This is a genomic window from Streptomyces similanensis, from assembly GCF_039543625.1.
GTDB classification, from domain to species: domain Bacteria; phylum Actinomycetota; class Actinomycetes; order Streptomycetales; family Streptomycetaceae; genus Streptomyces; species Streptomyces similanensis.
In genome coordinates this window covers 1-57,094 of record NZ_BAABKC010000007.1, presented here as the reverse complement: position 1 = coordinate 57,094, position 57,094 = coordinate 1, and the positions used below count along the sequence as shown (strand labels likewise).

Annotated in this window: 50 protein-coding genes, 4 pseudogenes and 3 riboswitches (1 of these 57 cut by a window edge); of the genes and pseudogenes, 29 read left to right on the top strand and 25 right to left on the bottom strand. The window is 69.8% G+C overall.

The genetic code is table 11. The features are described 5' to 3' along the window. A protein-coding gene (locus ABEB07_RS02610) for an aldo/keto reductase (RefSeq protein ID WP_345666846.1) crosses the window boundary here: on the top strand, window positions 1-343 show its 3' portion. The gene continues 566 nt to the left of window position 1, outside the view; the window shows 343 of its 909 coding nt (coding positions 567-909); its start codon lies beyond the left edge, outside the window; the stop codon is at window positions 341-343. A gap of 141 nt (window positions 344-484) precedes the next feature. On the opposite strand, the gene ABEB07_RS02605 is transcribed toward ABEB07_RS02610, so the two are convergent. The 5 genes from ABEB07_RS02605 to ABEB07_RS02585 form a co-directional block, all read right to left on the bottom strand. Then, window positions 485-1,033 carry a putative immunity protein gene (locus ABEB07_RS02605; protein WP_345666845.1) on the bottom strand — a complete coding sequence of 183 codons (549 nt, stop codon included), beginning with the start codon at window positions 1,031-1,033 and terminating at the stop codon, window positions 485-487. Between the two features lie 267 nt (window positions 1,034-1,300). Further along, window positions 1,301-2,485 (bottom strand): SPFH domain-containing protein, encoded by a 1,185-nt coding sequence (locus ABEB07_RS02600; protein WP_176146611.1) that lies wholly within the window; start codon window positions 2,483-2,485, stop codon window positions 1,301-1,303. An 11-nt stretch (window positions 2,486-2,496) separates the two neighbouring features. Next, window positions 2,497-2,748: a hypothetical protein gene (locus ABEB07_RS02595; RefSeq protein ID WP_176146610.1), complete on the bottom strand. Its 252-nt coding sequence runs from the start codon at window positions 2,746-2,748 to the stop codon at window positions 2,497-2,499. A gap of 155 nt (window positions 2,749-2,903) precedes the next feature. Further along, window positions 2,904-3,599 (bottom strand): hypothetical protein, encoded by a 696-nt coding sequence (locus ABEB07_RS02590; RefSeq protein ID WP_345666814.1) that lies wholly within the window; start codon window positions 3,597-3,599, stop codon window positions 2,904-2,906. After that, window positions 3,599-4,336, bottom strand: coding sequence for a hypothetical protein (locus ABEB07_RS02585; protein WP_345666813.1), 738 nt, complete (start codon window positions 4,334-4,336; stop codon window positions 3,599-3,601). Before ABEB07_RS02585 ends, ABEB07_RS02590 begins: the two co-directional genes overlap by 1 nt. Before the next feature lie 620 nt (window positions 4,337-4,956). Here ABEB07_RS02585 and ABEB07_RS02580 point away from each other — a divergent pair. Together ABEB07_RS02580 and ABEB07_RS02575 are read left to right on the top strand one after the other, a co-directional pair. After that, on the top strand, window positions 4,957-5,418 hold the full coding sequence (locus ABEB07_RS02580) for an SRPBCC family protein (protein ID WP_345666812.1): 462 nt from the start codon (window positions 4,957-4,959) through the stop codon (window positions 5,416-5,418). Window positions 5,419-5,661: 243 nt separating this feature from the next. Further along, window positions 5,662-5,991, top strand: coding sequence for a chaplin (locus ABEB07_RS02575; protein ID WP_176146606.1), 330 nt, complete (start codon window positions 5,662-5,664; stop codon window positions 5,989-5,991). Window positions 5,992-6,256: 265 nt separating this feature from the next. Here ABEB07_RS02575 and ABEB07_RS02570 read toward each other — a convergent pair whose 3' ends face one another. Next, window positions 6,257-7,261 (bottom strand): ArsR/SmtB family transcription factor, encoded by a 1,005-nt coding sequence (locus ABEB07_RS02570; protein WP_345666811.1) that lies wholly within the window; start codon window positions 7,259-7,261, stop codon window positions 6,257-6,259. A 152-nt stretch (window positions 7,262-7,413) separates the two neighbouring features. Here ABEB07_RS02570 and ABEB07_RS02565 point away from each other — a divergent pair, with 152 nt between their 5' ends. Further along, window positions 7,414-7,776, top strand: coding sequence for a peptidase inhibitor family I36 protein (locus ABEB07_RS02565; protein WP_164587450.1), 363 nt, complete (start codon window positions 7,414-7,416; stop codon window positions 7,774-7,776). A 406-nt stretch (window positions 7,777-8,182) separates the two neighbouring features. On the opposite strand, the gene ABEB07_RS02560 is transcribed toward ABEB07_RS02565, so the two are convergent. Continuing rightward, a complete protein-coding gene (locus ABEB07_RS02560) occupies window positions 8,183-8,767 on the bottom strand; it encodes a TetR/AcrR family transcriptional regulator (RefSeq protein ID WP_345666809.1) in 585 nt (194 codons plus the stop codon). Between the two features lie 217 nt (window positions 8,768-8,984). Between ABEB07_RS02560 and ABEB07_RS02555 the strand changes: the two genes are divergently transcribed. The 3 genes from ABEB07_RS02555 to ABEB07_RS02545 all read left to right on the top strand — a co-directional run bounded on the left by ABEB07_RS02555 (window position 8,985) and on the right by ABEB07_RS02545 (window position 12,278). Continuing rightward, the gene (locus ABEB07_RS02555; protein WP_345666807.1) at window positions 8,985-9,923 is read left to right on the top strand and encodes an alpha/beta fold hydrolase; all 939 of its coding nucleotides are present in this window, start codon (window positions 8,985-8,987) and stop codon (window positions 9,921-9,923) included. A gap of 342 nt (window positions 9,924-10,265) precedes the next feature. Beyond that, entirely contained in the window at window positions 10,266-10,967 is a 702-nt protein-coding gene (locus ABEB07_RS02550) for a carbon-nitrogen hydrolase family protein (RefSeq protein WP_345666806.1), read from the top strand. A 141-nt stretch (window positions 10,968-11,108) separates the two neighbouring features. Then, on the top strand, window positions 11,109-12,278 hold the full coding sequence (locus ABEB07_RS02545; protein WP_345666805.1) for a hypothetical protein: 1,170 nt from the start codon (window positions 11,109-11,111) through the stop codon (window positions 12,276-12,278). Window positions 12,279-12,707: 429 nt separating this feature from the next. Here ABEB07_RS02545 and ABEB07_RS02540 read toward each other — a convergent pair whose 3' ends face one another. The 5 genes from ABEB07_RS02540 to ABEB07_RS02520 all read right to left on the bottom strand — a co-directional run bounded on the left by ABEB07_RS02540 (window position 12,708) and on the right by ABEB07_RS02520 (window position 17,294). Continuing rightward, window positions 12,708-12,983: a hypothetical protein gene (locus ABEB07_RS02540; protein ID WP_176146599.1), complete on the bottom strand. Its 276-nt coding sequence runs from the start codon at window positions 12,981-12,983 to the stop codon at window positions 12,708-12,710. A 563-nt stretch (window positions 12,984-13,546) separates the two neighbouring features. Next, entirely contained in the window at window positions 13,547-14,320 is a 774-nt protein-coding gene (locus tag ABEB07_RS02535) for a glycosyltransferase family 2 protein (RefSeq protein ID WP_345666804.1), read from the bottom strand. 146 nt (window positions 14,321-14,466) lie between these two features. Further along, complete coding sequence (locus ABEB07_RS02530; protein WP_345666803.1) at window positions 14,467-15,090, bottom strand: hypothetical protein; 624 nt, start codon at window positions 15,088-15,090, stop codon at window positions 14,467-14,469. A gap of 87 nt (window positions 15,091-15,177) precedes the next feature. After that, the gene (locus tag ABEB07_RS02525; protein ID WP_345666802.1) at window positions 15,178-15,732 is read right to left on the bottom strand and encodes an isochorismatase family protein; all 555 of its coding nucleotides are present in this window, start codon (window positions 15,730-15,732) and stop codon (window positions 15,178-15,180) included. Window positions 15,733-15,815: 83 nt separating this feature from the next. Beyond that, window positions 15,816-17,294 (bottom strand): MFS transporter, encoded by a 1,479-nt coding sequence (locus ABEB07_RS02520; RefSeq protein WP_425588937.1) that lies wholly within the window; start codon window positions 17,292-17,294, stop codon window positions 15,816-15,818. A 300-nt stretch (window positions 17,295-17,594) separates the two neighbouring features. On the opposite strand from ABEB07_RS02520, the pseudogene ABEB07_RS02515 reads away from it, so the two are divergent. Next, window positions 17,595-17,804, top strand: a pseudogene (locus ABEB07_RS02515) (DUF6207 family protein); the annotation flags it as partial. 67 nt (window positions 17,805-17,871) lie between these two features. On the opposite strand, the gene ABEB07_RS02510 reads toward ABEB07_RS02515, so the two are convergent. Continuing rightward, window positions 17,872-18,804 carry an NmrA/HSCARG family protein gene (locus tag ABEB07_RS02510; protein ID WP_345666800.1) on the bottom strand — a complete coding sequence of 311 codons (933 nt, stop codon included), beginning with the start codon at window positions 18,802-18,804 and terminating at the stop codon, window positions 17,872-17,874. Window positions 18,805-18,904: 100 nt separating this feature from the next. Between ABEB07_RS02510 and ABEB07_RS02505 the strand changes: the two genes are divergently transcribed. The 5 genes from ABEB07_RS02505 (at window position 18,905) to ABEB07_RS02485 (ending at window position 23,240) form a co-directional block, all read left to right on the top strand. Continuing rightward, window positions 18,905-19,537, top strand: a complete 633-nt coding sequence (locus tag ABEB07_RS02505) for a TetR/AcrR family transcriptional regulator (RefSeq protein ID WP_345666799.1) — start codon at window positions 18,905-18,907, stop codon at window positions 19,535-19,537. A 718-nt stretch (window positions 19,538-20,255) separates the two neighbouring features. Further along, the gene (locus tag ABEB07_RS02500; protein WP_164587439.1) at window positions 20,256-20,522 is read left to right on the top strand and encodes a GlsB/YeaQ/YmgE family stress response membrane protein; all 267 of its coding nucleotides are present in this window, start codon (window positions 20,256-20,258) and stop codon (window positions 20,520-20,522) included. A gap of 596 nt (window positions 20,523-21,118) precedes the next feature. Continuing rightward, a complete protein-coding gene (locus ABEB07_RS02495) occupies window positions 21,119-21,571 on the top strand; it encodes a DUF5707 domain-containing protein (protein WP_176146593.1) in 453 nt (150 codons plus the stop codon). Between the two features lie 19 nt (window positions 21,572-21,590). Continuing rightward, a complete protein-coding gene (locus ABEB07_RS02490) occupies window positions 21,591-21,953 on the top strand; it encodes an alpha/beta fold hydrolase (protein WP_425588936.1) in 363 nt (120 codons plus the stop codon). A 264-nt stretch (window positions 21,954-22,217) separates the two neighbouring features. After that, window positions 22,218-23,240 (top strand): hypothetical protein, encoded by a 1,023-nt coding sequence (locus tag ABEB07_RS02485; protein ID WP_345666798.1) that lies wholly within the window; start codon window positions 22,218-22,220, stop codon window positions 23,238-23,240. Between the two features lie 106 nt (window positions 23,241-23,346). Here the strand turns inward: ABEB07_RS02485 and ABEB07_RS02480 are convergent, their stop codons facing one another. Both ABEB07_RS02480 and ABEB07_RS02475 read right to left on the bottom strand, forming a co-directional pair. Further along, window positions 23,347-26,721, bottom strand: a complete 3,375-nt coding sequence (locus ABEB07_RS02480) for a trypsin-like serine protease (RefSeq protein ID WP_345666843.1) — start codon at window positions 26,719-26,721, stop codon at window positions 23,347-23,349. A gap of 250 nt (window positions 26,722-26,971) precedes the next feature. After that, a complete protein-coding gene (locus ABEB07_RS02475) occupies window positions 26,972-27,364 on the bottom strand; it encodes an NAD-dependent epimerase/dehydratase family protein (protein WP_345666797.1) in 393 nt (130 codons plus the stop codon). A 120-nt stretch (window positions 27,365-27,484) separates the two neighbouring features. Here ABEB07_RS02475 and ABEB07_RS02470 point away from each other — a divergent pair, with 120 nt between their 5' ends. Both ABEB07_RS02470 and ABEB07_RS02465 read left to right on the top strand, forming a co-directional pair. Further along, window positions 27,485-28,132 carry a hypothetical protein gene (locus ABEB07_RS02470; protein WP_345666796.1) on the top strand — a complete coding sequence of 216 codons (648 nt, stop codon included), beginning with the start codon at window positions 27,485-27,487 and terminating at the stop codon, window positions 28,130-28,132. Next, a pseudogene (locus ABEB07_RS02465) lies at window positions 28,129-28,319 on the top strand (ATP phosphoribosyltransferase); the annotation flags it as partial. The gene ABEB07_RS02470 and the pseudogene ABEB07_RS02465, both read left to right, overlap by 4 nt. Before the next feature lie 41 nt (window positions 28,320-28,360). On the opposite strand, the gene ABEB07_RS02460 reads toward ABEB07_RS02465, so the two are convergent. Continuing rightward, entirely contained in the window at window positions 28,361-29,293 is a 933-nt protein-coding gene (locus ABEB07_RS02460; RefSeq protein WP_345666795.1) for a LysR family transcriptional regulator, read from the bottom strand. A 118-nt stretch (window positions 29,294-29,411) separates the two neighbouring features. Between ABEB07_RS02460 and ABEB07_RS02455 the strand changes: the two genes are divergently transcribed. The 3 genes and pseudogenes from ABEB07_RS02455 (at window position 29,412) to ABEB07_RS02440 (ending at window position 31,921) form a co-directional block, all read left to right on the top strand. After that, window positions 29,412-30,257, top strand: a complete 846-nt coding sequence (locus tag ABEB07_RS02455; RefSeq protein ID WP_345666794.1) for an alpha/beta hydrolase — start codon at window positions 29,412-29,414, stop codon at window positions 30,255-30,257. A gap of 67 nt (window positions 30,258-30,324) precedes the next feature. Beyond that, window positions 30,325-30,468, top strand: a pseudogene (locus ABEB07_RS02450) (IS5 family transposase); the annotation flags it as partial. 914 nt (window positions 30,469-31,382) lie between these two features. Next, window positions 31,383-31,457, bottom strand: a riboswitch (Fluoride riboswitch). A 95-nt stretch (window positions 31,458-31,552) separates the two neighbouring features. Further along, a complete protein-coding gene (locus tag ABEB07_RS02440; protein ID WP_176146587.1) occupies window positions 31,553-31,921 on the top strand; it encodes a hypothetical protein in 369 nt (122 codons plus the stop codon). 56 nt (window positions 31,922-31,977) lie between these two features. On the opposite strand, the gene ABEB07_RS02435 is transcribed toward ABEB07_RS02440, so the two are convergent. From ABEB07_RS02435 to ABEB07_RS02425, 3 genes are all read right to left on the bottom strand, one after another. Beyond that, a complete protein-coding gene (locus ABEB07_RS02435; protein ID WP_345666793.1) occupies window positions 31,978-32,391 on the bottom strand; it encodes a hypothetical protein in 414 nt (137 codons plus the stop codon). A 29-nt stretch (window positions 32,392-32,420) separates the two neighbouring features. After that, entirely contained in the window at window positions 32,421-34,088 is a 1,668-nt protein-coding gene (gene ettA / locus ABEB07_RS02430; RefSeq protein WP_345666842.1) for an energy-dependent translational throttle protein EttA, read from the bottom strand. A 41-nt stretch (window positions 34,089-34,129) separates the two neighbouring features. After that, window positions 34,130-34,192: riboswitch (Fluoride riboswitch) on the bottom strand. 207 nt (window positions 34,193-34,399) lie between these two features. Beyond that, window positions 34,400-34,879, bottom strand: a complete 480-nt coding sequence (locus ABEB07_RS02425; RefSeq protein ID WP_217711098.1) for a TetR/AcrR family transcriptional regulator — start codon at window positions 34,877-34,879, stop codon at window positions 34,400-34,402. Window positions 34,880-35,089: 210 nt separating this feature from the next. On the opposite strand from ABEB07_RS02425, the gene ABEB07_RS02420 reads away from it, so the two are divergent. Continuing rightward, on the top strand, window positions 35,090-37,273 hold the full coding sequence (locus ABEB07_RS02420; protein ID WP_345666792.1) for an alpha/beta fold hydrolase: 2,184 nt from the start codon (window positions 35,090-35,092) through the stop codon (window positions 37,271-37,273). A 134-nt stretch (window positions 37,274-37,407) separates the two neighbouring features. Here the strand turns inward: ABEB07_RS02420 and ABEB07_RS02415 are convergent, their stop codons facing one another. Then, entirely contained in the window at window positions 37,408-38,058 is a 651-nt protein-coding gene (locus tag ABEB07_RS02415; RefSeq protein ID WP_345666791.1) for a maleylpyruvate isomerase N-terminal domain-containing protein, read from the bottom strand. A gap of 208 nt (window positions 38,059-38,266) precedes the next feature. Then, on the bottom strand, window positions 38,267-39,130 hold the full coding sequence (locus tag ABEB07_RS02410) for a LysR family transcriptional regulator (RefSeq protein ID WP_345666790.1): 864 nt from the start codon (window positions 39,128-39,130) through the stop codon (window positions 38,267-38,269). 268 nt (window positions 39,131-39,398) lie between these two features. Here ABEB07_RS02410 and ABEB07_RS02405 point away from each other — a divergent pair, with 268 nt between their 5' ends. The 3 genes and pseudogenes from ABEB07_RS02405 to ABEB07_RS02395 all read left to right on the top strand — a co-directional run bounded on the left by ABEB07_RS02405 (window position 39,399) and on the right by ABEB07_RS02395 (window position 43,930). Next, window positions 39,399-40,271, top strand: coding sequence for an aldo/keto reductase family oxidoreductase (locus ABEB07_RS02405; RefSeq protein ID WP_345666788.1), 873 nt, complete (start codon window positions 39,399-39,401; stop codon window positions 40,269-40,271). A gap of 393 nt (window positions 40,272-40,664) precedes the next feature. Then, the gene (locus tag ABEB07_RS02400) at window positions 40,665-41,546 is read left to right on the top strand and encodes an alpha/beta fold hydrolase (protein ID WP_345666786.1); all 882 of its coding nucleotides are present in this window, start codon (window positions 40,665-40,667) and stop codon (window positions 41,544-41,546) included. 1,246 nt (window positions 41,547-42,792) lie between these two features. Then, window positions 42,793-43,930: pseudogene (locus ABEB07_RS02395) on the top strand (IS630 family transposase). On the opposite strand, the gene ABEB07_RS02390 reads toward ABEB07_RS02395, so the two are convergent. From ABEB07_RS02390 to ABEB07_RS02380, 3 genes are all read right to left on the bottom strand, one after another. Next, the gene (locus tag ABEB07_RS02390; protein WP_345666785.1) at window positions 43,895-44,680 is read right to left on the bottom strand and encodes a class I SAM-dependent methyltransferase; all 786 of its coding nucleotides are present in this window, start codon (window positions 44,678-44,680) and stop codon (window positions 43,895-43,897) included. The pseudogene ABEB07_RS02395 and the gene ABEB07_RS02390 overlap by 36 nt on opposite strands. 256 nt (window positions 44,681-44,936) lie before the next feature. Further along, on the bottom strand, window positions 44,937-46,136 hold the full coding sequence (locus ABEB07_RS02385; protein ID WP_345666783.1) for a hypothetical protein: 1,200 nt from the start codon (window positions 46,134-46,136) through the stop codon (window positions 44,937-44,939). Between the two features lie 341 nt (window positions 46,137-46,477). Then, window positions 46,478-46,999, bottom strand: coding sequence for a DinB family protein (locus tag ABEB07_RS02380; protein WP_345666841.1), 522 nt, complete (start codon window positions 46,997-46,999; stop codon window positions 46,478-46,480). Window positions 47,000-47,503: 504 nt separating this feature from the next. Here ABEB07_RS02380 and ABEB07_RS02375 point away from each other — a divergent pair. The 7 genes from ABEB07_RS02375 (at window position 47,504) to ABEB07_RS02345 (ending at window position 55,238) form a co-directional block, all read left to right on the top strand. Continuing rightward, on the top strand, window positions 47,504-48,439 hold the full coding sequence (locus tag ABEB07_RS02375) for an alpha/beta fold hydrolase (protein WP_345666781.1): 936 nt from the start codon (window positions 47,504-47,506) through the stop codon (window positions 48,437-48,439). 260 nt (window positions 48,440-48,699) lie between these two features. After that, entirely contained in the window at window positions 48,700-49,707 is a 1,008-nt protein-coding gene (locus tag ABEB07_RS02370) for a cytochrome P450 family protein (protein WP_345666780.1), read from the top strand. Between the two features lie 152 nt (window positions 49,708-49,859). Continuing rightward, window positions 49,860-51,068, top strand: a complete 1,209-nt coding sequence (locus ABEB07_RS02365; RefSeq protein WP_345666779.1) for a ferritin-like domain-containing protein — start codon at window positions 49,860-49,862, stop codon at window positions 51,066-51,068. 72 nt (window positions 51,069-51,140) lie between these two features. Then, on the top strand, window positions 51,141-51,416 hold the full coding sequence (locus ABEB07_RS02360; RefSeq protein WP_345666778.1) for an acyl carrier protein: 276 nt from the start codon (window positions 51,141-51,143) through the stop codon (window positions 51,414-51,416). Next, window positions 51,413-53,065, top strand: coding sequence for an AMP-binding protein (locus ABEB07_RS02355; protein ID WP_345666777.1), 1,653 nt, complete (start codon window positions 51,413-51,415; stop codon window positions 53,063-53,065). Before ABEB07_RS02360 ends, ABEB07_RS02355 begins: the two co-directional genes overlap by 4 nt. 122 nt (window positions 53,066-53,187) lie before the next feature. Next, a complete protein-coding gene (locus ABEB07_RS02350; protein WP_176146576.1) occupies window positions 53,188-54,042 on the top strand; it encodes a class I SAM-dependent methyltransferase in 855 nt (284 codons plus the stop codon). Window positions 54,043-54,089: 47 nt separating this feature from the next. Then, on the top strand, window positions 54,090-55,238 hold the full coding sequence (locus tag ABEB07_RS02345) for a cytochrome P450 (protein WP_345666774.1): 1,149 nt from the start codon (window positions 54,090-54,092) through the stop codon (window positions 55,236-55,238). Between the two features lie 32 nt (window positions 55,239-55,270). On the opposite strand, the gene ABEB07_RS02340 is transcribed toward ABEB07_RS02345, so the two are convergent. Then, entirely contained in the window at window positions 55,271-56,221 is a 951-nt protein-coding gene (locus ABEB07_RS02340) for a ferritin-like domain-containing protein (protein WP_345666772.1), read from the bottom strand. 482 nt (window positions 56,222-56,703) lie between these two features. Beyond that, window positions 56,704-56,913, top strand: a riboswitch (cobalamin riboswitch). Window positions 56,914-57,094: the final 181 nt, after the last annotated feature.

Genomic DNA, 57,094 nt, shown 5'->3' with positions numbered 1-57,094 from the left:
GAACATGTACGGCATCGGCGCACCGTCCGAGCAGAGGGAGTTCGTGCGCGTCTGCGGTGAACAACGCATTGCGTTCGTGCCGTTCTACTCGATCGCCGGCAGTGGACGTACCGCCGGCGCGATCGCCGACCACAGCCCCGAGGTGCGCGCCGTCGCCCGCGCCCGCGGTGTGAGCGCCGCCCAGATCCGGCTGGCGTGGACACTCCACCAGGGCCCTCACGTTCTGGCGATTCCCGGCACCGGTGACCTCGGCCACCTCGTCCAGAACGTGGCCGTCGGCTCCCTGCGCCTGTCCGAGGACGAACTCGCCGTCCTGGACTCCTTCCGCCACGCAACGGGATGAGCGAGCCTCCGGTGTGGTGATCCACTCGTACTGGTCGGCCTGTCCGCCCTGGCCGCTTCCCGGCAACCGGCCCCATATCCCTGGCAACCGCCGAGCGCCTGGCAATACCAGTCCTGGATTCTCATCCGTGACCCGGTGAAGTCACTCGGTGAGAGTGCGTGAACGTAGGTCGGCGTCCAGCATGCGTATCAACTCCCCGACCCGTCCGCCGCCACCCGGCGCCGCCGGGAAGCGTTTGAGCACGTCGATGACGACCGCTGTTGCACGCTGTACTGTCCGCTCAAGGTGTTCCACACCAACACCGCGATCGTCACCGGCGAGCAACTCGGCCGCTCTGGCCGCGTAAGCGGCGGCTCCGAGAATGTGCTTGACCTGGGTGGCCTTGGCCAGCGGATGCAGGTAGGCGGCCCCTGCCGCAGACATCGCCGCCCACGCTGCCTCGCGCGCGGCCGCGGTGTCCGCGCTCCTGGCGGCCTTGAGGGCCGCCGAGGCTGTGTCCCGCAGCGACTTCCCGCGTTCACCACCCCGGGCGAACCCCCACGCGGCACCGACAGCGTCCCGAGGCCGCGAGTCGTCCGGCTGATCGGCCTCGAATATCTCCAGCACCACTTCCGCGCATGCCGCGGCGAACGCGGTGACCTCACGAAGGTCCCGCTTGCTCAGAACGACCTCGCTCGCTTCCTCCGTCATGAAGCCATCTTCGATGATCGCGCCGGAGAGCAAGACGCCAGGGCGGCTCCGGACCGCCCATGCCGGCTGCCGAGGGATCAACTCGACTCCTCAGCTCCCTGAGATGTCTTGCCACGGTCCGTTGCGGCGGGTGATCGGACCGCGGACAACGGGGCGTGCGGCAGGGGTACCCACCCGGCAGCGGTGTGCGTCCTCAGTGGATCGCTCACGCCGGGGCCTCTCCAGCCGGCGATGCGTCGTTGCGCGTGAGCGCGTCCGCTGCCGTCCTCAGTCGATGTCCTCGCGTCCGTCCGTCGACGGCTGCTCCTTGCCGGCGGCCAGTCGGGGCAGGACATCGTCCTCGCCCTCCTCGGGGCGACGGCCGTCGGCGTTCTGGTTGCTCAGGTCCTGTCGGACCGAGTCGAGGATCGTCAGGCCCTGGGACACGAGGCCGGCGGCGATCTCGCCGAGGCCGTCCGCGCCGTTGAGGACGTTGACGTTGGCGCCCGCGAGGCCGCCGGCGGCCTCCTTGACGATCTGAGGCAGCTGGTCGATCAGCATCCGGTCGAGCGCGACCCGGTCGTAGGAGGCCGCCGCCTCGGCCTGGATCTTCATCCGCTGCGCCTCGGCGGCGGCGAGGATCCTGACCCGCTCGGCGTCGGCCTCGGCGGGCTTCACGATCTCGGCCACCAACTGCTGCTGACGCAGCAGGGCCTGCCGCTGGGCCAGCTCGGTCTGGGCGGCGAGCACCTCCTGCTGGGCGTCTGCCTGCGCCAGCGGTCCGGCCTGTGCGGCCCTCGCCTGGGCGCGGTCCACCTCGGCCGAGTACTCGGCCTTGACGACGGCGGTCTGCCTGGCGTACTCGGCCTGTGCGCGGGCCGCGGCCTGCTCCGCCTGGGTCGCGGCCTGAGTGGCCTGCGCCTGGGCGATCTGGGCCTGCCGCTGGATGGCCGCCTTGTGCGGTGCGGACATCGCGTCGATGTAGCCGGTGTCGCCGTCATCGATCGATTGGATCTGGAGGGAGTCGACGGTCAGGCCGATCTTCGCCATCTCGGTCTTGGAGGTGTCCAGGACCTCGGCGGCGAGTTTCTGCCGCTCGGTGACGATCTCCTCGACCGTCATCGAGCCGATGATGGCCCGCAGGTGGCCGGCGAAGATCCGGCCGGTGAGTACCGACATCTGCTCCTGGTCGGAGAGGAAGCGCTGACCTGCGTTGATGATGCTTTCGTGATCGTTGCCGACCTTGAAGGCGATGACCGCGCGGACGTGCAACGCGATGCCCTGTCTGGTCACACAGGTCTCGGTGACCTCGGACTCACACATCGACAGGGTGAGGAACCGGACCTTCCGGAAGACCGGGAGGACGAACTTGCCGTGCCCCGTCACCACCCGAAACGGCGCCCCGCCCAGGCCCCGCCTGCCTCCCGAGATCAACATCGCCTCGTCGGGGGCGGGGACGCGGTATCCGAACATGCCTGTACTCCTCAGCCGGCGCCGGCGATGCCCTCACCGAGCGCGTCCAAAGGATCCACCCACTCGACGACACCGACCTCACGGCATCCACGCGACTCGATCACGAGCACCGTCACACCCGCGGACAAGGGATTCTCCGACCAGGCGAGAAAGGTCTCCGAGCCGCCTCTGACCCGGACCAGGATCTCGCCGGGCCCCGCGGATCCGCGCGTCCCGATGAGCACCGTCCCCGTACAGCCGACCACGGCCTCGTCCTGTGGCATCACCGGCCGTCCTCCTCGTCCTGACCCCCTCATTCCGACGATAGACCCAGTCCGGCCGGTACTCATGGGCAAGGAACAGGACTGTGCGGTCGGCGCCGGGGTGAGGCGGGTCCCTCGGGGCGACTGGGCCGCGAGGGGCGGGCACAGCTGCGGATTCAGCGGCGTCGCCGGTCCACCGGGGCCCAGTGGTCGGAGACGTCGTGGGCGGGGCTGAAGCGCCCCTCGGAGCCGCCCGGGGTGAACACCCGCATAGTGGTCTCGGCGGTGGTCTTCAGAGTCCAAGCGGGCTCGGCGCGGTTGCCGGCGTAGGTCACCTCGGCCGTGAGACGCCAGGTGAGCAGGCGCCGGTCCTCGGTGTGCGGGGCGACGACCACCCGCCGGGTCTCGCCCACGGGCACGGTCAGCGGCAGCGCGGAGCTCGGATGGAGCGGGTGTCCCGTGTCGCCGACCGCGGTCCGGACGACGGGCGGTGTCTCGTCCAGGAGGATCTCGTGGTCCGGCACGAGCATCGGCTGGTAGTTCTCCAGGCCGCGGCGCCGGGCGTCGGCCAGGTCCTCGGCGAAGGACACAGAGGGGCCGGGCAGGGGAGCGATCACCACTCCGTCGGGCTGGAACTCCTCGCGGGAGACGACCTCGGCGCGCAGCGCACGCAGGATCACGGGAACCGTGCCGTCGGCCATCAGATCGACATACACGTTGTGTCCGGAGCAGGGGATGTCCAGTGGCTCGGGGCCGACCTCGGAGCTGGGCAGCAGACGCACACTGATGTGTGTCAGACCGAGCACGCGGGTGGCGAACTGGACGCCGTCGTCGGGTGCGGTGGCACCGGACGGACCGCGGGTGGGTGGCATCAGCTCACGCTCCATTCCGTGCCGCGGGGCGGCCTGGCCATCGTGCGGAACGGATGTCCCGCAAGGTCGATCCGCGTCGTCCCCTGTCGGTCCTCACAGATCCAGTCGAGCTCCAACGTCCAGACCACGTAGGAGCGTTCGGCGACGACGAGCAGCTCGAAGACCTCGGGATCGTCCGGGCCCACCTTGTACGAGAAGGGGCGCCGGTCGTCGCCTCGGGGCTTGAGGAGGGGAGGGTCGGGGTCGAGGAGGACGGTGTAGCGGCGGGGCGAGACGACTCCGGCGTGCGGCGTGAGGTACCCGCGCGGACGGTGCCGTTCGAGCACCACCGGGCGCAGGGCGCTCAGTACGACCGTCCTGCCCGCTAGCGCGGTGACGGTGAGCCGCAGGATGAAACCGCTGGCGGGCACGGTACGGACGGGCTCGTCGCCGAGCGCGGGCACGTGGAAGAAACTGGTCTCGGTCAGCTTGACATGACAGGCGAGCGGTTCGGCCGGTCCGGCGGGCAACGGGGCACCGGCACCGGACCCCGTACCCGTGCCGGAACCGTCGGCGGCCGGTGTGCGGCGACGGCCGAGAACCTCGGCCAGCTTCTCCACCGCCACGCCCGTGATCACGGCGGTCAGCGTGGGGGTCAGCCAGCCCGGTGTCTTGTCCGAAGCCCACAACAGCACCACGCCGAGCCCGGCGGCGGCTGTGGTGCCGACGGCGGTGCGCAGAGTATCGCGAGCTCTCATCGCACCCCCGTCGGTCCCAACGCGCTCGTGCCTCCAAGTCTCCCCCTCCGTCCAGGCGTTGAGCAACCGTGCCGCACAGGAACAGACAGGCGGTCCGTATCCTCAACTCGGCGTCGGCCGGCTCCACCTCGCCGCGCGGAACGGCGGGCCACGCTCCGGCTCGCCGCCCTCGGCGTCGACGTGACCGCCCTGGTTCTGTCGGTCTCCTCCGCCCCGCCGACCAACGACGACCACGACCAGGTCCGGCTCCTGATCGGGAGGCGTGTGAAGCCACGGTGGCCGTGAGGGCTTGCCCGCTGCTTCCTGAGCGAATGAGTCGTCGCACGGGTTCGTGCCGATGGCGCACCGGGCGGTGTCCGGGACGACGATCGGCCCCACCGTCACGATGACGGCCACCGCTTCCGCCCGGAACCGCCCGGATCCCGCTGCCCGGCGGCGTCCTCGCCGCGTTCCTCACCCGCGCCCGCTGACCTGTCTCAACGAAGTTCCACCGTCGCAGCGGAGTGTGACCGACGCTGGAGCCGCTGAAGGGGATGAGCGCGGGACCGGCCCTGGTGGCCATGGTGCGTACCGGATTCCCCCACCGCGGGTCGGCCGGAGCGAGCATGTAACGATGAGGCATGACGACGGATCGTTTTGAAGTCACGCGACGGATTGCCGCATCCCCATCCGCGATCTTCGATGTGCTGCGATCCCCAAAGGGCCACGTGGCCATCGACAGCTCGGGGATGCTGCAGTCCGCAGAGGGCGATCCCGTGAGTGCGGTGGGGGACCAGTTCCTCGTCCACATGGACCGGGAGGCTCTCGGAGACCTCCCCATGGGCCGCTACGACGTAACCGTGATCATCACGCGTTATGAACACGACGCGCTCCTGGAATGGACGATCTCCGGCACCATCCAGCCGCCCATCCGCCACCTGTACGGGTACCGCCTCGAACCCGGCGAGACGGGCACGCTCGTCACTTCGTACTACGACTGGAGCCAGATCGACGACAAGTACCGTGAGGCAGGCGTCTTTCCGGTGATTCCGAAGGCCGGTCTGCGTGCCACCCTCGGAATCCTTGCCCGCACCGTCGCATAGGAGATCCGTCCTGCGTCGCCCGGCCGGCACCCCGCAGGCGCTCCGATGTCGCGCTCGACGGCCCCCCGGATCTGCCGTGCAGGTCTCGGCGGGCCGCACAGTTCGCCGCATGGTCCGGACGGGTGAAGTAGAGGCCGGCGGCCCATCCCCGGCTGGCGAGGCTCCGTATGAACCATGAGGAGCGAGCAGCTCCTTGCCTCCACCAGCGCGCGTGGGGGCTGTGCGAGCAGTAAGGGAAGTCTCATGTCTCGTGTGCTGAAGAGTGCGGCGATCGCGGTGGCGGTCGGCGGTACGGTCCTGGCCGGCGCGAGTGCCGCCTTCGCCGACGCCGGCGCTCGGGGTGCCGCGGTGGGCTCGCCGGGCGTGCTGTCCGGCAACGTGGTCCAGGCGCCGGTGCACGTCCCGGTCAACGCCTGTGGCAACAGCGTCAACGTCATTGGTCTGCTCAACCCGGCGTTCGGCAACAGCTGTTCCAACGGATCGGACAACTGGGGCGGCCGCGCTTGGCACGAGGGGTACATGGGCCGGCACGGCTCGATGCACCACGGCGGCGGCATGGGCATGCGGAAGTAGTCCACGCCCGTCTCGCGCCGGCGCCGGCGGGACCTGACCCGTCGCAGAGCGACGCAGCCCTGTTGTCGGACGATGAGCCGGCACCAGGGCTGCACACGGTCCGGTGATCCTGCGATGACCATGTCCTCCGCGCCGCATCGCGGGTGTGCTCCAGTTCGCTCGACAGCTCATGGCAGTGCACCTGGCCGGAGCGAGAGGGGCACGCGGCCCTGCCGCGGGCGCGGTGGAACACCTTGGTCCGGAACACGACGGCGGAACGGCGGAACTATTGCGGAAAGAAGGGTGGCAGAGCCATGTCCCCGTGAAGGAGCGCCATCCCCAGGGATGTGGCGGTGTGGACCACGGTGTTGCGGTGACGCCGACTATGGATCAGATTCGCCTCGCGCAACACCGCGGCCTGATGGCTGGCCGTCTGAATGGGCACACTCGCGCGTTCGGCGAGTTGCGTCGTCGTGCACGGCGCCGTTGCCACCGCCTCCAGAACGCGTGCCCGGGTCTTCCCCAACAGCGCGGCCACAGCCTGGTGCCGAGGGGCGTGCGCCGGTGCCGACCAGTCGAGGCTGCGCTCCACCGGAAACACCAGGACCGGTGACAGAGCCGTGTCCAGGAACGTCGTGGGCGCACCCCAGCAGAAGAACGACGGCTGCAACGTCAGCCCGCGGCCGTCGAGATGGATGTCGTGGTCTGCGGGGAAGGCGAGTTCGAGCACAGGGTATCGCCAGGTCGCGGACGGGTGCAGGGTGGCGAGTACGGCTTCCCACCCGGTCGTGTCGAGGGCGCGGGTGCGCCATTCGTGGTCACGATCCACTTGGCGCCGCACCTGCGGCCAGTACGGTTCGAGCGCCGTCGCGAAATAGGCGGTGACCGCGCCGACCACCGTGGTCAGTGCTCGCGGATCGCCGTGTGTCAGAGCGTGTGCCCAGGCGGGCAGCGGACGGCCGGGGTGACGGTCGTGCAGTTCCGCCAGGTCGTTGCGCAGTCGCGTACGCGGCGTCCGCCGCAGGGCCTCCAGGCCCGCAGCCAGCGACGGCTCGACACCCACCGGTGTCAGGAAGTCCACGGCGTAACCGGCCGGGGGCGCGAGAACGCTCAGCACCCGCGCCGAAGGCGCCAGTTTCGGAGCGACCGCCCGCCGCCAGTCGCCGAAGTACGCCGCCCCGCTCGGACGCCTCAGCCGGAACGAGCTGAGCAGCACCTCCCACAGCGGGTCGGGGGCCGAAGCGAGCCGGATACGCGCCAGATCGTCGCTGGTGAAGTGAATCCGAAGCATGGCCAGTGCCTTTCCGTTTCCGTCTTCCCACCTCTCTGGGAAGACGTTGCCCGGGTTGCCCGGCCCGCGACAGGCTTCTTCCGGTACTTGTCAGGCATCCCGTCCGCAACGGGATACACACGGGAGGAATCATGCGTATCCGCTCACGTGCCTTGAGTTCTCTGGCAGCCGTCGCCCTGGCGGTCGGAGGGCTGACGGCCGCCGTCGCGACGCCTGCCGGCGCGGCGCCCACTGCGTGGAGCTGTCCGTCCGGCTACTTCTGCGCCTACACCAACTTCGACGGGACCGGCAGCCGGTGCCAGTGGCAGGGCGATTCATCGAACTGGTACAACGAATGCTCCTGGGCCTCCAGTACGTATCCGAAGTCGCTCTTCAACAACGGCACCTCGGGCAGGGGCGTGACGATCTACCGGTACACGGGCAAGGTGAGCCCGATCGGCGGCTGCGTCGACAAGGGGGAGCATGCCAGGCTCGCCGGCAACTACTACATCGGGTCGCACAGCTGGAACTGCTGAGCCGGCGATGCAGGACCAGTGCCCGTCGGCCGGGCAGGCCGACGGGCACGATCGGCACGGGCTGCTGGAGTACGAGATTCGTTCCGCGGACCGCACGATGGTGCGGTCACTGGTGCAGAGCCACCCCGCTCTCCACCACCGCACGGGCCTGTGCCACCTACTCACCAGCCAGCGCCTGCAGAGCCCGGACGACATCCATCGGTGTGTCGGCGAGAGGTTTGGCCGGGCCCTGGTTCGGTTGGCCGGCCTGGCTGATGCATGAAGTTCGTGGTGGCCCGCGGACGCCGGGTGAATCCCCCTGTGGTTCCCGGCCCCTGGAGGCCGCACGAGAGACCGGTGCCAGCCAGTGAAGTCGCCGACCGCGATCAGCTTGGCCAGGCCGTGTCCGACGGGGGTGCCGGATCTGTTACGGGCGCGGCACCTGCGACAGCGCGTCAACGGTCACGCCGACGACGGCCAGGAGCTGCGCCGGGCTCGCCCCGGCTCTGCTCATGACGGCGAGCGACTGGTTCACAGCCGCCGCGTGTACGGCGAAGGCCTCGGCGTCCTGGTCGGTCAGTCGGCCGGCGGTGAGCGCGGCGCGCAGGCGCAGGCGCTGGGCGCCGAGCGCCTTCTTGGCGTGTGCCGCGGCGCTCGGACTCAGCACGGGAATGGCCATGGCCGACTGGGCGACCAGGCATCCATCAGGTGTGTCGGGATCGGCGATGCGCTTGAGGGTGACGTCGAAGAACGCACGGACGGCGGCGACGGGATCCGAGGCCGCACACGCCAGGGCGGCGTCGTACTTCTCGCCGTAGCGCGTGGCGTAGAGGTCCAGGCAGCGCAGGAAGAGCGTGTCCTTGTCGCCGAGCGAGGAGTAGATGGAACTGCGGTTCAGGCCGGTCGCCCGGGACAGATCGTCCAATGAGGTGTCGGCGTAGCCGGCGCGCCAGAACTGGATCATCGCGGCGTCGAGCACCGTGTCCATGTCGAACTGCTTCTTGCCTGCCACGCGGCACTTCCCTTGCCAATGCGTCGATGGTCCGGACTGTGTTGCACCCCATTCTATCTTGGACCGATCGGTTCAAGACGTGTAGCCTTTCCAACGTGGCCATGGCCGAGCACACCGCGCCCTTTCGCGATCGCGCGAGAGACACACCACGCGGTCGCAGCCACCGTCGTCAGCCACATCGCCCCAGCCGCACACCGGACACCGACGGAGGAACACCGTGACCGGCTCAGCAACCAGCACCGCGCACGTCTGCGAAAACAACCCCATCCGCGACCTTCCCCTGCAGCATCTGGCCGGATTCACTCACCGCTGGGTCGACGCGGACGGCGTCCGCCTTCATGCCGTCGAAGGCGGACGGCCGAGCGGCCCGGCCGTCGTCCTGCTCGCCGGATTCCCGCAGACCTGGTGGGCCTGGCGAAAGGTGATGCCCGGCCTCGCCCACCGGTTCCACGTCATCGCGATCGACCTGCCGGGTCAGGGCCACTCCGAGCGTCCTGAGCGCGACTACGACACGCACGCGGTCGCCGCGCACGTCCACACCGCGGTCAAGGCTCTCGGAGTGTCGGCCTACTCCCTGATCGCCCACGACATCGGCGCCTGGGTCGCTTTCTCCCTCGCCCTCAACTTCGAGAGCCACCTGCACCGCGTCGCCCTGCTCGACGCCGGAATCCCCGGGATCACTCTCCCGGAGGCGATTCCCACCGACCCGGATCGAGCGTGGAAAACCTGGCATTTCGCGTTCCACATGGTGCCCGACCTGCCCGAGACGCTGCTCGCGGGCCGCGAACGCGACTACGTCGGCTGGTTCCTCAAGATGAAAGCCCTCTCTCCCGACACGTTCGACGACGCCGAGCTCGACCACTACGCGGCGGCAGTCGCCGCAGACGGCGGACTGCGCGCTTCCCTCGCGTACTACCGGGACGCCGGAGAGTCGGCGCGCAAGAACCGCGAGGCGCTCACGTCACGACGCCTGACCGTGCCCATCCTCGGAATCTCCAGCAGCCACGGCTCCATTCCGGACATGGCCGCCTCCCTCAGCCCATGGGCCGACAACACCACCCGCGTCATCGTGCCCGACGCCGGCCACTTCATCCCCGACGAGCAGCCCGAAGCCGTCGCTGCCGCGATAGAAAACTTCATCGCCGACGATCACTGACACCTGGCTTCGAAGAGCCAGGGAGAGCAATGACTCATCAGCTCCCGTTCTCGTCTGTCGCGGGCTTTGCGGCCGGTTCACCTCCGCTTGCGCGGGGACTCGCTGGTCGGGCCCGAGTAGCAACTCCCCGCGGGCGAGGGGAGCGGACCATCCTGCAGCAACTACGGGGCCGCGCGGACAGGTGTGCTGAGTGGGGTGCCGGCGGCTGTTGTAGCGATCGGATCGTCCCAGCAGAATGAGGGCTTGGACCGCGACGGTTGTCGGGTGCTCGCAGCGCCGGCCGCGAGTCGGCTCTTCGGCCGCTGGGCCGGGTGATCTTGTGGTTCAAGGGGGGATGCCAGGGTGGAGCGGCAGTTGAGCATCGCGGTAGCGCAACCGCGGTGTGTGGCATACGACGTGACGGCCAACGCGGCGGCCCACGCACAGGCAGTTCGGGCGGCGAACGCGCGGGTGGTGGTCTTCCCCGAGATGTCGCTGACGGGATACGAACTGGACGCGGCGCCGGTCTCCCCGGACGATGAACGGCTGACCGCGATCATTGCCGCGTGTGCCGAGATGGGTACGCTCGCCCTGGTCGGTGCGCCCGTGCCGGGTCCGCGGATCGGTGTCCTGGCTGTGGACGCAGAAGGCGCGCGCGTGGCCTATGGGAAAGTCTGGCTGCATCACAGCGAGGCTGCCCGCTTCGTGCCCGGGGAAGCAGCCGTGACCGAAGTGGACGGCTGGCGGCTGGGGCTCGCCATCTGCCGTGACACCGGGATCCCCGAGCACGCTGCGAAAACAGCGGCGTTGGGTATCGATGGCTACGTTGCAGGGGTGGTCCACGCCGATGACGAGGCCGACGTTCATGGCGAGCGCGCCCTGCGAGTCGCCGCGGACCATGATGTGTGGGTTGCCACGGCAGCCTTCGCGGGCCCGACGGGCGGCGGGTTCGACCGGACGTCGGGCCGCTCGGGGATCTGGTCGGCCGACGGGAAGCTGATCGCTGAGGCGAGCGGTGCCCCGGACGATGTCGTGCGGGCGGTCTTCAGCAAGAGCGAACCCTGATCGGGGGTGTTCATCGCCGACGTGGGGGATAGCCGTCCTTGCGGTGGGAGAGCCATGACGGCTAGCTCCGGGCGAAACGCGGCCGAGCGGAACCGTAGGCACCGCTCATCGATTGTCAGGGGTGGCTGCTTTCATGGCGCCATGACTACCGTGCATGAGATCGCCGCCCTTCTCCCCACCCCAACCCAACTCCGTGCCCACTTGCGTGCGCTGGCCGCCCTGGACGCGGCGATCGGTGACGATCCGCGGTTCTCCCAGTACACCTTCGACGCCACCTGGAGCCCCGGTGTCGAGGTGGCCCTGATGGAGAACGGCTCCGGTGACGAATTCGCCGTCCTTTTCACTCCGGCCGGGGTGCTCATACGCGGCTTCGACCACGAGTCGGAGATGAGTCCGTACGGTACGGACGACGAGCAGGTCTGGCCCGGTGTCATCGACGAGGTGCCCGCGACGCTGCGCCCGCTCCTGGACGAGCCCGCCTTCCAAGACGAGGGCATCGACGTCCCTCGGGTCACCGCCTGCCTGTGGCAGGCGACCGGCGACACCGTCTGGCGCACCGGCTCGGCCATCGCCTTCCCAGAGGGCAGCGGAGACCCGGACGGCTCCGGCTACCTGTTCCACCTCCTGACGGATCGCTCCCCTGAGGCCGTTCAGGAGTGGTTCGAGGACTACTACGAACGCCCCGTGCCCCTCGACGCCGTCCGCCACGTCCTCGCCGGACACCCCCTCACCCCCGCAGTCGCCGTGGCCCTCAATCCGGCCGCCCTCTCGGAGAGCGCACTGCTCCGAAGGATCGCCACGTACCCCGAGGTCGCCTCCTACCTCTCCTGCGACGGCGAGTTCGACCTTGCCCGCACCGATCCGATCGAGTCGATAGCCCTGCCCAACGCTCTCCCGGTGGAGCCGATCGCCGGCTGCAACGCGGGCGGTACCCACTACCTCTGCGGCCCGGCCGTCCCCGACGGCCCACGCCCCGTCCTCTACACCGACTCCGAGGGCAGGGCCTTCCTCATCGCTGAATCTCTCGCCGAAGCCCTGACCCTCGCCATCGTCCTGCCGTCCTGGCACGACGCCCTGGCCGGTGTCCGGCCCCCGGCCCTCAACTCCGAGTACCTGGACGACCACCCGGACCACCCCGCTGTCCGCAACCGCCTCCTCGCCGCACTGCGACTTCCCCCGGCGACCGACCGCCAAGTCCTGGACCGCCTGCTTACCGCCGCCGCCCGCACCGTCCGCGACGGATTCCTCCCCGATGTTCTCGACAACGACGAGTCCGCCTTCGAGCCGATGCTCGAACCGTCCGCCGACTAACGAGCTCCGTGGACGGGACTGTCGCCGGGCACGGTGAACGACGGGGCATCAGTTCGCGTCGATCACCAGTCGATGGGCACGCCACCGGCCACCCCGCTTCAATGTCCGGTCCGGAGTAACGGCTCGATCCGCGCTCACTGCGCATCAGTCGAAGGAACCCCGGACCAACGACCAGGCATCGCCCGCCCGCTGTCCGGCCTGCCGGTCGAAGTCCTGGGCCGGACACGGTCGGACCGGGTGCTGCGCCGATCGCACCCTCTCGGGGCCTCCGATGTCGGAGGCGCGGGTCCTGTGTCTGCCCGAGGCCGTGGACAGGGGGCGAGGTGGTTGCCGGCTGTTACCCGAATTCGGGTGACGGCCCGGATGCGGCCGGGGTGGCGTACCGCTTGTTGAGCGGTGCCCCACACGGGGTCTCACCCTGGCAGAGCGTCAACTCGGGGCGCCACTCCGGTACTCGCCGAAGTACGTCGTGACCCGGTAGGCATAGCCACCCGGAGTGAGGTAGACCGCGTGGTTGGTCGCCCCGCGGGGATCGCCGGGAGGCACGTCCACCCATCCGAGGAGGACCGACTGGGGGGTCGGCACCCTGACCTCGGCGAGCTTCGCTATCACCTTGGGGTCGATCGGCACGGTGCTCAGCTCGAACGGCGCGCCGGTCTCGGACAGTTCCTCGGTCCGCGAGCGGTGTGTCGTCGCGTTGCTCATGACGTCTCCTGCCGGTCAGTTGGGTTCCGGTGGGCCTCCGAGCCGGTGCCGGAAAGCCCGAGGTGAGACTTCGTCCTGCGCATGGCCGACCGCCATGGACCGAAGACCAAGCGATTGACACCTCTTGACCTTACCTTTGCCCACCGTAAGCACAACATCAGGAAACGGCCCTTTGTCAGCTCGCTCTTCCGGCCACTTCCGTCAGCCGTGCTCGTATCCCCCCGGCTTGCGCACCCCGGCAGCGCAGCGCCGCCTAGGCTGCTGCCTGCCCCGCTGCTCGATGCGAGTCAGGGCGACTGCGGCCCGATGCCCGCCGTGGCGACCGATGAGCCCTGTGGGTGACCAGAGGCGTCGCGGAGGCCCGCCCTGCGGTCCAGGTCGGCGTCACAGTGGAGAGCGAAGGGGTACGGTCCTTCGCGCCGAACAGGCCAGGCGACACGGCACGGTGGGAGCGCCGGCGCGAAATACACGCCGTTCCCCGTCCTGGACAGTGAGGGCGCCGCAGGGCCGGCTGCCTCGTAGACCCCACGAGGGGATGTCTGGCCGGGAGGACCCGCGGCGGGCTAGATCCGCGAGTTGCGTAGTGACTGCCACACGGCGCCGGCCAGCGCCCGCGCCGCCCGCGGTGCCGACAGTCCTTCGTGCTCGCGGTACAGCTCCCAGTTGTACGGGATGAGCGACAGTTTGTTGGAGGACAGCGATCCCGCCTGATGCGCTCTGTACACGGCAAGCGGCTCGGGAAGGCCCCGGGCGTCAGCGCCGTCGCGCATGATCGACAGCCACAGAGCGTAGTCCTGCCGTTTGCGCATCTCCGGCATCAGTCTCGTGCCCAGGACGGTGCGGTCGTACATGGCGGTGAGCGCGCCGATGTGGTCCCGGACCAGCATCGCGCGGTAGTCCACGTGTTCCCGCGCACGGATGACGCGCCCGTTCGGAATGAAGTCGGTGCTCTCACCGTCGTAGTCGGCGTCCATCTTGAAGTACGAGGTGAACGTGAGCGGCGCGCTACCGGACGCCGCGAACTCGATCTGCCGCTCGGTCTTCTCCGGCAACCACATGTCGTCGCTGTCGAGGAAGGCGATGTAGTCCCCCCGGGCCCTTTGAAGAGCGAGGTTGCGTGCCCGGCCGGCCCCGCCTCGCTCGGGTGCCGATTCCGGCAGGACGCGCTTGTCCTGCCGGGCGAACTCCCTCAGCAGGTCCATGGAGCCATCGGTCGACTGGTCGTCGGTGACCAGCAGCTCCAAGTCGCTGTGGGTCTGGGCGAGCACCGACCGGACGGCTACGCCGAGCGTAGCTGCCGAGTTGTAAACGGGCATCACGACCGACACCAGAGGCACTGCGCTTCTCCTTGCTCAGTCAGAACGACGGTCCATTCAAGCACTGCGATCGAGCAGGAGCTTCCATGGATGTTGTTGTCGCTTGATCCGGTCCGCCGCCGAACCAGGATCGTTCCACGGGTGTGGTCAGCGGTTGGGCCCGCCTCTCAGCTGTTGCTCAGGGGAGACGCCCACGCGGGGTCGTGTAGGGGTCTCCTCGTGAGGTGGGTCAGCAGATGCTCTGCCGCGATGGAGGCAGTGTCTTGCGGCGCGCCGACTACGGCCAAGGCGGCGACAAGCCTTGCCGATGCTGTTTCCGGGACTTCCGAGTCGGTGAGGAGGGGAAGCAGCAGCAGGAAGCGGGTGGCCGTGTCCTGTACGCCGTCGTCCGCAAGGGACGGACTGTCAGCCATCCGGATCAGTTCGCGCCATGTCAGCCCAGTGCCCGAGAAATCTCCGTCCCGGCTGGCGACCTGCTCGGCGTAGCTTGTGCCTGGATGGGTGAGGAGGTAGTCGATGCCGTAGTCGCCATCAAGGTTGCGGTAGATCACCACGGCTCCGGGGCCGCCTTCCGCCGGCGCCCTGAACACTGGCCAGCGTTCAGGATCGAAGAGGACCTCGGACAGGGCATCGACATCGGCCCCGTCTTCACCGAACCACTCCGGAGCCGGACGCTCGGCGCATCCCCCGTCGCTGCACATCTCCAAGAGGTAGTTCGACCAGAAGCCCGGACGGTCCAGCAGCGACTCGCCCGGCACCAACGGGCCGACATCGTATCCCTTGATCAGCACTCCCCGATTCTGTCACCAGCCACCGACATGATCCGGTCCGGGATCGACAACGGGGCGTCGAGCGAGAGTGGAGCTTGAGGGGCCTACCTATGAGACGCGGCGTTGCGCTGACTGAGGTGCCATGAAGTCGACCTCTGTGGCCGGCAGGACTCGAACGCTGCGATCAGGAAAGTCGATGTGCCGGTAGATCTCGTTGTGATGGGCGATCGACTGATCGGGCGGGACGAAGTCCGTCGGCTGGGGGCGGACGGATGTGGTGTGTCCGTCCGCCACCAGTACCAGGTCGTAGCCGTGGCTGAGGGCCTGGCGGGCGGTCGTCTCCACGCAGTTCTCCGTGGCGAAACCGGTGACCAGGAGCTCGGTCACGCCGAGCCGGATCAGCGTCTCGTCGAGGTCGGTGTTCAAGAAGGCGTCCGCGGAGGTCTTCGTCACCACCGGTTCCCCGCCCTGCGGCGCCAGTTCGGGCAGGACGTCGCCGCCGCCTTGCTGTCGCACGGTGATGACGGGAACGCTCGAAGTACGCGCCCGGAAGCTCAGATCCGCGATGGTACGGACGGTTCGGTCAGGGCGGTGCATGATGGGCATCACGTCGTCCTGCATGTCGATGACGAGGAGCGCGGAGCGGTGCGGCGTCGGTGGCATCGGCCTACCGTAGCGGTGGCCCTCTGCCCGCGGCCACCGATCGTGAACCGGCGTCGTTGTGCGTACGGTGGCAGCCTCGGCCCTCACGTTCCCTCGCTGACTTGGGCGTTGGCCGCAGCGGCGGACGGCCCCGAGGCGCGTTGTCGGTCTGCGGCCACGATGCGCGTCCGGCCTGCCAGACAGGCGGTTCCCACGATCGGAAGGATCAGCAGCACGAACGCGCCGGCGAACGCGGGGAGCCGGCTGGTCGACGCCGCTGAGAGTGTCGTGAACAAAGCCGACGTCACGGCCAGGACCAGGGTCTGGCCGAGGTTCTGCGAGGTCTGCATCGCGCCGCTCGCGTAGCCCTGCTTGTCGGCTGAAGTGTGCGCCAGGGACAGCAGGGTGAGTGACGGCGTCGCGAGCCCCATGCCGACGGCGGCCATCGCCATCGAGGACACCGCTACGGCCGCAGGCACCGCCGGGATGGTGCACAGGGCCGCCACCGCCACCGCGGCCGCCATGATCGCGGCACCGACGGCTACAAGCCGGTGCCGCGGTACCCGGTTGTGGAGGCGGCCCTGCACCCAGGAGGCTCCGGCCCAGGCGAGTGCCGCCCCGGTGAACCCGAACCCCGTCACCATGCCCGGCACATGGCGCGCCGTGCTGAGCATCAGGGGGACGAAGGCTTCCAGCGTGAAGTACGCGCCAGAGGTCAGAGCCCGCAGGAGCACAGTGGCGGGCAGTCCGCCGCCGGCTCGCCAGGTGTGCGCTGGCAGCAGCCGCGGGGCGAACGCCACGAGCAGCACCACACCGGCCGACACGCACACCGCGTGACGTACGTTCCAGGCGGTGACGCCGTACTGGGTGAGCGCCGCGGCCACGCTCACCGCCACTGCGGCGGGCAAGGCGGGCCGCCGCACGGATGCCCCGGGGCGCTCAAGCTGCTGCGATGCTCCTGGCTGTCCTGGCTGTCCCGGCTGTCCGCGAAGGAGCAGTACCGCGGCCGCCGCAGGGATCAGGGTGAGCCCCGCGAGGCCGAAGAACACCGCATGCCATGACCACCATGCGGCCACCAACCCGGCGAGCGGGGGACCGGCCAGTGACGGGACGATCCAGCAGGCACTCATGAGGGACAGGACGCGGGCGCGCAGGTGTTCCGGGTAGGACTGCCCGATGGCGGCGTTGACGGACACCGCCACCAGGCCCGCCGCGATACCGTCGGTGAAGCGTCCCAGGCCCAGTTGCCAGATGGTGGTGCTGGTTGCGGAGACGAGAAGCGTCGCGACGGACAGGATCACCCCGGCTGTCAGGGGTCGCCGGGCCCCGCTGCGATCCGCCCATGCCCCGCCCAGTACACCGCCGAGCAGGCTGGCCGCCACGAACGCCCCTGCCACCAGCGGGTAAAGGCCGACTCCGTCGAGGTCCCGAGCGGCCACCGGCAGCAACGGCATCACCGCCAGCGCCGCGAACCCGGTCAGGAACATCACCGCAGCGAAACTCGCCGTGGCAGCCAGATACGTACGGGAGAAGAGTCCGGGGGCGGGAGGAGACTCTGCGGGTTCTCGGGGGTCGTTGGTCACCGGCAGCAAGGTAGGGCCTAACTCCGAACTGGAACAGTGCTTTTCGGGAGGCCTGGATCGGCGCGGGAGCGACCGACGGGTGGATGCCCCTGACGCCGGCCGGACGAATTGCGCAGTCCGCGCCATCCGGCATCGCAGTCGCGCGAGATCGACACCTTCCTGACTGCAGCCGCAGAGCTCCGGATCAAGAACTGCGGCCTGCGGCAGGCCGAACTCAGCGTGAAGGGCGGACACGGCCGAGCGGGGTAGGCCGCCGCCCACCAAGTACCGCTCCGGCCGACACCGGAGCGGCGGACGACCGCTGCGGATGACCGGGCGACCAGGACGCCCGGCGAGTCAGGCGTACGGCTGCGCTGCCTTCTCGCGCTGCGCCGGAGGAGGCTTCACGCCCCGGGGATGCCGTGGCAGTCGTCCGCTCCGGGCATCCGATGTGCGGCGATCTCAGCCACGTTCGGGTTTCCGGTCCGGCTACGGCCGGAACCGCAAGCGCCGGCGTCCGGGTGTGGCTGAGGTCGTGTGCCCGCCGCGTGTGCGAGGTGATCGCCTCGAGTTCGCCCTCGGTGTGCGCTGCCACAGGTCACAGCGCCGTACGCCCCTCATCAGACACGTGTGTCAACTGCTCGTCCGCCCACTCGGCGAAGGTGGTGAGTGGGATGCCCAACTTCCGGGCGAATGCGGGCCGGGCGGGCTGGAGGACCGCGTTGTTCCACTCGTGTCCGGCTCCCCACTTCGGCATGCCCGCATCAAGGGCCTCTTCCATGTTCATGGAGGGCGCGGTCACGGGCACACCCCAGGCGGCGGACAGGGTCTGCGCGATCTGCTCCATCGTGCGGAGGTCACCAGCCAGTTCCAGTTCCACCTGGTGGAACCGGTCGGGGTATCGGAGGGCGTGCGCCGCGGCCGTGCCGATGTCCCGCACGGCGACCAAGGCCAGTTCGGTGTCCGGCTTCAGTACCGTCAGCAGTCCACCGCGGGGGCCCTTGGGCGCCAGCAGGGGCAGGTTCTCCATGAAGAAGGCGGGCTTGATCACCGTCCAGCGGGCGAAACCCGCACCACGCACCGCCTCCATGATCGCCTGCTTGGTGTGGAAGTAGTCCGCCATCGCCGCCCAGCGGCCCTCGGCCCAGCCGGCGACCTGGGTGTGTTCACCGACTCCACTGGTCGAGGACTGTACGAACTGCCGTACTCCTCCAGCCTTCGCCGCGTCAGCCAGGTTGGTGGCCTGGGCGAGTTCGCTCGCGAAGTCCACGCTGGTCTCGGTCATGGGCGGCATCTGCACCGAGAACACCGCGCGGACCCCCTCGACCGCCGGGTCGAGGGAGGCCCGGTCGGAAAGATCCGCGCGCACCAGTTCGGCGCCCAGCGCCTCGATCGCCCGGGCGGGCTTCGACCGGGGATCGCGTACGAGCGCACGTACGGGCACCTTGGCGGCCAGAAGTGCGCGAGCCGTGGCCCCGCCTTGCTGGCCGGTGGCGCCGGTGACCAGGACGGTATCGCTGCTGCTGGGCATGGTGCTGCTCCTCACGGACCGGAGAGGCGAAACGGCGGGGCCCGCCGTTTCGTGTGCCGCTAAGATATGGCGGGGCCCGCCGCTTAGCAATGGGGAGATCATGACTGGCCAGCGCTCGGACGCCCGACGCAACTATCAGCGCATCCTCGCCGTCGCCGAAGCCGAGGTCGCCGCGCACGGCGCCGAGGCATCCCAGGAGCAGATCGCGCGCACCGCAGGCGTCGGTTCGGCGACCGTGCGCCGTCACTTCCCCACCCGCCGGGCACTTCTCGAAGCCGTCTTCCAGGAGCGCATTGCGGGCCTGTGCGAACGCGCCCACCGGCTGAGTGAGACCGAGGACGGCCGCACCGCACTGCTGGAGTGGCTCCACGCCTTCGTCCGCTACGCCGTCTCAGCCCGCGGATTCGCCCACATCCTCAGCTACGAGCCCCCGGCCGAAAATCCCTCTCCGAACAGTTGCAGCAGCACCATCGAAGCGGCCGCAGCTCCCCTGCTCCAGCGGGCCATCCGCGACAAGGCGGTCGCACCGCACGTCACCTTCCACGACCTGCTGACCCTCGCCGTCGGCATCGCCCTGGCCACCGAGCACCACGCGGACCCCGACACCCAGGCCGACCGCCTCTTCCGCCTCGCTGTGGAAGGGCTCAGCCCCCAGCAGGGCACGGCCGGGGCGCCCGGGAACTCCGGCCCGTCGACGATGACGGCGGAAAGTCAGCCGAATGGGCGCGTGTGACGATTGGGATGCCTCCCCGGTGACAACCAAGCTGCCTCGTCACGCCCTTTCCGCCAGCTCATCCGGCGTCGCCGGTGGCAACCCCTGAGCTTCAGCTCATCCAGAACTGCCATGCATCCGCCCGGCAGCCGGATGTTCCGTCACTGTCCCCGCCACAATCGGCAGGCTCCGTGACCCCTCAGGCTCCCCGATCCCGCCGTCGACGCTTCCCGATGCCCGGCACGCCCGCGCCCCGACGGCCGATCGACCAGGCGAGCGTCGGCCGCCGCCCGGTGCGCCGCCGCGCCTCCTCCCGAATAGCCGTCACCGAGGCCGCGGCCGCGCTTGAGGACGCCCGGCTTCAGCAGCACATGGACCGCGACCGTGAGAACCTGGCCGACGGCGAACACGTCCCGGCCGAAGTCGCTGAGGGGGAGTGGATCACGCAGCTGCACGTTACAGCCGGTGGCGTCTACTTCCCTGGAGACCGACGCCGCCCTCCAGGCCGAGCTCGCCGCCGACCGGCGGGCCGCGAAAGCCGAGCCGCAGCGCCTGATCGGCCGACGGGGCGGGTGCCGCGTGGGCCGATCTGAGGGAACAGGGACCTTGCCCCGTGTGGAGTGTTCCCGAGCGGATATCCGTATGTCGCCGGTCGTCCGCGCGGAGCAACCGGCGGGCAGCCCCGGCGGAACCTCCGTCGGGTCTTCCCCGGCACCACCTACAGCAAAGGACACACACCGTGGGCATCATCGCCTGGATTCTCATCGGCCTCATCGCGGGTGCCATCGCCAAGGCACTCATGCCCGGCAAGGACCCGGGCGGCTGCCTCGTCACGATGCTCATCGGCGTCGTCGGCGGTCTGCTCGGTGGCTGGCTCGGCAAGGTGATCTTCGGCGTGCACTCCATCAACGGCTTCTTCCACCTCTCGACGTGGATCGCCGCGATCGTCGGCTCGGTGATCGTGCTCCTGCTGTACCGCCTCTTCACCGGACAGCGTTCGCGCTGACCGCGACCGGCGATCCGTCTCTGTCCACAGCCGGCGTCGAGTCCTGAGCCGACCGTGCTGCAGCCGGGCACGGCGCTCCTGGGCTACGGCGGTCCGTCTTCGCTGTCACGAACCGCATTCGGTCCACCTGCGGAGGCAATCCACTGTCACAGGTCAACGGGCCCGCTCCGGTGGTTACAACGATTACCGAGCGTCGCAACCAGGCTTCTCTCGGTGTGGGCGGTCAGACCAGGCCAAACCAGTGGACGCTCCGGAAGAGCGTCTCGAGGACCGCCACCAGGCACCGCTGCCCGGCGCCCGGGGATGAGCCAGCAGCCGGCCCCCGCGCCGCGCCCGACCGCCAGCCCCTCGATGAGAATGCCGCCGCGTCCGTCCGCGCCTACGCGGCCGACCAGCGGGCCCGGGTCGATGTCCTCGCCTCGGTCCTTGAGGACATCGCGGAGCACGGCTACCCGGCTGCGCGTCTGAGTACTTCGGTTGAGTAGTTCTGCCCATGCGGCGGACAAGGCCGTCGAGACAGGCTGTGTACACAACGTCGCGGTGCGCGGAGCGCTCGGCGAAGAGACCAATAGCGGTCACCTATGAGGGGATGCCCCATGTCCAAGCGCCTTGTCATCGCGTCGCTCGCCGCAGCCGCAGCCGTCGCTGCCGGCACCGTGGTGTTCGTCTCCTCGGCCGACGCCGCTGTGCCGGCCAAGCCGGAGATCTCAAAGGCCACCGCCCACTACACCAGGACGGCCGGTGGCAGCGCCTCGCTCACCTTCAGCGCCACCGTGGCCGACAACTCCGGAGTCAAGAGCCTGCGGGTGCTCGCCTGGCCGGCGAGTTCGGGCCTCGCGCCCACGGCGGGCGAGATGCGGGAGGTCGAGGAAGCCACGTGCAAGGCGACCTCCGCGACGGCCTCGGAGTGCACCTACACCGCGAAGAGCTCGGCCAAGGAAGCCGCCGCGCTGCCCGAGGGCGTCTGGCACGTTTCCGCCCTGGCCACCGCCAAGGACCACAACACGACCTTCGCGCCCCAAGCCGCCACATTCACCGTCAAGCACTGACGACTCCGCCCCACCCCGCGTGGTCGCAACGTCGTTGCCCGGGTACGGCTGGAGTGACAAGCCGTCGACGACCGGGTGGGGCATCACTCGCACCGCGCGCGGCTGGGACACATTGATGGTCTTGCTGGGTTACGAACGGTACGGCGCGCAGGGCGGTGACTGTGGTTCGGCGGTGTCCGCGGTGCTGGGGGAGGCGGCGCCCGAGCGGGTGGCCGGCGTGCACCTGAACCTGGGTCCGATCCAGGGGCCCCGGCCGCAGACGCTCGGCTACGGCCTCACCGACTCCCCGGCGGGGCAGGGCCGCCTGGATCGCCGAGGAGTTCTGGGCCACGTCGCCGGCGCGCCTGCACTGGGGGAGCTTCGCCAACTTCCGGGACCCTGAGAAGCCCGTGCGCAGGGGATGGTCCTGTCCGTCTCCCGGGTTAGCGGTAATCACGTTGTGGGTGGTCATGCGCGTGGCTGCGGGGACCCTTTCAAGGTGACTGCGGGAGTCACCATCCGACCGAGTCAGCGTCTGGGACAACTGCGCACACGGCGCCAGGGTGTCGAGTTCGGGGAGATCGATGCCGGGAGGCCTCGCTCTGGACCTTTGGCGGGGAGCCGTCGATAGTGGACCTGATGCCGTCGGCGCGGGGGGAGATGCGGGATGGCGAGCGGTTCGTCCTCGATTCCCGTCGGTCGGCCGGTGGACGGCACGGGCCACCCACCGGTCCCCGTGCCGCCCGGGGCGCCCATGATGGCGCACGCGGGCGCCGCCGGGGACAGACCCGTCGACCGGGAGCTGCGGCGGCTCCTGCGGGACGGCACCTTCGCCCAAGTGCTCGACTACGCGCTCAACCACCGTGGTCTGAGCCTGGAACGCGTGCAGTACCACCTCGCCGCCCAGGGCGTACGGGTCAGCCGCGCCGCGCTGAGCTACTGGCGGCACGGCCGCAGTCGTCCCGAGCGCGCCGAGTCGTTGCGCGCGGTCCGCGGGCTGGAGGCTCTGCTGGGTCTGCCCGCCGCTTCGCTGGTGTCGCGGCTCGGACCGCCGCGGCCGCGCGGGCGGTGCCGCAAGGCCGAGCCGGACGCCATCGACCGGCGTAGGCTGTGGCCCGCGCACCGGCCGCTGCTCGCCGCGATGGGCGCGCTGTCCGACGACCGGATCCGGAAACTCGATGTGCAGGAGTACGTGCGGGTCGGGGAGGACCACCGGCTGTCGAGCCTGCGCACCCGGATGGTGTTCGAGGCGTCGGCCGACCGTGTCGACCGCTGCGTGGTCCTGCTGTGGGCCGAGGAGTCGGCCGCCGCCGTCCCGTCCGACGTCAAGTTCTGCCGGGTGGGCCGGGTACGGGCCGACGACGCGACCGGCGCCACGGTGTGCGAACTACTCCTGGAGCAGCGCCTGGCCGCCGGTGAGCGAGGCGTCGTGGAGTTCACCTCCCACTTCCCGCCCGGTCCCGAACTCACCTTCTACCACCACCGGTTCACCCGGTCGATCCGGCAGTACGTCCTGCAGACGGAGTTTGCCGGACGGCTCCCGGTGAGCTGCGTGCCGTTCCGGCAGGCGGGTGTGCACGCGCCCCGGCACGTCGGCGCCCCGCTGTGGATCGGGGCGTCGGGCACCGCGCACCTGGTGGTCACCGACAGCGGTCCGGGCATCGTAGGCATGTCCTGGGAATGGGACTGACCGGCGGTTCGACACACCGCCGGTCAGTCCCGCACTCCACGCGGTCAGGGGAGCATCCCGGGGGAGGCCGCCCCTCGGAGGGCCTTCAAGAGGCTTGCGACACGGCTCAGTAGACGAACCAGCTGAATCCCGCCTTGCCGCTCCGGCCGCCGCTGTCGGTGGCCGTCACCGTGACGTCGAAGGTTCGTGACGCCTGCGCGGCGGTGCCGCTGACCACACCGGTGCGGCTGTCGACCGACAGACCCGGCGGCAGGCCGGTCGCCGACCAGGTGTACGTCCCGCTCCCGCCGCTCGCGCGCAGTCGCAGGCTGACCGGCGTCCCGTGCTGGGTGAACTGGAAACCGGGATCCTGCACCGTGACCGGCGTCGACGCCCCGCCCTGGACCGTCAGGGTGAAGGCGGTGTCGTGGCCGGCCGTCGCGTTCTTGCCGCCGACCGTCACCTTGTACGTCCCCGCCGGCGTCGACGCGCTCGTGGCGATGGTCAGCGTGGACTTGCCGCCCGCGTTCACCGACGTCGGGTCGAAGCTCGCGGTCGCGCCCGAGGGCAGACCGCTCGCCGACAGCGCGATGTCACCCGAGGGCGCGGTGCCGCCCGGCAGATGGGCCTTGATCTCGTCGGCGTACGTCGTCACACGTGCGTACACGCCGTAGGTGTCGCAGTTGTTGGACATCCAGGAGAAGAACCCGACGATCTGGTTGCCCTCCAGGAACGGGCTTCCGCTGTCGCCGACGCACACACCCGCGTGGCCGTCCGCGTAGCCGGTGCAGAGCATCGAGCCGTCGCTCTTCCAGTTCGACGACAGCACCGGCTGCTGTGCGCATGCCGAGTCCGCGGCCACCGGCAGGTCGACCGTCCGGAGCACGTCGGAGTACGTGTTGGCGCCGGTCTTTCCCCAGCCGATCCCCTTGCCCATGGTGCCGGGTGTGTCGACCGAGGTGTTCGTCGCGATGGTCGGGTAGACGATGCCGGACGGCACCGGGACGTCCTGCGCCAGGGTGAAGACAGCGACGTCGTGGCCGGTCTGCCAGCCGTGGTAGTCCGGGTCGGTCCACACGCTCTTGATGTCGGCGCGGAACCCGGTGTCGTTCAGGTTGGTCGCGCCGTACACGAACCACTTGTCGCCGGAGTTCTCCAGCCAGCAGTGTGCCGCGCCGACGACCGTGTGCGGACCGACCAGGGCCATGCTGCACGATTGCTGCCCGGGGAAGGAACTGCCGTTCCTACGCAGTGAGATCATGAACGGGTACGCGTCGACCGTGGTCGGACTGCCGCCCACGACGGCCGGGCCGATGCCGCGGGTCGCCGTGGTGCCGCGGGTCGCCGTGGTGCCGTGGGTCGCTGTGGCCGCCGGGCGGCGGACCGCCTGCGGCGCGGCGGTGGTGTTCACGGTCGCGGTCGCCGACTGCCCGGCGGTCACCGTCGCCGAGTCCGGACTGACGCTTATGGAGAAATCGCCCTGCCCGGAGCCGTTGACGGTCAGCGACAGCGGGGCGCTGTGCGTCGCGTCGCCGCTCTTGCCGGTCACGGTGACGTCGCTCTGTCCGGGCGACGCCGAGGGCGCCGCGGTCAGGGTCAGCGTCGAGGAGCCGCCCGCCGTCACCGACGCCGGATCGAAGCTCGCGCTCACGCCTGCGGGCAGTCCGGACGCCGACAGCGCCACGGTTCGCGCGCTGCCCTTGACGACCTTGGTGCTGACCGTGGCGGTCACCGACTTGCCCGGGGCGACGCTCACCGATCGCGGATCGGCGCTGATCGAGAAGTCGTCGGCCGCGGGCGGGGTCGCACCGTCGATCAGCGGATCGGCGAGGTTGTCACCCTGCATCGAACCCCAGCCGGTGCACAGGTCGTAGCCGGTGCCGGCGTTGTACGTGCCGTTGTCGCCCGTCGTGACGTCGTGGAACGTCGAGCCGTACCGGGACGACTGCGCGACGGCGTAGATCGTCGGGTTCATCGCGCCGAGGTTGCCCTTGCCCGCGGCCCCGGCCTTCTGGTTGACCATGGCGATGTAGCCGGCCCACAGCGGCGCCGAGGCGCTGGTCCCGCCGACGTCCTGCCAGCCGCCGTTCATGTAGACCGACACCGCTCCGGCGCCGTAGTCCGCGTCGAGCGCCACATCGGGCACCGACCGGTACTTGTTGGTCCCGGGCTGCCAGTCCGGCCGGGTGAAGATCTGCGAATAGCCGCCGCCGGAACGGGTGTTGCCGGAACCACCCTGGTTCCAGCAGGACTCCGACTGGTACGTGCCCGCGCTGTCGCTCGTCCGCAGCTGCGTCCCACCGACCCCGGTGAACAGCGGGTCGCTGGGCGGATAGTCGGCCTGCACGGTGGAGTTGTCGCCCTGGTAGCCGCAGCCGGTCGCCCCCCAGTCACCGGAGGCCGACAGCAGCGTCACCCCCTGCGCGACCATCTGGGTGTACGAGTCGTGCGACGCCTGGATGGGCGCCGACTCGCACTTCTCGCCGTTGAGCCACGAGCCGGACAGGATCGTGATCTGGTTGTCGCCGGCGATCTTCGCCATCTCATCGACCCAGGCGTTGTCCGAGTTGGGCGCCTCATACACGATCTGCGCGGCGTTGGGCGCGGTCGCGGCCACCGACTCGACGTCCAAGGTGACTTCGAGCTGGTCGCTCCCCGGACTGCGGACACCGCCGTTCACCGGGACGACCCGCGCGTTCACCGACGGCTGCCCGAAGTACTTCGTCCACGCGTCGATGTCGGACTGCTTGAACGCGTCGAACTCGATCAGCCCGACGGTCTGCCCCGAGCCGTTGTACGAGGCGGACAGGTTCTTCATGCTGTAGGCGGTACGGAACTGGGCCGGGGTGTACCCGCCCGCAGGGCCCGCGGGACCGGCGGGGCCGCTCCCGGGCCTGCCGGTCAGCGTCCTGCTGCTGTGCCCGGCCGGCCTGCCGCCCGCCCGGTGCGCCACCGGCCGGTCGGTCAGGCCGGTGACCGCCCGGACGGTGGACGCGAGCGCGGACGGCACGGTCGGCGCCTTGTCGCTCGCGTAGAAGTGCTCGCCCGCTGTGTCCGTGTAGTCGCCGATCGACGTGCCGAACGCGGCCCGTACCTGCTCGGCGGTGCCGGTCGCGTCGATGACCTGCCGGTTGCCCGAGACCTTGGTGACGCTCAGCCCGTTGGACTTCAGGAAGGCGCTCGCCTCGGCGACGTCGGACGCTCGGGGCGCGTACCGCTCGTTGTACTGGGCGCTGGTGAGGTAGTGCCGGTAGTACGGTGACGCCGGGTTGCTGACCGACGCGACGAACGCGTCGAGCCCGGCTTGGTCGTGCGGTTTGAGCGACAGCGCCACATCGATCGTGCGGTCGTGCGCTGTCGTACGGAGCCGGTGCGCGCCCGCCGGGGCGGAGCCGCTGGATCCCAGCGACGTTCTGGGATGTGGGTCGGCCGCCGCGGGAACGGCCGCGGCCAGCGCGGCCACCGTGGCCAGACAGGCCGCCGCGGCGGCCGTCCGCGCCACTATCGGCAATCGTGACACGATGCCTCCAAGGGTGGGGATGGGGAAACACCGCGCCAAGGTAGTGACCCGCGGGCCGGATTCGGCCTGCTTGGTGGACGTTCCACGACGTTCACAGAGTGCGCCGGGGCGCACGGCGAACGCGCAGGTGGGAGTGGGGTGTTGAGCCGGTTGTCAACAGAGGTGAGCGAGGCGTCAGTTCACAGTGACCGAGCCCGGGCCGGGAGCCTGACCGACGTCGAGGGTGTGCGGGTCAGGGACTGAGGTGCTCGAGGGTGAACTCGGGCAGGGCATAGGGGCCGGCCTGGGGTGCGGCGGGGTCGGCCGGAAGGTCGGTTCCCGGGATGTCCTCGGCGTGGAGTTGGGCGTCGTCGACGGGGACGTAGGCCAGTACCGCTGGGTCGGGAAGTTCCAAGAAGCGGCGGGTATTGGCGGAGACGGCGTACACCGTGGCGAAGCGAATGGACGGCGGAGCGGTCAGTGCGGCCCGGATGTAGCCGACGGCGTCGCGTGGGCTCAGCCAGGTCGCCAGATGCCGCGGCTCGGTGGGCGCTTGCTCGAAGCTGCCGATGCGCAGGCAGATCACAGACAGGCCGAGCTTATCGGCATACAGCTGCCCGAGGGCCTCGACGGCCGCCTTGCTCACCCCGTACAGACCGTCGGGGCGCACCGGCTCCTGCGGACCGGTGAGATGTCCCGTGGGCCGCGGGGGGCGCAGAGCTGCCCACGGTCGGCGGTCCCTCGGGTACTGGGTAGCGTCAGCCTGGTGAATCTCAATCTCTTCCACGATGTGCCTGATGGCCTGACCCAACGAGCCCGGTCGTTCGTCTGCGCGCACGGCGTCAAGGTCGACATCCGGCCCATCGAGGAGCACAGGCAGTGGTGGCTCGAGCGAGACATCCCGGCGGCGGTCATCGACCGGATGGCGGCATATGAAGAGCAGTGGGGTGGCCTGGTACTGCCACCCTCACCGCAGTATGACGGCGGACCCAGGTACCTCGAAGCGGACTCGCCCGAGGGCTCGGCCTCCGATGGATGGTGGTTCGAAGCCGGGATGCAGCGGACCGCCGTCCCGTACTCGTTCATGATCGGGCCGTCCGGTGAGTTCGGCATTCACGCAGGTCGGTGGGTGCCCCTCCATGCCACCATCGCGGGCTGGGTGGAGTCGCTCGCCCTGACTCATCACGTGTCCGCGTGCGCAAAGCAGATCGTCAAGGTGACCGGCGACGATGTCGATGGCATCGTGCTGGACGGGTACGAGCCAGTGCGCGAAGTGAGGGGCCTGGCCGACACCTGGTGGCGAGGAGCCGACTCGCTTGTGGCGATCTATTCAGGGGAGACCGAGGCCTTCTCCTTTCCGCGGGGCCGCACCGCGTTGATCTACTCCGGCCTGGATGAGTGGGGCCTGCGATAGAGTTCCTCTACCTCCACCCCCGCGACATCGCCTCTACGTCAGCGCCGGGCGCCTCGACATCGGCATCACGGGTCGTGACCTGCTGCTCGACTCGGGGGCGTCGACCGAGGAGGTGCTGCCGCTCGGTTTCGCCCGCTCGACGTTCCGTTATGCGGCGAAGCCGGGCACGGTCAAGGACGTGGCGGACTACGCCTCGGAAGAGCCGCTGCCCACCAGGACAGGCCCGGATCAAGCGTGGGGCCGGAGGCGGTCGTCGAGTGCGGCACCGACGTGGGGGCAGTTCTCCCGGATGGTGCCGAGGAACGCGCGCAGCACCGGGGAGTGGTCGCGGGCCGCGAAGGACAGGACGAGATCGGGCAGGGGCGTGTGCGGGGTCACCTCACAGAACCGCACTCCCGCACGCGGGACGGCCCTCATACGGGACGGCCCCAGGCCGACGCCCACGCCCGACGCGGCGAGTCCGATGATCGTGTGCACGTCCCTCGCGACGGTCGCGCCACCGAGAGCCGATGAGTCCGTGCCCAGCAGGGTGCGCAGTCCGGCGACCACAGCGGGCTCGTCCCGGCCGGACGACACGATCAGCTGCTGTCGCCGCAACTGGTCGGCACTCACTGAAGGTTGACCCGCGTACGGGTGCACCGTACTCACCACGGCGATCACGTGGTCGCGCCCGATCGGGACGGACACGAGACGCTCGGCTCCGGCGCCTCGTGGCGGGCCGAGGGTGAGGGCCACGTCCAGCTCCCCGGCGACGAGAGCTGAGCTACTGCGGCTGGTCGCCATCTCGTGCAGTTCCAGTCTCACGTCGGGCCGTTCATGGCCGAACCGGCTCAGGACGTCCGGCAGCGGGTCGAGCAGTGCCGAGGCGATGAAGCCGAGACGCAGACGTCCCGTCTCGCCGCGCGCGGCCCGGCCCGCGTCGACCGCGGCCGCCGCGATCTCGTCGAGCGCCCGGCGTGCCCGCGCGAGGAACGCCTCACCGGCTGCGGTCAGGAACACCCCCTGACGTGTGCGGTCGAACAGCCGGGCCCCGACCTCGCGCTCCAGGTCGGCGATCTGCTTGGACAGCGGCGGCTGCGCGATGCCCAGCGCGCGGGCCGCCCGGCCGAAGTGTTCGTGCTCGGCGAGAGCGACCGCGTACCGCAGGTGTCGCGCTTCCACGACTCGGCCCCCATCCCATCGATCCCGTTCAGCTGCCGACAAGACCTCAAAGATATCGCCATGCCACTTAGCAGATCTACGAATGGATGGCGCTGTGGTTCCTGTCTGGAATGGAGCCATGAAGAACGTATCTCCGACCGACACCGTCTTCGTTCTCGTGCACGGTGCCTGGCACAGCTCCGGACAGTGGGCGGCGACGCAGCGCGCGCTGACCGGACTGGGCGCTGCGAGCGTGGCCGTCGACCTGCCGGGGCACGGCTTCGACGCACCCCTGCCCACCGGATACCTGCTGCCCGGCCAGCCGGGCCTGCTGACCGAGAGGTCACGGCTCGCCCCTCTGACGATGGACGACTGCGCCGAGGCAGCACTCAGCGTCCTGCGCCAGGTGCGTCACCATCGCACTGTCGTGCTCGTCGCGCACAGCGCGGGCGGCGGTCCCGCGTCCCTGGCCGCGGAGCGGGCGCCCGAGCTGGTGGACAGGATCGTCTACCTGTCCGCGTTCGTCCCGGGCGGCAGGCCGCGCTTCTTCGACTACCTGGGCTCACCCGAGAACGCCACCGCGCTGGGCCGGAACCTGAACCTCGGCGACCCCGAAGCCCTGGGCGCCGTACGGATCAACCCGCTCTCAACGGATCCCGCCTACCTCGACGAACTGCGGGAAACCCACTACCACGACACCCCGCCGAACCGCTTCGACCGGTGGCGCTCCGCGCTGAGCCCTGATCTGCCCCTGGCGATTCCGACGGCTCCGGTCACCCTGACCGCGGCACGGTGGGGACGAATCCCACGAACTTTCCTGCGCTGCGCCGATGACCGGGCGCTGGCACCGGCCGCGCAGGACCTGATGATCGCGGAAGCCGACCGGGCCTTCCCCGGTAACCCGTTCACCGTGCACACCCTGCCCGGCAGCCACAGCCCGTTCGCGGCCCGACCGGTCGAGCTCGCCGCGGCCCTCACCTCGTGAGCGGGCACCGGCCGGTGCAGGAGGGCGGGACGCGGAGCCGTCCGCCCGTGTGATCGACGCTCAGAGCGCCATCGTCACCGACACCATCGGTCCGCTGCCGGCCGTTGCAGTCACCGCGTCGTGCGTGCGGGACTCCGTCGCCGGCACTTGGCTCCTGGACCTGGTCGCCGCTGACCACCCCGGCATCCGCAAGGCGTGGGTGGACGGTGGCGATGTCTCGCGCGCGACTACGCGAGTGTATCCGCCCGCTCCGAGGTCGTGATCCACCTCGCCATGACGACGTCATGCCCCGCCGCCGCACAGCCTCACCAGCGAGAACACTGCCTCCTGGCGCGACCGAGTAAAGCGAGACCAAGTCGAAGCACGGCTGGAAGATCACCGAATACGGGCCGGCGAGACGGTCGAGCGCTTCTGAGTCGAATGCTCTTGAAAAATCCTGAGCCGGGCGGACTATGTTCCGGCGGCCTGGGCTTCGCCGCTCTGTTGCGGCCGGGCCGGCCGTCGTCATCATCGGCGCTGTCATCGGCAACGTGGTGACGGGCGTCGCGGGCGCTGCCGTTGCGATCCGCGGTGCCGGTGTGGCTTCCCGGGACGCTCTTGCCGCCTTGTTGGCCGGGGGGTGCGCCGTCCTGCTGGTCGACGCACCCCCTGCCGTGCCCTTGCTGCGCCCGAGGAACACGGGTGATCACCTCGGAGGGACCCGCAGGAAGGGCAGGATTCGGGGCGCCACGGGAGCCGCCGTGGGCATCCGTCCGGTCACGGCGGGGAGCGGGCTTCGTCCGGTCATCCGCTGCGCTCCGCTTGTGCGCAGGTTCCGCACAGCAGTCGCCGTGCTGCCCGCGGTCTGGACGCCAGGCCGGTTCCCGCCAGCCGGTGAAGCAGGTGAGGTCCGGAGTGCGCGTGCCGGTAGCAGATGCCCGCGCCGCAACCGCGGCAGACCCCTACAGCGGCCGTCGTCTCGGCGGGAGACAGATCTCGACAGTCGAAGCAGTTCATCGCGGCGCTCCATTCCGACCGGGAGCGAGCGGGCCGAACCGGCCGCGCGGCGGTGTGCGTGCGACGTGGAGATCGGAGAGCGGCGATGACACTGTCACCCTGGACACCTCCCGAGGCATGCGCTCCCGACACTTGTCAGGAACCATCAGCCCAGGCGGGCGGTTCGGACCATAGGTCCAGGCGGGGTCCATCGCCGAGAACGAGTGAACAGGCATAAACGGTCACGGTCAAGGACCTCCGACGTGATCGCGCGTCACCACGCACGCGCGCCCGGCGACGGGCACTGTGTTCAGCCGGTGATGGGGCTCACCGCTACCGACGAGCGGGAGGGCGCGGAGATCAGCCGGCAGATCCTGCGCGCCCTGACCGAGGCGGGGGTGAAGGCCGTGTGCGTCGGCCACCTCCACGAACTGTCCCGCGGCCTGTACGCGTCGCTCGCGCACCGGGTCGGCACCGTGTTCCTCCGGGCCGAGCGCACCCCCGACGGCCGCCGCACCCACCGATCGGTCGCGGGCGCGCCCGAACCGACCAGCTACGACGCCGACCTGTACGGGCTGGTCTTCCACACACCGGCCCGCACCGCTGTTCACGTTCCCGGACCGGCGACGACCGGCGAACAGCCGTCCCGCGCCGTGGTCGATGGAGAGGAGCAAGGATCCGTGGGCTGACGGAGCGTCACATATTTGTCGGCTGCCGTGGCTCAGCCGTCGGCGGCCGACTCTGTTCACGTCCCGTGTTCGCCGCGTAGGTCTGCCGGGAGACCGTCGCGGGAGGGTGTCTCGACGGGTGCGGGGCTGTCGGTGACCCGCAGGGAGTGCCGCCCACGGTGACGAGCCAGAACGCGGGCGGCGCGGTGAGCGGTGCGACAGGCGCCGATCTCCTGTGCGGTGCCGGCGGGCACCGCCACCCAGCGCACCGTGCGGCCCTCTTGATGGCGGCGGATTCGGCCCAGCGGCCTTCCGTCGCAGGCGACGACCTGGATGACCAGGTGTCCGGGAAAGAGCGGGGTGCAGGCCAGACCGGACACACCGGCCAGCCGCCGCAGGGCTTGCTCCTCGCAGATGTGCCATTTGGCGTTGACGACGGTGAGCTGGGCCGCGCTGACGGCCGCCGCCGCCTCGTGATCGAGATCGGTCATCGCAACGACATCCTCAGCGGTCGAAACGGTCAGCCGCGCACCAGGCGGCGGTGGGTGATCCGGTGTGGTCGGGCGGCGTCCGACCCCAGCCGCTGGAGCTTGTTCGCTTCGTAGCCGGCGAAGTCGCCCTCGAACCAGAACCAGTCGGCACCGCCTTCCCACGCCAGGATGTGGGTGGCGACCCGGTCCAGGAACCACCGGTCGTGCGCGGTGATCACCGCGCAGCCGGGAAACCCGAACAGCGCGTTCTCCAGCGACGCGAGCGTTTCCACGTCCAGGTCGTTGGTCGGCTCATCCAGAAGCAGGAGGTTGCCGCCCTGTTCGAGGGTGAGGGCCAGGTTCAACCGGTTGCGCTCGCCGCCCGACAGCACGCCGACAGGTTTCTGCTGGTCGGCGCCTTTGAAGCCGAATGTCGCCACATAGGCGCGCGAGGGCATCTCCGCATCACCGACGAGCAGATGATCCAAGCCGCCGGAGACGACCTCCCACACCGACCTGTCGGGATCAAGACGGGCGCGGTTCTGGTCGACGTACGAGATCTTCACCGTCTCCCCGAGCCGCAGGGCGCCCGCGTCCGGCTGCTCCTCGCCGACGATCATGCGGAAGAGGGTGGTCTTGCCGACGCCGTTGGGACCGACGACGCCGACGATGCCGCCGCGTGGCAGGGAGAAGGACAGGTTCTCCATCAGGAGCCGGTCCCCGTATCCCTTGATCACACCGGCGGCCTCCAGCACCAGGCCGCCCAGGCGTGGACCGGGCGGGATCTGGATCTCCTCGAAATCCAGCTTCCGCGTCCGGGCGGCCTCGGCGGCCAGTTCCTCGTACCGGGCCAGACGTGCCTTGGACTTGTTCTGCCGTCCCTTGGCACCGGAGCGCACCCACGCCAGTTCCTCGGCCAGGTGCTTGGCCCGCTTGGCGTCCTTGCGGCCCTCCACGCGCAGGCGGGCGGCCTTGGTCGCCAGGTAGGTGGAGTAGTCGCCCTCGTAGGGGTAGGCGTGGCCGCGGTCGATCTCCAGGATCCACTGGGCGACGTTGTCCAGGAAGTACCGGTCGTGGGTGACGGCCACGACTGTGCCCGGGTACGCGGCCAGATGCTGTTCCAGCCACTGCACGGATTCGGCGTCCAAGTGGTTGGTGGGCTCGTCCAGCAGCAGCAGATCGGGCTGGGACAGCAGCAGCCGGCACAGCGCCACCCGGCGCCGCTCACCGCCCGACAGGTCCCGCACGGGCGTGTCGGGCGGAGGACAGCGCAGGGCGTCCATCGCCTGCTCCAGACGGGCGTCCACGTCCCACGCGCCGGCGTGGTCGAGGGACTCCTGCAGGCCGCCGAGTTCATCGAGCAGGCGCCGCGTCTCCTCGCCGTCGGCATCCCCGAGGAGCGCGGTGACCTCCGCATAGTGGTGCAGCAACCCGCGCACCCCGACAACGCCCTGCTCGACGTTGTCGGCCACCGTCGCCGCGTCGTCCAGCCGTGGCTCCTGCTCCAGGATGCCCACGCTGGTGCCGGGCGCCGCGAAGGCGTCACCGTCCGTGGGCCGTTCCAGACCGGCCATGACGCGCAGGACGGTGGACTTGCCCATACCGTTCGGGCCGACCACGCCGATCTTGGCGCCGGGGCGAAGGGCGAGGGTGACATCGTCAAGGACGACCTTGTCGCCGTGGGCCATGCGGGCCTTGCGCATCGTGTAGACGTACATCATCCGCGACGCCTCCGTGCCGGGCCGCCGGTGGCGGCTGGTCGCTCACAGAGGCCATCAGCACGGCTGTGCGGTCAAGGGCGAGCCTCATCACCCATCCAGTTTCCAGGGTGCACCCGTGCGGGGCCCTCCCGCCAGCGAGGCGCCGAGGTGCCCGGGAGGGGCGTCTGGAGGGGCGTTCGCCGTACGGCGCTGGACCCCGCCGAGATCGTCCGCACGGGTGATCGATCCGCCGGCCGGCCAACGGCTCCGCTCCGGCGCACGCCGCGGTGCGGGTCCAGCAGCGCATCCGGCAGGTGCGGGACAGCCTGTCACTCAGCCATGGCCAGCACATCGCGGACCAGACGTCGCGTGTACTCGCGGTCGACAGGCAAGGCGAACACGACGTGGTGGTACAGAGGCGCGATGACATGGTCGAGGATCTGCGGGACGCTCGGCGTCTTCTCACCGCGTTCGCGGGCCCGGCTCACCACCTCCGACGCCTGCTCGCGCCGTTTCTCCGTGACCGGGCAACTCGCGACGATCTCGGTGCGGGCCGACACCATCGCGCGCAGGTATCGGGCCCGGTGGGGACGTGTGATGTCGCGGGCGATGACCTGCGCCCACTCGGTCAGATCCTGCTGGAGGGATCCGGTGTCGGGTGCTGACTCACCGTCCCGGGTCAAGGCGGCGACAGCGACTTCCTCAAGGAGGGCGTGGACGCTGTCCCAGCGCCGGTAGAGCGTCGTCGGGTTGACCCCGGCTCGCTCGGCGACCACGGGAAACGTGATCTTTTCGGCGCCCTCGCCCACGAGTTCACCGACCGAGGTGTAGATCGCGGTCAGTACTCGACTGCTCCGCCCTCCGGGGCGTCTGGCGGCTGCATGGTGGGACACGTCACCAGCATACGCAAAGAACTTTGCTTCTACTATGATGGGCCGCCCGGGTAAAAGCAAAGATCATTGCCTTTCCATGGAGGTCGCGTGCTCAACCGTTCCGTTTCGTTCTTCCTGGCCGGGGCCGTGGGCGCGGCCACGCTCACCGCCGCATCGGCGCCGTCCCCCCTCTACCCGGTCTATCAGCGCCTGTGGGGCCTCTCCACGTTCACCTTGACGGTCGTTTTCGCCGTCTACGTCTTCGCCCTGCTCGCCGCCCTGCTGACCGTCGGATCGATCTCCGACCGGGTGGGCCGTCGGCCTGTAGCCTGCGGCGCCTTGGTGCTGCTCGCCCTGGGCATGCTGCTCTTCGCCGTCGCCACGGGCGTCGGCGGCCTGATGGCCGCGCGCATCGTGCAGGGGCTTGCCGTGGGGACAGCCGCCGGCGCCACCACGGCCCTGATCATGGAGTCCGCGCCGAACCCCCGGCTCGGCTCGACCATCAGCAGCTCGGTCCCTTCCTTGGGGATAGCGATCGGCGCTGTCCTCGCCGGCACCTTGGTGGAGTTCGCGCCCCAGCCCCGCCAACTCGTCTTCTGGATCCTCGCCGTCGTGTACCTGGTGCTCGCGGCACTCGTCTGGCTGGTTCCCGAGGAAACGCGATCCGACTCGCCAACCCGGGAGCCGGTGTGGCGGTCACTGCTGCCCAGCGCTCAACTCCCGCGGGCCACACGGCCGGTCTTCATCGCACTGCTGCCGTCGATCAGCGCGACGTGGGCCCTTGGCGGCTTGTACCTCTCGCTCGGATCGTCGATCCTCACCACCGTCCTCCACGTGCACAGCCACTTCGTCACGGGCGTCATCCTCGGCGTCTTCTTCGTCGCGGGGACGGCCGGCACTGTCGCGTCGGCCTCCGCTTCGCCACGACACCTCCCATGGTTCGGTCTCGGACCCCTCGCCATCGGCGTCCTGGTCACCGTCGCGGCCATGACGGCGGGTGTACTGCCGCTCTACGTCGTCGGGTCGCTGATCGCGGGGTTCGGGTTCGGGGCGACGTTCCGGTTCGCCGTCCACGCCCTCGGTGAGGCGGCGCCGATCGCCCGACGGGGCCAGGTGTTCGCGACGATGTACATCGTCAGCTATCTCGCCTTCAGCGTGCCCGCGCTCGCCGCCGGGCTCGCTGTCGAGCGGTTCGGGCTCAAGCCGACGGCCGTCGTCTATGGAGCCCTGGACATCGCACTGGTTCTGTTCGCTCTCGTTGCCGGGACCGCCCACGCGCGTCGACGGGCTGGCGAGGGCGATGTTCGGCGCGATACGGCACCGCCGTTGGTCCCGCGCGACTTCGGCACGCCCCGCCACACCACGCACTACCTGGAGTGCGGACCGGCCGATGGGCCGCTGATGTTCTTCCTCCACGGGTGGCCGGGCATCGGGTTGTTGTGGCGGGCCCAGATGGAGGCGTTCGCCGCCGACGGGTGGCACTGCGTCGCGCCCGATCTGCGCGGGTACGGCGAATCCTCCGCCCCGGCGGAGACCGACGCCTACACCGTCGAGGAGGCCGTGAGGGACCTGACGGAGCTCCACGACCATCTCGGGGGCAGGACCGCGGTCTGGATCGGCCACGACTGGGGCAGCGTCGTGGCGGGAGCAGTGGCCGCACACGAGCCGGAGCGGTGCCGCGGCGTCGTGTTGACCTCGTGGGCGTACTACCCCACCGCCAACAGCCTGGCCACGCTCATACCCCTGGTCGACCGTCGGCTCTACCCGGCCGACCGGTATCCGGACGGACAGTGGGACTACTACCGCTACTACACGACACACTTCGAAGCGGCGGTCGCCGACCTTGACGCGGCTCCGGCGGCAACGCTGGCGTCGGTCTACCAACCGGCCAGTCCCGCCGCGATCGGCGCCATCTCACCGACGGCCACGGTCACACGCGACGGCGGACGCGTCGGCGCCGCGCACCACGCACCGCCGACGCCGGCCCACCCGGCTCTCTGGCCGCCGGCGGACTTCGACGTCCTGGTGCAGGCCTTCGCGACTCACGGCTTTCGTCCTCCCTCCGCGTGGTACACCAACGACGACGCCAACATCGCTTACGCGGGCAAAGCACCCGACGGCGGGCGCCTGACGCAGCCGGTGCTGTTCGTCAACGGCGAGTGGGACGCGATCTGCAACATCTCGGGAAACCGCCAGGGCGACCCGATGCGCGCGGCCTGCGCGGATCTCACCGTGGTGCGGCTGCCCGCAGGACACTGGCTGCCGCTGGAGAGCAAGGAGCGACACATCGAAGCCATCCGCACCTGGCTCCGCTCCAAGAATCTTCGATGAGCGGCGGGATGTGGACCCGCCCGGCTCGAAGCTCCGCCAGAGCGGCGTCATCCTGCCGGACGGCGCGGGACTTGCAGAGAAGCAGGGACCCGCGGCCCCGGCCTGACCTCTCTTCGCGGCGGAGGAGCCCGAGCCTATGGCCGGGGTGTGCCGTCCCAGCGCCATGTGGTGAGACGAGGGTGCCCGGGTAGCTCCGCGCGTCCGGTGGCCCACAAGAGAGTCAGCCAGGGATCCGTGGGCGACGGTGCGTCCGGAAACAGCCGGACGAGCACCCGGGAGCAGAGATCGGCGGGCGGGTTCCAGGCGAGGCCGAGTCCTTGTGTCAGGTCGTGCGTGTGCACCAGGGTCTCCACGATCCCCATCGCGGCGAAGCCCTCGGGGTCCGAGACGCCGAAGACGTGGTGGGCGCGGGTCCGCGGCGGCGTCGTGCGCACCATGGCGACCAGCAGCGCGCCGCTCGCTTCCAGAACCTGTAGCAGGCCGGCGGGCCCCGCCTCGCGGTTCGCGTGAATGGCGTTGGCCGGGCCGCCGGGCCGTCGGCTCTTCCATACGAAGGGCACCTCACCGGCCAAGGGCGGTGTTCTCGGGCCCAGTTGCGCAGCGTAGGCGAAGAGGTCGTCGCTGAGGTGCTCGACGGTTTCCCAGCAGTCCCATTCCAGCGAACCGGCCTTGCCCTCCCACGCGGCTGAGGGCGCCTCGCGAAGGACTGACACCGCGAGTTGCACGGCATGGTCGAGGTCGTCCGCGGTGACGGGGGAGTGGGAGCTATCGGCTGATCGGGACATGGCGGGACCGTACCTCGCCCGCAGAGGAGCGACCCCTCCATTCTTGATCACCGGCCCAGCAACCCGGCGAAGGTCCGCGGTCACAGCGCAACTCATCGGGCAGCTGCACATCCTGACGGGGCATCACCAGCCGCAGCACCCCCGTCCGGCGGACGGGCAGTCGCCCAACCGTCCCGCTCCGAAACCCACCGTGTGCGCGGGAGTGAGCTCACAGCCGTGCGGCCGTGCGGATCAGGTCCGCCAGGGCGAGGGAGCGGCTGTGTGCCGGCCAGGCGATGTGGGTGACCACGGGCGGCGCGTCCGTCAGCGGGACGGCGGTGTGTTCGGCCCAGAGCCAGGAACGTGCCGAGTCGGGGAACACGGCCACGGTACGGCCGAGGGCGATCAGCTGGGCCAGCTGCGTCTGGTCGCGGATCTCGGGGCCGGGCCCGGGCGGGTACGCGCCGTCTCGGGCCCAACGGGCGAGCGGGAGCTCGGGGATGCCGGTGACCTCGGCCAGGGTGAGCGTCCCGCGCGCGGCGAGCGGGTGCCCGGCCGGCAGGATCGCGATCTGCCCCTCGGTCATCAGCTCCTCGCTGTCGAACCCGGCGAGGGAGTTGAACGGCGTGTGCATGAGGGCCACGTCGGCGCGGCCGTCGCGCAGCATCTCCCCCTGCTCGCACGTGCCGCTGGGCGCCACCTCGATCTCGGCGGCTTCGGGGACGGCGGCGTAGGCGTCCAGAAGCTTGTGCAGCAGCTCGTGAGACGCGCCGGCCTTCACCGCGAGCACCAAACGGTCGCGGGGACCGCCGGGTCCGTCCGCGCCGCCCGCCCGCCGGGTGCGACGGACAGCGGCGGTGGCCGCGTCGAGCGCCGCGCGGCCCTCGTGCAGCAGCACCTCGCCGGCGCCGGTCAGGGTGACGCCGCGGCGGTCACGCTCCAGCAGACGTACGCCCAGACGCCGCTCCAGCTGCTGGATCGCCCGCGACAGGGGAGGCTGGGCCATCCCGAGGCGCTCGGCGGCGCGGCCGAAGTGCAGTTCCTCGGCAACGGTGACGAAGTACCTCAGCTCACGGGTCTCCAAGGTGTCCACCGCCGTAGCGTACGCCTGTGATACCTCCCGGGTATCACAGGTCACCGGGCCGGTATTGGCCGCACCCGGCACCCGCGGGCGACCATCGACGCCGAGGGACGAGGTGAAGCCGGTGCCGATCGCCGCGTCCGTCCGTGCACGGGTCAGGCAGCCTGCGATCGGCGCCTCTCTCCGTGCGCGGGTCGGTCGGCCTCCCCACGAAGAAGACCGCGTCACCTGACGTCCCAGCCCTCCCCAGACTCTCACCCGGCAAAGGACAGACACCTCCATGAACACGCCCTCCGCCTCCTTGCCCGGCGGCACCTGGACCCTCGGCGACCTGACCGTCACACGCTTCGGCTACGGGGCCATGCAGCTCGCCGGCCCCGGGGTCATGGGACCGCCCGCCGACCACGACGGCGCGCTCGCCGTCCTGCGCGAGGCCGTCCGCCTCGGAATCACCCACATCGACAACGCCGGTGCGTACGGACCACGCATCACCAACCGGCTGATCCGTGAAGCACTGCACCCCTATCCCGACGCCCTGCACATCGTGACCAAGGTCGGCGCCGTCCGCGACGAGCGGGGCGGCTGGCCCCCGGCCCGCCGGCCCGACGACCTGCGCCGGGCCGTCCACGAGAACCTTGAGGATCTTGGCCTCGACGCCCTTGACCTGGTCAACCTCCGGCTCGGCAACGCCCAGGGTCCCCTGCCCGGCTCCCTGGCCGAGCCCTTCGAAACCCTCGCCGAACTCCAGCAGCAGGGCCTGATCCGGCACCTCGGAGTGAGCAACGCGACCGCGGACCAGGTCGACGAGGCGCAGCGCATCGCACCGATCGTATGCGTGCAGAACATGTACAACCTGGCCTACCGCCAGGACGACGACCTGATCGACGACCTCGCCGCCAAGAACATCGCCTACGTGCCGTTCTTCCCGCTGGGGGGTTTCAGCCCGGTGCAGTCCACGGAACTGTCCAGCGTGGCCGCCCGGCTCGACGCGACGCCGATGTCGGTAGCCCTGGCCTGGCTCCTCCGGCGCTCGCCCAACATCCTTCTCATCCCCGGCACTTCGTCGGTGGCGCACTTGCGCGAGAACGCCGCCGGAGCGGGACTTCCGCTGCCGGAGGAGGTGCTGGCAGAGTTGGACAGGGTCGGCCGCTAGGGTCTCCCGTTCGAACAAGGCCGGACCAGGGCGAGGGGCCTGGTGATGGGGCGCATGGCGTCTCCCGCGTCGTTCAGGCAGTGCGGGGGAGCAGCACAAGGCGGCCGGCGGGGGTGTCATGGCGGAGCCGGCGCCTCACTGGCGACGAACGGGACCGCGGCACCCGAGCGACGAACGGGACCGCGGCACCCGTGCTGAGGGGACCAGCCTCGAAGCGCCTGGCGCTGACGGGACGCCGCGGCACTCCGGGCGGCCCCGGCACTCCGCTACGCCTGGAGTGACCCTGCACGTCGGAGCCCGTCCGGCGGATCACGGGCGGACCGGGAGGTGGATGCGCAGGTCGCAGGCCGAATTCTGGGTGTGTTTTATGGTCGGCCGTGGCAGGCTCCACGTATGCCGATCGTTGAAGTGTCTCCCGGAGTCTCCATCGCGTACGAGAGCTTCGGCGACCCTGGGGACCCTCCTGTCCTGCTCGTGATGGGCTTCGGCGCGCAGCTGCTCGCCTGGCACGAGGACTTCTGCCGGGCGCTGGCGGATCGCGGCCGTTACGTGATCCGGTACGACAACCGCGACTGCGGGCTGTCCACCAAGTTCGACAGTCATCCCGTGGACATGGGGAACCTTATGGCCACCGTGAGCTCGGGTGACATCCCCGCCGCCCACGCGATGGTTCCTTACCGGCTGCTCGACATGGCCGACGACGGCCTCGGCCTGCTCACCGCGCTGGGTCTCGAACGCGCACACGTGGTCGGTTCCTCGATGGGCGGAATGATCGCCCAGACGATGGCCCTCTCCTATCCTGAGCGGGTGTTGACCTTGACGTCGATGATGTCCTCGACCGGCGAGAGGGAATACGGCCAGCCCAGCCCAGAGGCCCAGGCGGTGCTGTTCAGTCCGAGGCCCGCGCACCGCGAGGGGTATGTCGCGGCGGCGGAGAAGGAGCTGGTGTGGGCCTCTAAGCGCTACGGAGACGCCGGGGTGTTGCGCGAACTGGCCGAGGCCCAGTACGACCGCTCGTACTACCCCGCAGGCATCGCCCGACAGCTCGGCGCGATGATCCTCAGTGGATCACGCGCGGACCAACTGCGCGAACTGCGGGTGCCGACGCTGGTGATTCATGGGCTGGATGACACGCTGATCGACCCCAGCGGCGGGAGGCGTACCGCGGACCTGGTGCCCGGGGCCGAACTCCTGCTGATCCCCGGCATGGGCCATGACCGACCACGCGAACTGTGGCCCGAGATCATCGATGCCGTGGTGGCCCACACCGGCTGAGCGGGTGCACCCACAGCTTCAGGAGCCGTATCCCAACACCGGACGTGGTCCCTTCATCGCTGCTCCTCCCTGGCAGGAAGGGCTGCCGGTGACGGCGCTGGCGCCGAACCATCAGCGGTTCACGGGTGCGCTGGAGCCCGGCGATCCATGGGTCGCGGGGCCGCTTCGAGTCAGGGTGATAGCTGTGGAGTCGGGCCTTGGGACGAAGCCGGCGAGGGGCGAGGCGGTCGAAGGCCGGCGCCTGGCTGAGTGCGGGTGAATTCTCCTTGAAGTGCCGACGGGCATTCAATGCCGACCGGCGGCCCGTGACCGTGCCAGTCACCGCGTCGGGCACCTGCCCGTCGCTCCGGCGTCCCGGCACCGTGAAAGAGGAGGAACTTCTGGAGCCGGCCGCTGCGGTCGGCCCGCTCGAAGCCGCCGTCCAGCCGGCCGCCGCCGAGGACACCGGCACCGACGGCCACGCGTCCGTGCCGCACCGCCACGCGCAGGCCGCCCCGGCCGCCCGGAGCGCCGATGTCCCCGTCGTGCTCACTGTCCTGGCCCGGACGGAGCTCCGAGTGTTCCGCCTCACCGCCGCCGCTCCACCGCACTGCCGGACGGCCCGACGGTATGGCATGCCCTCGCGCCGCGGCGCACCCTGCCCGGCCCGCGACCGGCCACTCGTTCCCCTCCGTCGTCCTGTTCGCCGACTGGGCGCTGTGCGACCAGCGGCGCCGGTGGCCACGCCGCCGACAGGTATCCCGGGGCCGGCGCGGCACCGGTGCATCAGCTCCGGGCAGCGGCGGCCGGCCTTCTGGGCCGGACAAGCAGTGGGTTGAGCCGGAGCAGCCGACGGATGGCGAGAAGGCCGTGCGGCACTTCGTGCGGGTGTGAGCGGAAGCGTCATCCCTCAGGCCCGGCGCACCCGGGAAGCCGGCAAGGTCGCGCACTTGCCTGCACCCCCGTCGGTCCCAGCGCGTCCGTGCCTGCAAGTTCCGCTCTGTGTCGAAGTGTTGAGCAACCGATCCGCACGGCGGGCGGAACGGTCGACCAGTCGGCAACCGCAGCTCCGTCACAACCCCGGCGTGGTGCAGCGCCACGGTGTCGACCGGGACGCCTCTCCGGTGTCCTCCGCCCTCCTGGCGGCCGGCTGACCGGAGCGGCCTGGCGGCGCGGGTTCCTAGTGCCGCATCAGACAGCGTGCGCCTCGTTGTGACGCGCCGTCCGGCTACGGGTCGGGACGGCGCGCGTCGGCCATGCTGTCTTGGTGGCTAAACGTGTTCGGGTGCGGGAGATCAACGACGATGAGGGTCAGAGGCTGCTGCGGATCATCCGCCGGGGCAGGGGGTCCGTGGTGACCTGGCGGTGGGCCCAGATGGTCCTGCTGGCCGCACAAGGCATGCCCGTCGACAAGATCACGACGGTGACGTTCACCAGCCCGGACCGCGTCCGCGACATCGTGCACAACTTCAATGCCGACGGCTTCGACTCGCTCTACCCCGAAGTACAAGGGCGGGCATCCCAGGACGTTCACGCTGCCCGAGCGTCGCGAGATCAAGAAGATCGCCAAGTCCAAGCCGGCCGAGCACGGCCTGCCCTTCTCGACCTGGAGGCTGGTCAAGTTGGCCGCATTCCTGGTCGCCCAGGGGGTGGTCGACGACATCAGCCACGAGGGCCTTCGGATCCTGCTCCGCGAGGAGGGCGTCTCCTTTCAACGCGTGAAGACTTGGAAGTCCTCGAACGACCACGACTACGCCCCGAAGAAGACCCGAGTCGAGCACCTCTACGCGATCGCCGACGGCGAGGTCGTCCCCGAGGAAGGCGAGCCCGAAGTCATCGTCTACATGGTCGAGTTCGGCCCGCTCAACCTCCAGCCCCACCTCGGACGCCAGTGGGCCGAGCACGGCGGCAAGCACAAGGACCCCGATCGCGAGCCACGGCCCCGACGCCGTGCGACCTACACCCGCCCGCACGGTGTCCAGCACCTGTTCGCCGCCTACGACCTGGGCAAAGATCAGTTGTACGGCCACATCAAGAAGAATGAGAACCGCTCCAAGTTCCTGGAGTTCTGCCGCTACCCGCGCTCCCTGCACCCCGTCGGGAAGCACATCGCGATCGTGTGTGACAACTACTCGCCGCACCTCACCAGGAAGCGGTGCCGCCGGGTCGCGGACTGGGCCGAGGCGAACAACGTCGAGATTGCCTACAACCCGACTAACTTCTCCTGGCTGAACCGGATCGAGGCCCAGTTCACCGCCCTGCGCTACTTCGCCCTCGACGGCACCGACCACGCCGGCCACAAGGAGCAGGGCAGCATGATCCGCCACTACATCAGCTGGCGGAACAAGCACGCCGCCCAGGACGAGCGACTACGCGAAGTCGTGAACAGGGCGAACGTCGCCTGAGGCAGCCGCACTCCGACGGAACAACGCGGTCCACAGGAAGGTCACGCCGAACAATGTTGACTCGGGAGGCTCCTCCCGCATACGGCGCAGTTGCACCTCCACAAGGTCGGAGAAGATCCAGCGCAGTGATTCGGGCGTGTAGGCCAGGCCACCCTGCAGATCGCGCCGGCGGTAGAGGTCCGCGTCGGCGAGATCCGACCCCATGCCCTGCTCGCCCGCGGCGAAGCTGGTGAGCGCGAGATGGCCGCCGGGGGCCAGGACACGATCGAGAAGGGCCAGGTAGCTGACCCGGCGGTGGGGCGGCAGGTGGTGGAAGCACCCTGAGTCGACGACCAGGTCGTACGGACCGCTCAACTCGGCGGCAGGGAGGGCGAAAGCGTCACCGCACAGGAAGCGGACGTCGACTCCGGCCTCGTGAGCCCGGTCCTCGGCCCAGGCGACGGCCACCGGGGACAGGTCGACGGCGTCCACCTCGAAGCCGCGCGAGGCGAGGTACAGGGCATTGCGGCCTGCTCCGCACCCCAGGTCCAGGGCCCGGCCAGGAGCGATCAGCCCCTGGTCGAGGTAGGCGGCCAGGTTCTCGTCCGGCTTCGACACGAAGAACGGGACCGGCCTTGACCGGTCGGTGTAGAAGCGATCCCAGAAGTCCTTGCCGTCACCCGTCGCCAAGCGGCCGGCCTCGCATTCAGATGAGAAGAGCCCGTCCAAGAGCGCGAGAACGTCCTCGACGGTGCGTACGGTCCGGTCCATCCGGCCCCCCTTTCGACCAGAGTCGACGATAGGAGCGAGGATGATAAAAGACCAGGTCGGGCGGGGTATGGCGACGACTGGAACGGGCTGCTGCGAACCCCGGAGGGCACTGGCAAACAACCCACTCCAGACCCGGACCCTGCGACCGCTCAGCCACCCATCAGGAGCCAGGATGGGACCTTCCAGGGCTCCGGCGAGGACACTATTTTGACGAGTTTTCCAGCGGTGCTACAGGGCGAACGTTGTCTGATGCGGCCTAGATGCGGCCGTACACGTAGCCGTAGACGTACTCGCCCATGAGCTTGCGTGGGATACGGGCCTCGAAGCGGGTCGCCCACGTCCAGACCGGCAGCACGTACACGTCGCCCTCCTCGCGGATCGGGCCGGTGACGTCGACGACGTGGGTGCACACCGGGTGGGCCCTGCCCCACACGTCCGAGCCGGGCGGGGCGGGAGTGCTGAAGTCGAACGCGGGGTCGGTGGCCGGGGCGTTGCGACGCGCGGCCCCCGCCGCCTGCATGAAACGCCGGCTGCCGTTGATCATCGCGTAGACGAAGCTCCCGGCGCCGGCGCCGAACGCCGTGTTGGCCTCGGTGACCGCGACCGCGCTCTCGCGGATGGAGGAGGAGACCGCAGACGCCCGGACCACCTGTCGCATGAGGAACTCCAGGCCGTCCCGGTCGAGGCCGAGGTCGCCGTCGCCGCGCAGCGGGCCGCCCAGGCGGTAGCGGACGAGCAGTTCCTCGCCAGGGGTGCTCCCGTCCTGGACCACCGAGACGGTGCGGGGCGTGCCGTCGGGCAGCGGGTGACTGATCTGCCACTCGCTGCCCGCCATGACGGTGGTGACCTTGCTGGCGGCCAGGTCCAGTTCGAAGCCGCAGGCGACGAGCATGGGCACGCTCTTGTAGGCGAGGTCGCGGCGCAGGGCCTCGTCGATGACTCCGGCGCCGAGTGTCGCGGTATGGGTGCCGGGCAGGCGGAACAGCTCGATCCACTCGCCCTTGACGTTGAACATCTTGGTGATGCGCTCGGAGAACGCGCACTGGTTCCGGTAGACGGCCGGGTCCGCGACCTTGATCAGCTTGCCGAGCGCGCGGGACAGAATGAAGTCCAGGTCGTACAGCTCCACGTACGTCCGCCCCGCCGTCAGGAACCGCTTCTTCTTGGCGTCGGCCTGGGCGAGACGGTGGTCCAGCAACGCGGCGGAGTCGGCGGCGAGCCCGCGGAATCCGGGATTGCCGGGATCGAACACCGCGCGGAGCAGCTCGATGAAACGGGCCCGGTCGTGCAGCAGGAGGGTACGCACGGCGGCCGTCATGGCACAGACGCCGTAGAACCCCTGGTTCAGCTTGTCGGGGTCGTCGATGATCGTCTTGGCGCGGGTGAGGTGTAAGGCGAAGGCGGCGCTGGCTCGCGCGAGTTCGTCTGCCGCGTCCTTGGCCTGGGTCTTGTCCACGGATCCCCCTTGCTTCGGCGCCGCCGCTCCCGGCCCGGGCACATGGCCGTGCCCGGCCACCGGTCCCCTTTCGACGGCGAGTGGGGTGATGATGCTCAGGTTCTCATCGGTCCACCCTGACTTGCGACAAACTGCCGTCAACTGACCGGAAATGCGCGCTGTGGGCAAATGGTGGACCGTTTGGTCGCGGAAATCGCCCGCCGTACGAACGGAATTGTCACGGAGCCCTGCGGTTCCCGACGTGCCGGAGGCGGCAGGGCTCCGCCCCGGCCGGTCCGTGCTCAGTCCACTGCCGCGGCATGAAACCCGACACGAGGAGCGCGGAGCCGGACCGGTGATGTTCAGGTCAGGACAAGCCACCGGCGGCCGTCGATCATCTCTCGGACAGCGTCGAGGTGGCCGGCGTGGCAGGCGGTCTCGGTGATGACGTGCAGCAGGACGTCGCGCAGGGTGTGCAGGTGCGGTTCGCCGAACAGGTCGTGGGGCCACCAGGCCAGTGCGGCATCGGCAGGGGTGGCGGTGATGACGGCATCGGCGCGTTCCGCCTCCCGCCGGTATCGGTCGAGCACGTCGACGGCCGGTACTTCCGGAGCCACCTTCCACGCTTCGTCGCCGCTTGTCAGATCGTGGATGACTTCCTCGTTCCCGGCGACGACCGCGCGGAACCAGAACCGTTCCACATCGAGTGCCAGGTGCTGGACCAGCCCCAGGCAGTGCCATCCGGATGGCAGCACGGGCCGCCGGAGATCCTTCGGGTCGAGGCCGTCAAGGATGCCGAGAACGTGGCGTCGTTGTCCGTCCAGGGCCCGAAGAAGCGCCCTTACCTCACTGCTCGGCGTGGTACCGCTCGCGTCTTCGGTCATGGTCACCCAGGATCCCCGAACTTCTGCCGCCACGCAGGGAGTTGTCCCAGTATCCGGGACACGCACTCGACCGAAGACCGGCGGAAGCGTGAGGCGAGCAGTCACTGGCCTCACCTTCCGCTCCAGGGGCGTGTCGCGAGAAGGTCCGCTCCGCCGGTGACGACCGGAACCGGGTAATTATTCGATACTTCCCGCGGCCGCTGCCGCCGAAACTCGAATTGCTCCTCTCCGCTGGCCGACGATGATGGTTGACATTAAAAGAAGAGCGCGGCTACGATCTGATCACTCACGAGGTGCTCGCGTTATAGTAATAGGTGCATAGTCGGTTCCGGATTCTGTGACAAGTGGAACGCGGGGTAATCTCATGACGCGGACCGCTGAATCTGACCCAAATGACGACGCAACGTGCGAGAGGGGGCACGGGACGGCTCTTGTCCATCGCATTGCGGATATACCTTTCCATGGGTCTGCCGTTCGCGTCAGCAGTGACTGCCTCGATGAGCCGTGATCTTTTCGACCGTGCCGCGGCTGCTGGCTGGGCATTCTTCGGGCTCGAACGAAGGTCTTTTCATGGACAAGCGCTTTGTCCGTTCCCCTGACGGCTGTCGTTATGCCTACGTCCGATTCGGCAGTGAGAAGGGGGATCCGCCACTGCTGCTCCTGTCGCATTTCCGGGCCGGCATCGACATGTGGGATCCGGCCCTGCTCAAGAGGCTGGCGGCAGACCGTACCGTGATCGTCGCGGACAACCGCGGCATCGGCCTGTCCGAAGGAACGACCCCCAGCACGGTCGAGGCCATGGCGGAGGGAATCGCTGAATTCATGGCGTCCCTGGGACTGGGCAGCGCCGATGTGCTCGGGTTCTCGCTGGGTGGCTATGTGGCGCAGGCGCTGGCGCGCGCCCGGCCGGACCTGGTACGCCGCCTGATACTCGCCGGCACCGCGCCTCGCGGATTCGGCGAGGACGACGCCGCAGGAGGCCGGGTACGGTCGATCATCAGCAGAAAGCTGATCAGCCCCAAGGACATCATCCACCTGTTCTTCCCGCCGACCGCGGCCGGCCGGGCGCACGGAATCGAGTACATCCGCCGCCTGTCCCGAAGCCGGGTGGGCCCTGACGGCAGCGTCACCGAAGCCGCCTGGCAGGCCCAGTTGGAAGCCGCGGAGGCGTGGGGTGCACGTGATCCGCTGGCCGCCGGGGAGCTCGCGGAAATCACGCAACCCACCTTCGTGGCACACGGCGAACTCGACATCATGGTCGCTGCTGAAAAGAGCGGCATCTTGGCGTCACACATGCCTCATTCATTGCTGAAGATTTACCCCGGCGCCGGGCACGGGTTTCTGTTTCAAATGTATGAAGAATTCGGTGCCGACGTGGTGCGCTTCCTGGCGGACGAGTCGTTCCGGCACGCCGTCCTTCCCGATGTGGAGATGAAGTGAGGTCGACTGAGCAAAGCGCGAGGCAGGCGTCCCGATGCCCGTACGCGCTGGACGTCAACGGCTCGGATCAGCACGCGGAGAACGCCCGCCTACGGGCGGCGGGGAGAGCCGTGCCGGTCCAACTCCCCGGCGGTGTGCGGGCATGGGCGATTCCGCATCATGAAGACCTGCGCCGAGTACTGACGGATCCCAGGGTCGCCAAAGGAATCACGCACTGGGGGGCAGCGGCCCGCGGCGAAGTGCCGGACGGATGGCCGCTGATGGGCTTCGTCGCGACCGACAGCGTCATCAACGCGCACGGCGCGGATCACCGGCGGTTGCGCGGACTGGTCGACCAGGCACTGACCCCAGCACGGGTGGAAGCTATGCGCCCGGGCGTGGAACGCCTCGTCGACGGGCTCCTCGACCAGCTCGCCACACGGCCGGAGGACCGGCCGGTGGACTTCCGCAAGGCGTTCGCCTACCCCATCCCCACCACCGTCATCTCGGACCTGTTGGGGGTCCCGCAGCGCAAGCGGCGGTTGCTGCACGTGCTCACCGGCATGCAGACCCGTACGAACAACACCCCCGAACAGGTCCAGGAGATCGACGGACAGATCGAAGCGCTGCTCCGGGAGATCGTCGCGGAACGCCGCGACGTCCCCAGGGACGACCTCATCAGCGTCCTGCTCACAGCACGCCGAGACGGAGACGACCGGCTCACCGACAGCGAACTGCACGGCATGATCCTGCTGATGTTCTTCGCCGGCCATCAGAGCGTCATCAACGTACTCGTCAACGCCTGCCACGCGCTGCTCACCCACCCCGAGCAACTCGCGTCCGCCCGCGCCGGGGAGGTTCCCTGGAGTGCGGTGGTCGAGGAGACGATGCGCTGGAACGGCGCGGTGAACCAGTTCCCGATGCGCTATCCGACCGAGGACGTCGTCATCGCCGGCCAGACGATCCACCGGGGAGAAGCCATCCTCGCGTCCTTCGGCTCGGCGGGCCGGGATCCGGAGCACCACGGGCCGGACGCGGACCTCTTCGACATCCGCCGGCGGCAGGCCGGCCACCTCGGCTTCGGGCACGGCCCGCACTTCTGCATCGGGATCCACCTGGCCCGTCTCCAGCTGGAGACGGCGCTGGCCGGATTCTTCACCCGGTTCCCCGACGCGCGACTGGCCCCCGCCGACACGTGGACCGTGCGGCCCGTGCCCTCGTTCGTCAGCAACAGCGTCGAGGCGCTGCCCGTACTCCTCGGCCCCGCCGCGGGACCCAGGCCGCGCTGACGCCGCGGCACGCACGTCCACGGAGCCGTGCCAACGCACCGCGCGAGCCGCGCTGACGCCGCGGCACATACGTCCACGGAACCGTGCCACACACACCACGCGGCAAGGTGCTCGCCGACGGCCTGCGCAGACCGACAGAGAGGACGCCCTCCGTGCCCCCGCCCACCATCGCCCTGCTGGCACCCACCACCGCCGCCTCCCCTGCGGAACGGCTCACCGTCCCCGCCTTCGGCGACGTCACCGTGGACCGGCCGGCACACGCCGACTGGCAGCGCTACCTGCACGAGTTCGAACCGTCGGCCGAGCTCGCGGCGGTGTGGATCGGCGCGGATGCCGAGCCGCTGCCCGCCGTCCGGGCGCTGCGGTCGCACCCGAGGTTCAACCGGACCCGGGTGTACGTCGTCGGGCCCGAAACGGCAGGCCCGTTTCCCGGCTGGGCCGAAGCACTGGACGTCGAGGACATCGTGCGGCCCGCCGCGGTGGCGCCCGAAGGGCTCACCACCTCGGTCGAACTGGCCCTGCGGGCGCACCGCGCGCTGATGACGGACGACCTCTACACCGACTACTACCTCGACATGACGTTCAACAAGATCTTCGACTGGTTCGAGACGACGCGCTGGGACTGGACCGAAATCGACCTGGACCGCGTCGAGCACGGCATGCTCGACGAACGGACCGTGGACTTCCTCACCGAGGCGGCCGTCATCGAGTTCGGCACCCTGCCCGGCGCCCACAACTTCCTGCGGGAATGGGAGGGAGAGGTCAGCTTCTCCTCCTGGGCACTGCAATGGGGTGCGGAGGAATCCCGGCACTCACTCGTCCAGGCCCGCTACCTGGACCGGATCGGGGTCAAACTCCGTTCGAAGCACGCGCTCTACAAACGAGAGCCGTATCCGCAGGGCGACGTGCGCTCCGCCACCCTCATGATGAACGTGATCTCGGAGTCACGGGCGTCCGCCCTCTACAAGGCGCTCGCGGCCCACATATCCGAGCCGGTGATCCGCAAGATCTGGCGGCTCCTGGCCCGCGACGAGGCCCGGCACTGCCGCGCGTTCTCCGTCTTCATGCGGGAACTGTGCGACAGCGACCCCGCCCATCGGACCGCCGCGCTGCGCATGGCCTACATCTGGCTCGCGGACCGCGGCAACGGCGTCAAGCACCCGGCGGGCATGTTCTATCCGCACTCCACCTCCACGGCCGGCATCCGCCGTATCGAGACCATCCAGCACGACTCGGTGGATGCCGCGGATGCCAAGGTGATGTCGATCGTCCGGCTCCTGGCGGACGACGACTCGTTGGAGACCCCGCACGACATCAAAGCCAAGCTGCGCGCCCTGGCCCGTCGGCCCGGCGCTCGCTGACCATCAGCCCCGAAGTCCGCCTCCCACCGCGCCCCGACGCGGCGGCCCCACAGAACAGGACATCACCACGCCATGCCACAGGCGAGCGTCACCGACATCGAACAGACCGTCCGCCGGTTCGTCGCCGAGCAACTGCGCATCGGGGTCGAGGAGGTGGACGTGGACACCGATCTGCGCTCCCTGCCGCGCTTCGACTCGATCCACGCGCTGCAGATCGTGCTGGAGATCGAGCAGCACTACGACATCGAGGTGGAGGACCGCATCGTCTTCGAGACGAGCACCGTGCGGGAGTTCGCGGCCGCGATCACCAAGGTGATGGCGGAGACCGGCGCGGAACCGCTGTCGTGACCCTGTTCGCCGCGCTCGGCCGCGTCGCCGCACAAGGCTCCGGACGGGGCATGCACGTGCTGCGCCGGGGCCAGGACGGTGACGCACTGTCCTACAGCGACCTCTACGCCGAGGCAGGGCGGGTGGCCGCCGGGCTGCTGTCGCGCGGGGTGCGACCCGGCGAACGGGTCGCCCTCGTCCTGCCGACGTCGGTGGACTTCGCGCGCGCCTTCTTCGGTGTGCTGGCGGCGGGCGCGGTCGCGGTGCCGCTGCCCGGTCCCGCGCCCTTCGGATCGTCCGACGCCTACCTCCGGCGCACCTCCGCCGCCCTGCGCCGCTCTCGGGTACGGACCGTGCTGACGGCCCCGGCCGTGCTCCCGCTGCTCGGTCCGGGACTGTCCGACGGCGCCCGCCCGGTCGACGTCCTCCTGGTGCCGGAGGTGGCCGAGCCGTCCGCGGCCCATGTCGCGCGGACGGCGTCGGACCCGGCCGTCGTCCAGTACACATCGGGCACGAGCAACGAGCCGCGGGGCGTCGTGCTCAGCCACGGCAACGTGGCGGCCGGGGTGGCGGCCATCGCCCACGGCACACAGCTGACCAGGACCGACGTCGGCTGCACCTGGCTGCCCCTCTTCCACGACATGGGCCTGATCGGTTCCTTCCTGACACCGCTGCTGCACGACGTCGACATCCATCTGCTGACGCCCGAGGACTACCTGCGCGGGCCGGGGGACTGGATCCGGGCCATGGGGCGGCTGGGAGCGACCTTCACCATGGCTCCCGACTCCGGCTACCGCTACGTCCTGCGGCGCGACGCGGCACCGCAGGACGGCCTCGATCTCTCCCGCTGGCGCATCGCGGTGAACGGCGCCGAGCCGGTCGACCGGCGGCTTCAGGACGCCTTCACCGAGCGCTTCGCACCCGCCGGACTGTCCGAGAACGTCTTCCTGCCGGCCTACGGACTGGCGGAGGCGACCCTGGCGGTCGCCTTCCCTCCCCTCGGCCGCCCGGCCAAGGTGCTGCGCGCCGAACGGGACGAACTGAACCGGGGCCGTTACGTACCGGCGCCCTCCGGCGCCGGGCCATGCCGCGAACTGGTCAGTGTGGGAACGCCGGTGCGGAGTACCGAGGTCCGACTCACCACCGCGAGCGGCGAACCGGCCGCGCCCGGCACGGTCGGTGCCGTCGAGGTCCGGGGTGCGTCCGTCACGAGCACCGGGTACGACCACCACCCCGAGGAGAGCCGTCGCGTCCTCCTTCCGGACGGCTGGGTGGCGACCGGTGACCTGGGCCTGTGGCACGACGGCGAGCTGTACATCGTGGGCCGCACGAAAGAGGTGATCATCGTCTTCGGCGCGAACCACTGGGCGAGCGACATCGAGGCGGTCGTGCGGGACACACCCGGCCTCCCCGTCCACGGCGTCGTGGCCGAGCAGATCTGGAGCGACGAGGGAGGCCGGCTCGGGCTCGTCGTCGAGACGACGCGGCACGACGAGGCGAGCCGTCGCGCCACGACGCAACGCATCCGCGCACGTGTCGTGGCCGAGCTGGGCATCACACCCGACACGATCGAGTTCGTGCGGCGGGGCGGGATCGCACGCACCTCCAGCGGCAAGGCGCTGCGCCGCCCGCCCCCGTCGGACACGCGCATGTCCCGCTCCGGTACGTGACGCACCCGGAACACCGGACCGCACCGCGCGTCCGCCACAGGGCACTCAGTGCCGCAGACACCGCGGAGCCCCCGGCCACCTGCCGTGGGAGGCTCCCGCATCACCGGCCCTGGAGGCCTCGCATGGCGCACGACGCATACCTGCTCGGTCACTCCGACAGCGAGCACCAGAGGCTGACCCTGCAGAACGAGGCGATCTCGCCGTTCACCGAACGCATCCTGCGGTCGGCCGGGGTACGTCCGGGGATGAGCGTCCTCGACATCGGCGCCGGACTGGGATATGTCTCCCTGCTGGCCGCCGGACTGGTCGGGCCCGGCGGACACGTCGTGGGAATCGAGCGTGACCCCGGAAGCGTCCACAAGGCGCGGATCCTGGCACGGGAGGCGGGTCTCGCGGACTCGGTGCGGTACGAAGCCGCGGACCTCGCCGACTTCACCTGGCCGGAGAAGTTCGACGTCCTGGTCGGCCGGTACATCCTGATGTACCTGCCCGATCCGGTGTCCGCGCTGCGCCGTCTGACGTCCCTGCTGAAACCGGACGGGATCGTCGTCATGCACGAGATGGACTTCACCAACACGTCGCCGTCGCGTCCGCCGCTGCCGGAGTGGGACGAGTACTACGCGCTGTGGCCCGGCCCCTTCCTGGCGACCGGCGCCGTCCCCGACTTCGGCCCCCGTCTCACCCGGACGTTCCTCGACGCCGGCCTCCGGCAGCCTGAGGTGGCCACCTGGACGCCGGTCGCGGGCCGCTCGGGGGACCCCGCGGTTCTCGACTGGCTCAGCACCACCTGCCGCGAGATCGCGACGCCGCTGCGCAACGCCGAAGTCACAGTGCCGGGCCACCTCCGCTTCGACGACGCCCTGCCGCAGCGCCTCCGGGACCTCGTCCTGTCCAGCGGAGCGCAGGTCGACGGACCGACGCAGTTCGGCGCCCACGCGCGGCTGACACCACAGGCGTGGATGAGCTCAGGGAAGTAACCGAAGGCGCCGGAGCGGCCGCCCTTTCCGAACAGGAGTCATCGACCATGTCCGGCACTTTCCATCACCACCGGATCGGCCCGCTGCCGCCCTTCCTCGCAGCGCCGTCAAGCGAGGCCGTCACACGCGTGCGGATGCCCACCGGTGATCACATGTGGCTGATCACCGACTACGCCGTGGGGCGCGCCGCGCTGGCCGACACACGTCTCAGCCGAGCCGCGGCCACCCACCCCGATGCTCCGAAATGGGGATCCGTCGACCTCTCACCAAACTCGATCATGAGTCTGGACGGCGCGGACCACGCCCGGCTGCGCCGGGTCGCCGCAGCGGCATTCACCAGCGCCCGAGCCACCGCACAGGCAGCGGTGATCGAGGAAGCCGCCGACGCACTGCTGGATCAGCTACAGGCTGCGGGGCCGGGCGCCGACCTGGTCAGCGGTTATGCTTCGCCCCTTCCCATGGCCGCGTTGAGCGCACTGCTCGGCGTGCCGGCCGCGGATCGGCCCGTTTTCGACGCCGCCGTGACTGCCCTGTTCGACATGACGCCTCAGGGGATCCGCAGAAGAGGCCGCCACATCCTGACTCTGATCCAGTACATGTCCTCACTGATCGAGAGAAAGAGAGATGCGCCCGAGCAGGATCTCCTGAGCGCGCTGGTGCGGGTCGAGCAGTCGGGTGAGATGTCCCGCACCGAGTTGGTCAATCTCGGACTGGCCCTTCTCATGGCCGGTTACGAGACCACCGCGCATCAACTGAGCCTCGCCATACTCGAATTGCTCACCGGTGACGCGCTCGCCGGGCAATCTGTTGAGGAGACGGTCGAGGAGCTGCTCCGCACGACGCCGTCCACACCTATCAGCTTTCCCCGAGTGGCCGTCGAGGACCTCGTCCTGGGCGGGACGACGGTGCGCCGAGGAGAGGCCGTCATCGTCTCGTTGCTGCACTGCAACCATGACGCCGAAGTATTCGGCGCATCGGGTGCGAAGAGCGACGCCCGCCGACCCGCACACCTCACCTTCGGACACGGCGCCCACCGGTGCATGGGCGCGCCGCTGGTTCTCCTCCAGATGAAGATCGCGCTGACCCGCTTGTGGCAGCGCTTCCCCGAGCTGCGACTCGCCCCAGAGGACGGGGCCGTCGTATGGCGGGAGGGCCTCGCGACGCGCGGTGTGTCGAGGCTGGTCGTCGAGTGGTGACCGAGCCGCCCGGCGTTCCTGCCGGCGCCGGTCTACAGCACAGGGCGCGAGGCCCCCGAGGGGTGGAGCCGTGTGGGTCGTCCGCGAGGCCGGAACTGGGGGCCGTAGGTCTCCTTCGTCCCGGGGACGGGCATCTCCATCAGGCCCACGGCAGGAGTCTCCAGCCTGCGCATCCGACGTACAGCCGTCCTGAGACTACGGGGATCGCCTTCGGCCCACGCCGTGTCGAGTGCTTCCAGAACCCCGGTGTACGTGTGGTCGAAGTCGTCCAGCAGCTGTCGGGCGCCGGCGGGCGGCCGGTCCCAGCCGCCCGCCGGGACCATGGACATGGGCCGCGTGTCGGGGAAGGGCACCGGCGCTCCGGTGAACTGCCACCTGCCGCCGACCTCGAGCAGCCGTCGGCCGTGGTAGATCTCCGCGAAGGCGTAGTAGTGCGCCAGGTGTCCGTCGCCCAGACCGTCGGCCGGGGAGGCGGAGGTGCCCTCCCCCTGGTCCTGGATGATCTCGATCGAGCGCTCTACGTCCGCCAGGGTCTTGACGGGTCTCAGTGTGTCGTCGCCGATGCGTTCGCGCAGTTGCCGGTCGGCGGACAGCTCGGGTGCGACCGTCCGGAACGCCTTGAGCAGTTCGTCGTAGAAGCGGCCGATGCTGAGGGGGTCATGAGAGCTGTCGGTCAGTGGTGCGGCAGGTGCCTCGATGGCCATCATCACGTCCCGCACGAGTGCCGTGGTCAGACCCGACAGGTACACGTTGACCCCAGGATGCACCCCGCCCGGAAGCGGACCCGGGTAGACCGGCGCCGACTCCAGGATCCGCGGCCGACCTCCCACACCCACCAGCAGATTGCAGACGATTCCCAGGTGGTACATCTCGTCGGAGATGATGCGCCGGATCAGCCGTGCGGCATCGCACTTGCGGTTCTCGATGGACCACCAGCCGCACAGATAGGGCGGGATGGTGGAGAACTCGATCTCCACGGCCACGTGAAGGGCCGACCTGAGCCAGTCGACGTCACGGCTCCTTTCGGGAACGGCGACCAGGCGGGACACCGTCCCGGGTCGCGGCAACGCGTGCCGTTCGGGCCCCGAATCCACGGGTCCGTGGGTGCAGGCGGCCACCGGGAACGACGGGCCCGCCGCGAGCGCGGCCGACGCCAGGAGGCTGCGACGCCGGACAGGAACACCGGCCGCCTTGTCGGGAGAGCCACTCGTCTGCGCCACCGTCACCTCCGCACCTGCCGGTGATCCCGGCATCTTCTTCGCATCAGGTGGGCGAAGCTAGCAGCCCCGCCGGGTCTCGCCGCGGCGCCTGAGGTGCTCGACACGCCTCACCACGCCATCGGTCCTCGACCTGGAACCAGGCGGCCAATAGCCCCGACTAAATGAAGATCGGGGCGACGGGGGAGGCGGTTGTGATCTTGCACACCTGCACGGCTGCGCAGCTATGCAGCGATGAGCACCGCCTCCTATCGTGACCGGGCCGTGGTGCTCGGGAAGACCGGTGACGGCCGCTCACTGATCGAGGGGCCCAGACCGGAGCGGCCCTCGCCACTGTGATCGGGGAGTCTCCGTCCCAGCAGCGCACGGTCACTGTCCGCCGCCCGGCGGACGGGAAGACCGGGACGGACACGCGCGCACCCGTAAGCCAGGAGACCGGCCACGGCACTTCACGAAGTGATCCACGAGGTGCTGGAGCGTGACCGCATGACCCTGCCCACCGGGCCCCGTTATGTTTTCCGCGGTTCCGCAATGGGGCCGCTGGCCTCCGGGCCCGGCATGACTGTTGCCCCCTGTCGAACGGATGACCTGGGGGGTGGTGTCACCGGGCCCGGGAGGTGCCGTCGGAGACGCTGATGA

What these genes read in the sequence shown, in the direction of transcription:
- ABEB07_RS02580 (WP_345666812.1), top strand. Translation starts at nt 4,957, where the DNA reads ATGACGACGGATCGTTTTGAAGTCACGCGACGGATTGCCGCATCCCCA.
- ABEB07_RS02585 (WP_345666813.1), bottom strand. Translation starts at nt 4,336, where the DNA reads ATGAGAGCTCGCGATACTCTGCGCACCGCCGTCGGCACCACAGCCGCC.
- ABEB07_RS02600 (WP_176146611.1), bottom strand. Translation starts at nt 2,485, where the DNA reads ATGTTCGGATACCGCGTCCCCGCCCCCGACGAGGCGATGTTGATCTCG.
- ABEB07_RS02390 (WP_345666785.1), bottom strand. Translation starts at nt 44,680, where the DNA reads ATGGACCGGACCGTACGCACCGTCGAGGACGTTCTCGCGCTCTTGGAC.
- ABEB07_RS02595 (WP_176146610.1), bottom strand. Translation starts at nt 2,748, where the DNA reads ATGCCACAGGACGAGGCCGTGGTCGGCTGTACGGGGACGGTGCTCATC.
- ABEB07_RS02590 (WP_345666814.1), bottom strand. Translation starts at nt 3,599, where the DNA reads ATGCCACCCACCCGCGGTCCGTCCGGTGCCACCGCACCCGACGACGGC.
- ABEB07_RS02415 (WP_345666791.1), bottom strand. Translation starts at nt 38,058, where the DNA reads ATGTCCCGATCAGCCGATAGCTCCCACTCCCCCGTCACCGCGGACGAC.
- ABEB07_RS02605 (WP_345666845.1), bottom strand. Translation starts at nt 1,033, where the DNA reads ATGACGGAGGAAGCGAGCGAGGTCGTTCTGAGCAAGCGGGACCTTCGT.
- ABEB07_RS02345 (WP_345666774.1), top strand. Translation starts at nt 54,090, where the DNA reads ATGTCCGGCACTTTCCATCACCACCGGATCGGCCCGCTGCCGCCCTTC.
- ABEB07_RS02505 (WP_345666799.1), top strand. Translation starts at nt 18,905, where the DNA reads ATGACTGGCCAGCGCTCGGACGCCCGACGCAACTATCAGCGCATCCTC.
- ABEB07_RS02510 (WP_345666800.1), bottom strand. Translation starts at nt 18,804, where the DNA reads ATGCCCAGCAGCAGCGATACCGTCCTGGTCACCGGCGCCACCGGCCAG.
- ABEB07_RS02455 (WP_345666794.1), top strand. Translation starts at nt 29,412, where the DNA reads ATGAAGAACGTATCTCCGACCGACACCGTCTTCGTTCTCGTGCACGGT.
- ABEB07_RS02360 (WP_345666778.1), top strand. Translation starts at nt 51,141, where the DNA reads ATGCCACAGGCGAGCGTCACCGACATCGAACAGACCGTCCGCCGGTTC.
- ABEB07_RS02540 (WP_176146599.1), bottom strand. Translation starts at nt 12,983, where the DNA reads ATGAGCAACGCGACGACACACCGCTCGCGGACCGAGGAACTGTCCGAG.
- ettA (WP_345666842.1), bottom strand. Translation starts at nt 34,088, where the DNA reads ATGTACGTCTACACGATGCGCAAGGCCCGCATGGCCCACGGCGACAAG.
- ABEB07_RS02575 (WP_176146606.1), top strand. Translation starts at nt 5,662, where the DNA reads ATGTCTCGTGTGCTGAAGAGTGCGGCGATCGCGGTGGCGGTCGGCGGT.
- ABEB07_RS02495 (WP_176146593.1), top strand. Translation starts at nt 21,119, where the DNA reads ATGTCCAAGCGCCTTGTCATCGCGTCGCTCGCCGCAGCCGCAGCCGTC.
- ABEB07_RS02440 (WP_176146587.1), top strand. Translation starts at nt 31,553, where the DNA reads ATGGGGCTCACCGCTACCGACGAGCGGGAGGGCGCGGAGATCAGCCGG.
- ABEB07_RS02525 (WP_345666802.1), bottom strand. Translation starts at nt 15,732, where the DNA reads ATGCCACCGACGCCGCACCGCTCCGCGCTCCTCGTCATCGACATGCAG.
- ABEB07_RS02370 (WP_345666780.1), top strand. Translation starts at nt 48,700, where the DNA reads ATGGGCTTCGTCGCGACCGACAGCGTCATCAACGCGCACGGCGCGGAT.
- ABEB07_RS02435 (WP_345666793.1), bottom strand. Translation starts at nt 32,391, where the DNA reads ATGACCGATCTCGATCACGAGGCGGCGGCGGCCGTCAGCGCGGCCCAG.
- ABEB07_RS02380 (WP_345666841.1), bottom strand. Translation starts at nt 46,999, where the DNA reads ATGACCGAAGACGCGAGCGGTACCACGCCGAGCAGTGAGGTAAGGGCG.
- ABEB07_RS02545 (WP_345666805.1), top strand. Translation starts at nt 11,109, where the DNA reads ATGACTACCGTGCATGAGATCGCCGCCCTTCTCCCCACCCCAACCCAA.
- ABEB07_RS02570 (WP_345666811.1), bottom strand. Translation starts at nt 7,261, where the DNA reads ATGCTTCGGATTCACTTCACCAGCGACGATCTGGCGCGTATCCGGCTC.
- ABEB07_RS02350 (WP_176146576.1), top strand. Translation starts at nt 53,188, where the DNA reads ATGGCGCACGACGCATACCTGCTCGGTCACTCCGACAGCGAGCACCAG.
- ABEB07_RS02400 (WP_345666786.1), top strand. Translation starts at nt 40,665, where the DNA reads ATGCCGATCGTTGAAGTGTCTCCCGGAGTCTCCATCGCGTACGAGAGC.
- ABEB07_RS02485 (WP_345666798.1), top strand. Translation starts at nt 22,218, where the DNA reads ATGGCGAGCGGTTCGTCCTCGATTCCCGTCGGTCGGCCGGTGGACGGC.
- ABEB07_RS02405 (WP_345666788.1), top strand. Translation starts at nt 39,399, where the DNA reads ATGAACACGCCCTCCGCCTCCTTGCCCGGCGGCACCTGGACCCTCGGC.